Raw genomic sequence first — 57671 nt, 5'->3', positions numbered from 1 at the left:
CCTCGCGAACCGTCAAGCCATTTTCCAGGCGGTCCTTAACCACAGCGAGCTTTACGTCGTACGAATAGGTGTGATGATGCGAACCGGCATTGAGAACGGCGTCGGCACCGCCCACGGCATACGCGCGGGCCCACTGACGAGCCGTGGCCTGGGGAATGCCAATCTCCGCGGCGAGGGCGCGATGACCGACCCCCTCTTGGAGGATCTCGACGGCGCGCTGCCTAACCTCGGGCGCATGCGTGCGAGTCCTAGTTGCTTCCGACATACCTGCCACTTCTTAGCCTTAACCGTTAATCTGCCTTCTTACGTGCAAGTTAGATAGTAGCATTTTACTGTTTGCTCAAAGCAGTTAATTAAAGTAGACGCGACGTTATCTGGGCATTTGGCACCAAATTACGACATTTCTTTATCGATTATTTACGCTGGTAGCTGACTCGCAGCTAATCGTCATTCGCTTGTCAACAAAATTGGCATCTCTTTATGTCCTTTGGTATAGATGATATAGTTATTAACCCCTCCCCCAATAATTTGAGTGTTCTGCAAGGCTGTAGACGTCCTCACTCCTCATGATTACCGCGCATTGCCATCCACCGGAGCAAAACAAAAAGGGCGGGACCTGCTGCGCTTGCAGGCCCCGCACCGGTTGACACCCGACGGGGCACAGCCGGGCGAGACGGATCCGTGCTACCGCCCCGCCTGGCCGCGATGTTCAACTACAGCTCGTTGGCCGCGTGATACGCCGTGCGAATGGCGCTCGCAATGTCGGCGGTGCGCTCACCCGAGCAGTCGCCCACGCAGGTCACGGGCACCGTCACGCCATCCAGGTCAAACGCGTTGGCCTTGGAGCCCACGGCCATCACCACGTAATCGCAGGCGATCTTCACCGGCTCCTCGGCGCCGTCCTCGGTGGTGCGAACAGCCTCCACGCCCTCGTCGGTAATGGCGGTCAGGCGGGTCTTCACGTGCTGCTCCACGTTGTGCTCGGCAAAGTCGCTCATGATCAGCGGCAGAATGGTCTCGGACTCGCCTGCGGCAATCTTGTCGAGCATCTCCACGATCGCCACCTCGCAGCCGTGCTGCAGCAGGTACTCGGCAGTCTCGGTGCCCACCAGGCCACCGCCAATGACGGCGACGCGCCCGCTGAGCTCCACCTTGCCGGCCAGCACGTCCCAGCTCGAGACGACCTTCTCCGAGTCGGCGCCCGGAACGGGGATGACCACGTCGTGCGCGCCCACGGCCACAATCGCAGCGTCGGCGGCGTTGAGGTCCTCAGCGGTAGCGGCATGGCTGAGCTCAACCTTCACGCCCAGGCCAGGCAGAATCTTCTCGTAGTACTCGACCGAGCGCATGATCTCGTCCTTGCGCGGAGGCGCAGCCGCCAGCACAATCTGGCCGCCCAGATGATCGCTCGCCTCGTAGACGGTCACGTCGTAGCCGCGCTTGGCCGCCACGCGCGCGGCCTCCAGGCCGGCGATGCCGCCGCCCACCACGGCGACCTTCTTGTCGCCCTCGCCCGGCTTAATGGCGATGGTCGCCTCGTCGCCGTTCTCGGCATTGAGCACGCACGAGATGTACTTGCGGTTTTGAATCGCGTCGACGCAGCCCTTGTTGCAGTTGAGGCACTCGCGGATGGGCTCGCCCGTGGCGGCCTTCAGCGCAATGTCGGGGTCGCACATGAGCGAGCGGCCATAGGCGACGATGTCGGCCGAGCCGTCCTCCAGGATCTTCTCGCCGGCCTCGACCGAGACAACACGGCCGACGGTTGCCACCGGCACGGAGACCAGGGCCTTGACGCGCTCGGCCACGGGCAGCGTCCAGTTGTAGGGCATGGCGCCCATGGGCGGAATGGTGTCGCCCATGTTGCCGGTGTGGTTGGCCTGTGCAACCTGAATCATATCGATGCCCGCGCCCTCGAGTAGCTTGGCGAACTCGCAGGCCTCGTCAGGCTGCAGGCCGCCCTTGCCGCGCGGCGTGCCGTCGGGGTTCTCCATGATCACGGGGAGCTTGTACTCCACCATCAGCTGCGGCGCGGCTTCCTTAATGGCGGCGACGACCTCCAGCGCATAGCGAACGCGGTTCTCGAACGAGCCACCGTACTCGTCGGTGCGCTGGTTGAGGATAGCCGAGCACAGCGAACCCACCAGGCGGTCGCCGTGGACCTCGATGGCGTCGATGCCGGCCTGCTGCGCGCGAGTGGCCGAGGCAGCGATGGCCTCCTTGATCTGGGTGAGCTGCTCTACGCTCGCCTCGTTCACAAAGTGCTGCATGTCGTGGTGCAGCTTGGCGTATGCCTGATTGCGGATCTCGTTGGACTCGGCCATCTTGGCGGCAAAGGTCTCCTCGTCGCCGGCGGCCTTGGCCTCCTGCGCGGCCTTGGCGGCGGCCATGGAGCCCATGACCATGCGGCCGACACCGGGCACATCGTACTCGGGGTGGAACAGCTGCAGCGCAACCTTGGCGCCGTGCTTGTGGACGGCATCGGCCAGGGCCTTAAACGTGGGGATCTGGGCGTCGGTCGCCAGCTTGGGCGTGGGGCTCGCGGTCATGACGGGGGCGACGTCGCCGATGACGATGTAGCTCACGCCGCCACGGGCCAGGCGCTCGTAAAAAGCCAGGCTGCGCTCGCCAATGGAACCGTCGCGTTCCTCGTAGCCGGTGGTCAGCGGCGGGAACATAATGCGGTTTTTGAGCTCAAGGGGGCCAACCGTAATGGGCTGGAGCAGCTTGGATGCAGGTGCGGTCATGGACATTCCTCTCTTGTAGGCGCGGCGGCGATGATGCCGCGTAGTTGTCTAGAGGATATGGCATGGGGGCACAGCGGCACAACGGAAATCGGCGGATAGCAGCTGGCGGCAGGTGGATGGGGCGGGACGGCCCGTCGGTTTGCCTCGATCTGTAACAGTTACCCAGCAAAACCGGGTCTTACTGTTACAGATCGAGACATTCCTCTCGACCCAACCTCAACAATCTAAATCTGTAACATCTAGACCCACTTTTGACCCCTACCTGTTACAGATCGAGACAAACCATACCCGCCTGCTAGAAAATCTCAATCTATAACAACAACTCGGCAAAATCCGTCCCTCGTGTTACAGATTTAGACAAACACGACCCAACCCACCGGTATATCTCGATCTGTAACACCTAGCCGCCCAAATCGGGTCTAGATGTTACAGATCGAGATTTTGTTTGAGAGGCCGAGAATTGGACCGAAAACACGGTCCCGGAATAACAAAAAAGCTCGCCGGCTAGGCCGACGAGCTGCAAGTTCTTGGTCGCGGGGGCAGGATTTGAACCTACGACCTCCGGGTTATGAGCCCGGCGAGCTACCAGACTGCTCCACCCCGCAATGTCTGGGCGCCTCATGTGCGCAAGAAAGAATATTACGCGGGAGTTCGGCAAACGGCAAGAAAAATCTCGTAGAGCATAATTCCTTCATATTTAAACTCCTCAGCCCCTATCACCGTAAACGAATCGCAGCCGAGCGCCATCGACGGCACGTATACAATGGTGCGCGTCCTTTTACGCCGACACCGGGAGTAGACATGCTGCTCGCTATCGATATGGGAAATACGCAGACGGCCATGGGCCTGTTTGACGGAGACGAGCTGGTGCAGTCGTGGCGCATGCCCACCGACCGCTCCTATACCGCCGACGAGATCCATGTGCGCCTGATGGGTTTCTTTAAGATGTACGATCTCTCGCTCGACGCGGTCGACGCGATCGCCTTTGCGGGCGTGGTGCCGCAGCTCTCGCGCGAATGGCACGCCGTGGCCGACCGCATTGCCGCGGACGCCATCGTCATTGGGCCGCAGACGGCCGCGGTGACCAAGCTGCGCGCGGCGCGTCCCCAGGCCGTAGGTGCCGATCGCGTCGCCAACGCCGTTGCGGCCGAGACTTTCTACGGCGCGCCGGCAATCGTGGTGGACTTTGGCACCGCGACCAATATCGACGTCATCGATGAGGACGGTTATTACATTGGCGGAGCAATCGCGCCGGGCATCCGCATCTCCATGGACGCGCTCGCCGCCCGAGCCGCCAAGCTCGCCAGCGTTCCGCTCGAGGCGCCCGAGCACGCCATCGGCCGCGATACCGAGGAGTGCATCAAGGTCGGCGCCGTAACGGGCGCCGCCGCCATGGCTGAGGGCCTGGTCGCGCGCATGAAGCGCGAGCTGGGCCGCGAGGATGCCACCGTTATCGCCACGGGCGGTCTCGCCAGCATCGTCGCCGATTCGACCGATGCCTTCGACGTGGTCGACGGACAGCTCACCATCAAGGGTATCTGCGAAATCTACCGCCGCATGCAGGAGCTGGGATAGAGCAGGAGCTTAAGTCAAGCAAGCCCGATGCCACAGTCCCCGCAAATGCTCGCCAAGCCTATTCCTCAAAACTGAAAAATTTTCAATTTTGAGGAATAGGGCGCTGGCAACCCATTCCCCAGACAGGCGAAACCCTCCCCGGCACAGGCCGAAGAGGGCTTCGTTGTCATCGTTGTCTTTGAGCGCTGGCGCCCCGCGCTACAGCCCGCGAATTCGTACGGCCTCGGGCGGAAACTCCTGCTCGCCGGCATCGGTCTTGATAGTCGCACGACCCCAGATGTCCAGGCCCGCAAACACACCGACCGCAAGCGGCAAACCGTTGGGCGACACCGCCGCAACTTGGCGGCCCAGCAGCGGCACCATGTCGAAGTACTCGCCCAGCACGGGGGCCAGCGGGCCTGCGGCGCCCTGCGACGTGTTGGCAACAACCGCCCAGGCGTCCACGCGGGCCAGCACGGCGGCGGCCAGCGCCTCGACCAGTGCTTCGTCAGCCACATCCACACCGAGCTCGCTCAACGCCGAACGCTCAATATCCACCGTCACGACACCGAACATGCCCGCAGCACCGGCACCGCCGTTCACGGCAACACGCGCGAGCGGCGCCTCAAACGCAGGCGCACCGCACACGATATCGCTCGGCCACTGGATACCCACCTTACCGGCAAGGCCCAACCCCGGCGTCGAAGCCGTGCCCACAAGCGCATCCATCATGCCCATCGCCGCCACAAACGGCAGGCCGTGGAAGGCATGCATGTTCACGTCCGGACGCACAACCAGCGAAAACGCCAGCGAAGCATCGCCCGCGCTCCACGCGCACCAGCCCGCGGACACGCCCTCGCGGCCTGCGTCACGCGCCGCGTCGAGCTCGGTGCCGGCGGCAACAGCATTCATCTCGATCATCTACATACGCCCCAATTCACCCACGATATGGCCCACGCGATCCTCGGGTTCCTTGACCTCGACGCCGTTGTAGCGGAAGAACCGCGCCGGGTCGTGCATCAGGTCCTCGAGCGGCACCAGCACAAAATCGCGTTCGCCGATCAGCGGATGCGGCAGGCGCAGCTTTTTGCCGCCGTGGGTCTCGCCGTCCATCCACAGCAGGTCCAGGTCGATGGTGCGCGGACCGTTGGCCTTGGCCTTTTTGGAGCGGTCGCGCCCCAGCTCGGCCTCAATCTTCATGAGCTCGTCAAGCAGCACCAACGGCGCCAGCTCGGTCTTGATCTCGATGACGGCGTTGGCAAACGCGTCCTGGCGCGTCTCGTAGGCCGGCTCGCTCTCGTAGATCTTGGAGGAGTTGGACACGCAGGTGAGTGGAATCTCGGCGATCATGTCGCGCGCGGCGCGGATGTTGTCGCAACGATGCCCCAGGTTGGAGCCCACGGCCACAAACGCACGGCGCGGCTGCGGCTTGGCGACGGCCCAGTAACCGTTCAGGAACTGCGCAAAACCCGCGGCGTCGTGCACGCGCACGATGTTGGCACCGGCCTGGATGGCGCCCAGGCACACGCCAAACGTGGCGGCATCGCGCGCGGCGGCCTCGGTCACGCCCGAGACAGCGCCCACAAAACGCTTGCGCGACACGGCGCACATGAGCGGATAGCCCAGTGACGCCATCTTGGCAGTCTCGCGCTGGATGACGATGTCCTCGTTAGCCGACTTACCAAAGCCCGGGCCAGGATCGATGCAGATGCGGTCGCGCGACACGCCGGCATGGATGAGTGTGCGGGCCTGGTCGGACAGAAAGCCCATGACGCGGCGCATGATGGGCGCCGAATCGGGCAGGGTAAAGCGGCGGAGCTGAGAGGTGGGCACGTAGGCCTCCTCGCGGCGGGCGCTGCGGCGCATCATGGCGGCCAGGCGGTCATTGGACTCCGATGCGGCCTCGGTGGCCTCGGGCGCGGGCGCAACGGTTTCGGCGGCAGCAACCTGCTCGGCGGCCGGCGTCTCCTGCTCGCTTGCAGGCTCGGACGTGGGCTCCGGTTCGCCAAACGGCAACGAGGGCTGCACCACACCGCCCGGAAGCTTGGCCTCCGGCTTAGGCTCGCCCAGCAACTTGCCGCGACGGCGGCGAGCCGGCTTCTCGGCCTCACGCGCGGCCTCGGCAGCCGCCTCGCGCGCCTTCTCGGCAACAAACGCCGCTGCCGAGGTATCGAGCTGCACCGTTGCGTGCGTGCGGGTGGGCGCGGCGACCTCGCCGGCATGCATCACGATGACGCCGCAGGTGCTCGTCTTAACAAACTCGACCATCTTGGGATCGGTGAAGCCGGTCACGTCGTTGACGATCGAGGCGCCGCAGCGCACGGCCGCCTTGGCAACCGCCACATGACGCGTGTCGATCGAGACGATGGCGCCCTCCTTGGCCAGCGCGCGCACCACGGGCAGCACGCGGCGAGCCTCCTCGTCGGGGTTGACCGGGGTAAAACCAGGGCGCGTGGACTCGCCGCCCACGTCGATGATGTCGGCGCCGGCGTCGAGCATCGCCAGGCCGTACTCGATGGCGGCGTCCGGGTCGAAGTGCTCCCCGCCATCGCTAAACGAATCGGGCGTCACGTTGAGGACGCCCATGATGCGCGGACGGTCAAAGCTGAGCTCGTACTTTCCGCACCGCCATGTCTTGCTGTCGTTCGCCATGAACATCCTCCTAAAATGCCCACGCCGCCGAGCTTGGGGAGCTGACGGCGGGGTCGCTTTGCACTCAGTCTTTCTATTGTATCCGCGCGCGCGGGCTAGAACGCAAACGCGGCCGCGATGTCGCAAGAAATCAGCAGGTCGGCATTTGCATCCTGATCGGTGGGAGCAAGGTTGCATATGGCCAGCGTATCGCCGGTAAAGTAACGCGTAAGGCCTGCCGCCGGATACACCACGAGCGAGGTCCCGCCCACAATGAGGGCATCGGCCGCGGCGATGGCGGCAACGGCACCGGTCAGCACATGCTCATCGAGCGGCTCCTCGTAGAGCACTACATCGGGCTTGATGCGGCCGCCGCACGCGGGGCACGCGGGCACGCCCGCGGCATCCTCGTGCTCGCGCGAGCAAATCCACTCGGCGCTATAGACCGCGCCGCACGACTGGCAAATGTTGCGATGGACCGATCCGTGCAGCTCAAACACTCGCTGTGAGCCGGCCATCTGATGCAGGCCGTCGATATTTTGCGTCACCACGGCATCAATCTTACCGGCACGCTCCAGCTCGGCCAGCTTGGTGTGGCAGCGGTTGGGTTTAGCGTTAAGCGCGATCATCTTGGTGCGGTAAAAGTTGAAGAACTCCGCAGGATGCGCCTCGTAAAAGCTATGCGACAGCATGGACTCGGGCGGATAGGCAAACTGCTGGTGATACAGGCCGTCCACGCTGCGGAAATCGGGGATGCCACTTGCCGTGGAAACACCAGCGCCGCCAAAGAAGACCACACGCTTGTGGGTGTCAAACAGATCCGCCAGCGCGGCGGAGGCCTGTTTGGAGTCCGTTATCGCCTGCGTCATATGAGTCCTCCGTCCTTGTTGGTCGGGCAGCGTCGGGCGATGTCCCAGCATGCGGCCTTTGGGTCAGCACGCGCGGTGCCCACCACCGCCCCTGTTGCGCTAATCTTAAGCCTGCCAACCCCGTCGAAAGGACACCATGCCTCAGACTTACACTTTCGCCTCGTGGAACGTCAACGGCCTGCGCGCCGTGCTCAAAAAGGACCCGAGCTTTATCCAGATCGCGCAAGAACTCGACGTCGATATCCTGGCGTTGCAAGAGACCAAGTTGCAAGAAGGCCAGGTTGATATTGACCTGCCCGGCTATCGCCAAACCTGGAGCTACGCCGAGCGTAAAGGCTATTCGGGCACTGCGGTCTTTAGCCGCCAGGAACCGCTGCGCGTGCTGCACGCCGACGCGCTGTTACCCTACGCCGGCGAGGGCGAGGCGGCCGAGCTCGTCGCCCAAGCCGCAACCGAGGGCCGCGTCTGCGCGTTGGAGTTCGACAAGTTCTGGTTTGTGGATGTCTACACTCCCAACGCGCAAAACGAACTCGCCCGCATCGACGTGCGCATGGCCTGGGATGATGCCTATCGCGGCTTTTTGAGCGCGCTTGAGCGCGAGAGTGGCAAACCCGTCGTGACCTGCGGCGACTTTAACGTGGCGCACGAGGAGATCGACCTTAAGAACCCCAAGTCCAACCGCGGCAACGCCGGCTTTTCGGACGAAGAACGCGGCAAGTTTACCGAGCTGCTCAACGCCGGCTTTACCGATACCTGGCGCACGGCTAATCCAGACGTCGAGGGCGTCTACAGCTGGTGGAGCTATCGCTTTAATGCCCGCAAGAACAACGCCGGCTGGCGCATCGATTACTTCTTGGTAAGTGATTCAATCGCCAATACCGTGCGCGACACCGGTATCCGCGGCGATATCTTCGGCAGCGACCACTGCCCCGTCACCCTCACGCTAGAGCTCTAGCGCCAAGCAATTCCTGGGGGACAGAGGAAAACAGATCATGTGACCCCTCTCCCCCTATAAGTTGCGGTGGAATAGTTCCTGTTTGGGCAGCAAATAGCCAAAAACGAGAACTATTCCACCGCAAGTTCGTGAGGGAATGCGAAATGCCTTACAGCCCGTATTTCACGACGACACGGTTAATGCGGCGACACCAAGGCTTGTACAAGGCGGCCAAAAACACGCAGGTCGCAAGGCCGTGCGTAATATCGAACGGCACTGCCGTGGCAAGACGCGCCGCGGCACCCGCCCAAGTAAGCGGCTGTACAAAACCAATGATGTCATACGCGTTGATCACGACGCCATAGAGCAGGCCCGACGCAAAGCCGTACGCCAGCAGCGCTGGCATGCGCACGGTGCCGTCGGCGCGGTCGAACGCACCCGCATACGCCAGCACACCGCCAACGTATCCCACGAGCCCCCAGGCATACATCTGCCACGGCGTCCACATGCCCTGCCCAAAAAAGAAATTGCTGGTCAGCGCTGCCAGCGCGCCAACCATAAAACCATTGCGGCGACCAAGCGTCGCCCCCGCGATAATGGCGATGGCGCTCACCGGTTTAAAGTCGGGAATGGGCCCAAACAGGATGCGCCCCGCCGCCGCCAGCGCCGCCAGCACCAGCGTGGGCATAATCTGGCGCAAACCCGGACGCGATGCCTCATAGCCCGCAAAGAACAGCGCAAGCACCAACGCCACCACAACCAGCATGGCCAACGCTGCCTGCTCAACACCCGCCAGCAACGCGGCAGCCATCACCGCCGGCACCGCCAACAACAGCGGGATCTCCAGTTTTGCAAGCAAACGCGAGAAACGACAGTCCGTCATCCCATCACGCCCTATAGAACACGTTGTCGGCAAAGAAGTCGGCCGGGGACTCCATGCAGGCAATCTCGCCGTCAAACATCATGGCGACGTCGTCGGCTACCTGCTCGGCAAAGTCCAAATCGTGCGTAGCCATGATGACGGTGCCGCCAGCCTTCGCATGGTCACGCAGGGCGCGGGCGATGGTGCGGCGGCTGAACAGGTCTAGACCCTTGGTGGGCTCATCGAGCAATAGCAGTTCGGGGCCGATTAGCAGCAGTTTTGCCAATGCAAGCAGTTGACGCTGCCCGCCCGAAAGATCGTACGGATGGCGTCCATCCAGACCCGACAACCCCAAGCTCGCCGCACGCTCCCGCGCCAAGTTCTCGTCATATCCGCAGGTCGAGGCCCATTCCATCAGCTCATCGCGAACCGTCTCGGCAACCAACAATGCTTTGGGATTCTGAGGCAGCAGCGCCGCCGAGGCCGCTCCGCGCACCATGCGGCCGCGCTGCAGCTTGGCGGTCTTCGCCAGCACCGAGAGTATCGTCGACTTACCGCATCCGTTGCCGCCCACGATCGCATGCACCGCACCGGCCGAAAACGCCACGTCGAGCCCGCGCAGCACCCAACCGCCCGCGCGATCGTAGCGAAACCAGCCCTCCGACAGGGTGGTAGCCGACCCACCGTGCATTTTTTGGAGTATTCTGCTTCCATCCGTGCGCGGGAAGGCTTCCGAGCCGTTCTTGAGCGACGTTTGTGCCACAAATTCGGACGATTTGTCCAATTCCGAACTTTTTTTCGCGCTCGATACGTCCCCGAGCGGCTCCAGAGAGCCCAAATTGTCCTCACGCCTGCTGAATACTCCTTTATTTGCACATCGGATGGCACCCCACCCCAACATGTCATCGGAAAACAGCGATTCTCGGCGTCCCAAAGAAGCCATATCCGCCACCTCGCGCACGCGACCGTCCTCAATCCGGTACGCACACGTCGCGTATTCGAGCATTGGGCGCGGCTGATGCGTCGCCACAACAACCGTGCAGCCCAGCTCGCGATTCACACGAAACAGCGCGTGCAGGAAATTCTTCTCCGCAACCGGATCAAGCTGAGACGTGGGCTCGTCGAGCAGCAGCACGCGCGGGCGCAGCGCCAGCACAGCCGCCAGCGACAGCAGCTGTTTGCGGCCACCCGAAAGCGTATCGGTATCACGATGAAGCCAGTCCTCCAGACCAAAGAAATAGCTGGTCTCGGCAACACGGCGGCGCATCTCGTCGCGCGACACACCCAGATTCTCTAGGCCAAACGCCATCTCGTGCCACACGGTCTCGCACACAATCTGGTTCTCGGGATCCTGAAACACATAACCCACGCGCTCTGCCGATGCCCGCACGTCCATGTCGGCAACGTTCTCGCCCAGCACGCGCGCATCACCAGTGCGCTCGCCCGCTGGAGCGATCTCGGGCTTGAGCAGCGACAGCAGCGTCGACTTGCCCGAACCGGTACCGCCAACAAGCAGTGCAAACGCACCTTGGGAAACACGCCAATCAAGCCCCTCGAGCACCGGTGCCTTGACCCCGGGATAGGCAAAACTAAGGCCTCGCACCTCAATCGCCGGCGCGGCCGAGCCATATGCCACACCCGCCGCCGAGCTCCTATCAAACCGAGCCATCAGCCAAACCTCTTCTCATCAATCGCGCGCAACGCGCAAGGCAGCACCATCCAGGCAGCGTACACGACATAGCCCGGCCACGGTGCCGGCACCGAGAGCTGCGGATAAAACGAATACTGCGTCGTCGCGGTCCACGCCACCGCCACCGCGGCAGCACCAAACAGCGCGAGCCCGACCAGCGCGGCAACGTCACTGCGCCCCAGTCGATACCGCGCATACGTCGTACGACGCGTCGCGGCACCCCACCCGCGCGAGCGCATCGCGTCCGCGCGCTCCAGCGAATCTTCCATGCCCCAGCCCATCAACACACTCGATGCCCGCAAGCGCGAGCGCACGGGGTCGGCCGGCGCACGCCCCGGTACATCAATCGCGTCCTGCACCGCCAGCACCGTGCGGCCGCGGCGCAAAAACTGTGGGATAAGCCGCATGCACATCGAGATCATAAGCGCGATCACCGGCGCGGCGTTGCCTAACAGTGCGAGCACCTTGTCGTATTCGAGCATCGACGCCGCGGCCTCAAACCACAGCACGCTCGCCACAAACAGCCCGCCCATGCACAGGCCGTATACCATGCTTTCCAGATACACCGCGCGCATGCCAATACGGAACAGCTCCGTCGAGCCCGAGGCGCTAAACAGCGGATTGACCAGCGCGATAATCAAAATCACCGGCAGCTGCCAGCGGAGTGCGCCCAGCGTGCGGGCAGCCCCGCGCGTCGCAAATCCATACGCCAGCCCGCCCGCAAGTGACAGCGCAATCAGCACCGGCTGCATCGAGAACATGGTGAGCCCCAGCGTCAGCACCATGTAGAGGGCCGGCACAGCCGGATGCGACATCGAGAATGCCGCGACGGGCTCGCCGCCAAACTCCTCTTGTATGTTGTCCACGGGCACCCCCGTCCCCTCGCTCAAACGACAGCTCCGCAGCACCGCCAACGCCGCACGCAAGCAGCGCAAACGCCACGCCGGCGGCACCGACATCGGCCGCCATGAGCCAATCGCTACGCGCTCAACATATGCCTGCGGTATCATATTGCGCCGTGTATCGTTTCCAAACACACGTCTCTATAACGTAACAGGAGATCACATGGACGCAACCGCAATTATCCTCGCTGCCGGCGAGGGCACCCGCATGAAGTCGAACCACTGCAAGGTTTCGCACAAGATCCTGGGCAAGCCCATGGTCCAGTGGATCGTCGACGCTACCATCAAGGCCGGCTGCAGCCGCGTCGTTGTCGTCATCGGCAGCCACGCCGACGAGATGCGCGCCCTCATCGACGGCGCCTATGCCAACAGCGCTACCAAGGTCGAGTGCGTCGAGCAGACCGAGCGCCTGGGCACCGGCCACGCCGTGAAGGTCGCGCTCGAGGCCTGCAGCATCGCGCAAGGCCCCGTCGTGGTGCTCAACGGCGACCTGCCGCTCATCACCGCCGACACCGTCGCCAAGTTCGCGCAAACCGTCGCCACCGGCGAGCTCGCCTGCACCGTCATGACCATGACCCCGCCCGACCCCTTCGGCTACGGCCGCATCAAGCTGGGCGCCGACGGTCAGATCGAGCGTATCATCGAGCAGAAGGACTGCACGCCCGAGCAGGCCGCCACGCTGCTGGAGTGCAACGCCGGCTGCTACGCCTTTGACGGCGCGCAGCTCGCCGCCCACATTAACGAGATCGGCAACGACAACGCGCAGTCCGAGTACTACCTGCCCGACATGCTCGAAATCCTCAAGGGTCACGGCCAGGCGGTCTCCATCTTCCACTGCGATGACTACCGCGACGGCCTGGGCGTCAACAGCCGCATTCAGCTCGCGCAGCTCACCGCCATCGCGCGCGACCGCATCAACGAGCACTGGATGGCCGAGGGCGTCACGTTCATCGATCCCACGCAGGCCTGGATCGGCCCCGACGCCGTTATCGGCCGTGACACCGTCGTGTGGCCGCAGACGCACCTGATCGGCCACGTCACCGTGGGCGAGGAGTGCCAGCTTGGCCCCAACAGCCGCCTCACCGACACCACCGTCGGCAGCGGCTGCGTCATCGATGAGACTATCGCCATCGAGGCCGTCATCGAGAACGGCGTCGACTGCGGCCCACGCGCCTACCTGCGCCCGGGCACCCACATGCTCGACGGATCCAAGGCCGGCACGCACGTGGAGATCAAGAAGTCCACGATCGGCGAGGGCTCTAAGGTGCCGCACCTGTCCTACATCGGCGACACCACCATGGGCTCCGGTGTCAACGTGGGCGCGGGCTCCATCACCTGCAACTACGATGGCGTGCACAAGCACAAGACCGTCATCGGCAAGGACGCCTTCATCGGTTCCGACACCATGATGGTCGCGCCCGCCCAGATCGGCGACGGCGCGCTCGTGGCCGCCGGATCCGTCATCACCGAGCCGGTCCCGGCCGACGCACTTGGCCTGGGCCGCGCCCGTCAGGTAAACATTGAGGGCTGGGCCGCCGATTATCGCCGCCGTCTGCACGAGGACGACGAGGTATAACGTTTTACCAAGCATCTAAGGAGCTGTTCCCATGGGGGCGGCTCCTTTTTCTATCGTGACCTGCGCAACCGGATGAGTGGTCGGTTCGTGTCCGTTGACGGTAAAGACGTTATCAAGACTCGATAAACCCCGCCGCGCGGTTACAATGCAACAAGGCATCTATATGGCATTCGATATAAAGGAGAAGGGTAATGCCGATTAATGATCCCGAGAAGTCGGAGAATATGCGCAAGTCCATCCGCGTGTATTCCGGTTCCTCCAACCGTCCCCTCGCTCAGAAGATCGCTGAGTACCTTGGGGTCGAGCTTTCGGGCCTTACGCTAAAGCAGTTCGCCAATGGTGAGATTTACGCCCGCTACGACGAGACCGTCCGCGGCGCCGACGTCTTCCTGATTCAGTCCGTGGCCGGCGGCAACGTCAACGACATGCTCATGGAGCTGCTCATCGCCACCGACGCTGCCAAGCGCGCATCCGCCCGCTCCATCACCGCCGTCATCACCCACTACGGCTATGCCCGCCAGGACCGCAAGGCCGGCCCGCGCGAGCCCATCACCGCCCGCCTCGTCGCCAACCTGCTCGAGCGCGCTGGCGTCAACCGCATCATCACCCTCGACCTGCACCAGGGCCAGATTCAGGGCTTCTTCGATATCCCGGTTAACCACCTGTCCGCGCTGCCGCTGTTTGGCCAGTACTACAACGACATGCACTTCGACACCGACAACCTGGTTGTCGTCTCCCCCGATGTGGGCCGCGCCAAGGCCGCCAAGAAGCTGTCCGATATGCTCGGCTGCGACCTGGCCATCGCCCACAAGGGCCGTCCGCGCCACAACGCCGCCGAGGTCATGGGCATCATCGGTGACATCAAGGGCAAGACCTGCATCATCAACGACGACATGATCGACACCGCAGGCACCCTGTGCGCCAACGTCAAGGAGCTCAAGGCTATGGGCGCTGGCGACATCTACGTCTGCGCCACCCACGGCATCTTCTCCGGTCCGGCCATCGAGCGTCTGAACGACGCCCCGATCGTCGAGTGCCTCGTCACCGACGCCATTCCCGTCGAGGTCGGCGGCAAGATCAAGACCATCTCGGTCGCCGAGGAGTTCGCTCAGGCCATCTCCGCCGTTTACCACGAGGAGCCCGTCTCCACGCTCGTCGGCGGCGACTTCGCGCTGTAATCGCTCGACCCTCGCATCCCTCCGGAAGCCCCGGACGCGCCTGCGGGGTTATCACGCGAACGTCCTCGCCGCTTTGCGGCTGCGGGATGTTCGCTTTGATAACCCCTCCCGGCGTGTCCGGGGCTTCCTGCTGTCTCGGGGCAGCTGTTTTCTGAAATGACTTTGCTGCAACCTTTCCTCGCCTTCGGCGGGCGTGGTAGCCTTTGTCGTTGATTGAACTATTTACGTAACGGAGGACAAACATGGCAGCTGCACAGCCGCTTAAGATTCGCATGGTTGCCGGGCTTGGCAACCCTGGCGAGGAATATGCCGAGACCCGCCACAACGCTGGCTTCAAAGCGATCGACGAGCTGGCCCGTCAGGCCGGCGTCACGTACTGGAAAAACCAGGCCGGCGCCGAGGTCGCGCTCATCAACATCAACGATGCTGAGGAAGAGGGTGGCAAGCGCCAGATTGTGCTGGTCAAGCCGCAGTCGTACATGAATACCTCGGGCGGCCCCATCTCCAAGCTCTGTCGCGAGTACAAGATCAAGGCCGAGGAGCTGCTCGTAATCCACGACGAGCTCGATATTCCCGCCGGCGACGTGCGTGTTAAGGTGGGCGGCGGCCATGCCGGTCACAACGGCCTGCGTTCCATCATCGACAAGATGGGCAGCCGCGACTTCAGCCGCATCCGCACCGGCATCGGCAACCCTCCCGGCAAGATGGCCGTCGCCGACTACGTTCTTAAGCAGCTGCGCGCCCGCGAGGCCGAGGATTTCCAGGACACCTGCGCCCGCGCGGCCGACGCCGCCGGTCTGGCGATCGTGCACGGCGTGGTCTATGCCCGCGACCATGTCAACGGCGCCGCCTCCGCCAACGGCAAGCACTAAAACCTATCATTTAGGAACAGGTTTATTTTGGCAGGTTTTACCTGCGGAAACGCCCCAGTTGCGGCATCGCAATCAACCGCGCGCCGGCATACATGCATAGCACCCCAAAGGGGGCCGGCCTCATCACAACCCGAGGCCGGCCCCATTTGCCGTTTTACCTGATAAAACCGACCAAAATAAACCTCTCCCCCTTTGGTAGGCCAAAGTGGACAAACCCTGCTCCCAACCGCCGAAGATACACGTAAGTGACATGTCCATGAGGGTATAATTTGCACCGTATGTCTGCACAACGCCTGTGCGCGTACGGTTTTATTCGGGCTACCGTCCATTTCCGTGGAGGCACGGTTCGGCGGCCCTAACAAGAGAGGGGTTCTATGTATAAGATCCTGGAGAAGACGCAGTTCTCGGAGAAGGTGTTCAAGTTCCGCATCGAGGCGCCTGCAATCGCCAAGCATGCGCACGCTGGACAGTTCCTCATGGTTCGCGCCAACGAGACGGGCGAGCGCGTCCCGTTTACCCTGGCCGGCTGGAACGGTGACGAGGGCTGGGTCGAGTTCATCTTCATGGTGATCGGCAAGACCACCGAAATGCTTTCCACCTACGAGGCCGGCGAGTCGCTGCGCGACGTCGTGGGCCCGCTGGGCGTTCCCACCGAGATGGCCGAGGGCCCCTGCGCCGTCATTGGCGGCGGCGTCGGCCTGGCAATTGCCTTCCCGGTCGCCAAGCACCTGGTCGAGACCGGCCACGAGGTGCACGCCATCATGGGCGCCCGCACCAAGGACCTCCTGCTCATGGAGGACCAGTTCCGCGAGCTCCTCGACGAGGACCACATCCACATCACCACTGACGACGGCTCCTACGGCGAGCAGGGCGTTGTCACCGCTCCGCTGGAGCGCCTGCTGCAGGACAAGGCCGTGAGCCAGGTCTTCTGCGTCGGCCCCGTTCCGATGATGAAGTTCTCGACCCTCACCGCCCAGAAGTACGACACCCCCATCACCGCATCGCTCAACCCCATCATGGTTGACGGCACCGGTATGTGCGGCTGCTGCCGCGTCGAGGTGGGCGGCGTGACCAAGTTCGCTTGCGTCGACGGCCCCGACTTCGATGCCACCCTGGTCGACTGGGATGACCTTCGTGCCCGCCAGGCCGCTTACCGTTCCGAAGAGGGCGAGTCCCTCAAGGCCTATGAGGAAAAGAGCTGCGCATGCCACTAGTTAACGGTCGTTTCGTTGCCGATATGAAGTCGCCCCGCACCCCCGATAACGAGGAGCCGGCTGCCGAGCGCGCCTGCGACTTCCGCCCCGTCGACAAGGGCTTCACCGAGGAGATGGCGCTGGCCGAGGCCGAGCGCTGCCTCAACTGCAAGAAGCCGTTCTGTGTTGAGGGCTGCCCCGTCAACATCAACATCCCCCGCTTTATCGAGCAGATCCGCGAGAAGGACTTCGGCGGCGCTCTCGATACCATCCGCGAGGACTCCATGCTTCCCGCCATCTGCGGCCGCGTCTGCCCGCAGGAGAATCAGTGCGAGGGCAAGTGCATCCGTGGTAAGAAGTCCGAGCCCGTGGCCATCGGCCAGCTCGAGCGCTTCCTGGGTGACCGCCCCGAGCTCGCCTCCACGCCCAAGATGGCCCCCAAGAACGGCAAGAAGGTCGCCGTCGTCGGCTCCGGCCCGTCCGGCATCACCTGCGCCGGCGAGCTCGCCCGTAACGGCTTTGACGTTACCGTCTTTGAGGCCTTCTTCACCGGCGGCGGCGTGCTGGTCTACGGCATCCCCGAGTTCCGTCTGCCCAAGGCGGTCGTCAAGCGCGAGATTGACGGCCTGGAGGACATGGGCGTCAAGTTTGAGTACAACTCCGTCGTGGGCAACATGGCCACGGCCGAGGAGCTGTTCGAGCAGGGCTTCGACGCCATCTACGTGGCGACCGGCGCTGGCCTGCCCAAGTTCCTCAACGTCCCCGGCGAGAACCTGCCCAACGTCTTCTTCGCGAACGAGTACCTCACCCGCGTGAACCTGATGAAGGCCAACAAGTTCCCCGAGTACGACACCCCCACCAAGCACGGCAAGAACGTCGTCGTCTTTGGTGGCGGCAACGTGGCTATGGACGCCGTCCGTACCGCCAAGCGCCTGGGCGCCGAGCACGCCATCATCGCCTATCGTCGTACCGAGGACGAGATGCCCTGCCGTCGCGCCGAGCTGCACCATGCCAAGGCCGAGGGCGTCGAGGTTCTGCCGCTCGTCTCCCCGCTCGAGTTTGTCGCTGGCGAGGACGGCTCCGTGTGCGCCGTCAAGGTCCAGAAGATGGAGCTCGGCGAGCCTGACGAGTCCGGCCGTCGTCGCCCGATGCCCATCGAGGGCGCCATCGAGGAGATCCCCTGCGACGTCGCGATCTCGGCTATCGGCACCAACGCCAACCCCTTCGCAAAGAAGATCGGCGGCAAGATGGAGCTCAACAAGTGGGGCTACATCGTCGCCGACGAGGAGACCGGCCAGACCACCGATCCCCGCATCTGGGCCGGCGGCGACATCGTCACCGGTGCCGCTACGGTCATTCTGGCGATGGGCGCCGGCAAGAAGGCCGCTGCCTCCATCACCAAGAGCCTGCTGGGCGAGTAATCGCCTGCAGCGCTAGCCATCAAACGGCAAAGTCCCCGTCGAGCACACGCCCGGCGGGGACTTTTTTCTATGTCGGCCGCCCCACCACCACGATGGGGACAGGCACCTTTGTGGTGGTTTGGGGACTTGCCCGGTCGTTTTGTCTCAATCTGTAACACCTGGAGCCCGTCGAGCCTTGTAGTTGTTACAGATCGAGATATTGCGCCAGCCGCCCCCGCTTTATCTCAATCTGTAACAGTTAGAGCCCAAATTCCTCGCTACGTGTTACAGATCGAGACGTTAGGTTAGCGGCCGAGCAGTTCATCTCAATCTGTAACACCTGGAGCCATTTTGGGCAGCTTGGTGTTACAGATTGAGATTTTGCATAAGCCGAGGATGGACGCCGCTACCCACCCCTAACGCTTGCGGCGCTTGGTCGCAGCAATGCCTGCCGCGGCAACGGTTGCACCGGCGATGCCCAGAGCAGCGACCGTCATCGCGGCGGAGTCACCCGTGCCGGCAAGCTCCGTGCCACCGGACTTCTTGCCGTTCTTGCCCTTATCCTTGGACTTGTTCGTCGTCACCGTGGTCGTCGTCGAAGCCGAGCCGCCCGCAGGTACCCCGGTGCTGCCAGAGCCATCCGCACCGCCGCCCTGCTCGCCGTCGCCAGGCGTCGGGTCCGGCTCGGGCGTCGGCTCAGGCGCCGCCTCATCGGTCACCGTAATCGTAATGTTCAGACGCTCGGAATACTCGCTGTACGACATGCCAGGGCGCTGTGCCGCAATGCGCACATACATGTTGCTATCGAGCGCAATAGGCTCGGTGTACTTTACGCGGCCTTCGTCACGGCAGGGGCAGGTGTCGTTGGTGGTGTACCAAATCGTCGTGCCATCCTCGGCCGAAAGCTCTAGCTTCGCGCCCTTGGGCACCGTAATGTAGTTCTCCTTGGGCGACCATGCACCAAACGTCGTCGCACCAATCGTCGCCACCGGTCGCGCCGGTCGCACGGCCTCGGCAGACACGCGAACGTCGACCTGCTTGGACAGTGCCGTGCCGTCCACCGCCGCCGTCAACGTCGTCAAACCGGGCAGAGCACCATGCAGCACAAACGTCGCCGCGCCGTCCTCGCCCGTCACGGCCTGGGTGGCATCGACAGAGCAGATAGCCGAGGACTCCAGCCCAACACTAACCTTTGCGCCCGCAAACGGCTTGCCCGCCTTATCGGTCACGTGCGCCACCAGCTCAAAGTCACTGCCATCAAGCATGGTCACGGCCTGCTCCACGTTGAGCTTGAGCTTGTCGGCACGAACGCCCACGACAAGCTCGCCACTTGCCCAGCGCGCCATGGCCGTGCCGGCGTAGTTGCGAGCACCGTCGAGCTCAAACGCCACCGTCGAGCCCGCCTCACGCGCATCGGCATAGCGGATACGCAGCACGCGCGACAGCGGCTTGCCATTGGGATCGTCCTGCTTGTCGAGCCACGTATACGTCACGTCGCCCAAGCCCTGCGCGCACAATGCGACCAGGGCATCGTCGCTCGCATCCATATACTGCGCAAACTCAACCTCGATGCAATCGGTATAGGCATGGGCCGAAGCCACCTCGGGTGCCGCCGTCGACGCCAAGCCAATGTTCACCTCAGTCTGAATCGGCGGCACGCGCAGCCAAGCCGAACGCGCCTCCTCATACCCGTCCTTGGTCACGCGCACCTGATACCAGCCGGTCGGCGTATTCCAGTTGTATGCACCGTCCGCACCCGTTGCAAGCGGATTGTCCTGCTCATACTCCTCGGCATCCCAACGCACTGCATTGGTACCGGCCGCATCGTCGGCGCTCCACAGCTCAACCGTCGCGCCTTCAACCGTATTGGACAGCAGGCCCTCGTACACCACGCCCGCAGGGTCGGGTGCAGCCTTGGCAGCCACATCGCGATAACGCGCCTCGAAGATCGACTGCATCTTCTCGTCCGAGATCAAGCCGTCTTTGTTGGCCTTGTAGACCTCGGAATCGGTCAGCTCGCCCCAGTTGACCGTAATACGATTCTGGCATGCGCGCTCCACCTGCTCGCAGGCAACATCGTAGGCGCATTCGGCATTGGTCAGCTTAATCGCGCGCTCCGAACCTACGCTGGTCGAAGCCGCGTCATAGGCAGCGCCCACCACGGTACCCGCCGAACCGGCCGTCAGCACGCCGGCGATTGTCATAATGGAGCCCACTGCCACATCGGTGCTGTCGTGGCAGAGCTGGCGATACAGCAGATCCTCAAACGCACGCGCCTTCTCCATGGCGTCACGCAGCGCGTAAATGCACTTCCAATCGTCCTCGGTCTTCTCGGGCTTGGCAAGCAAGCGCGTATGCTGAAGCTCATAGCCCTCGCGCTCGCCCTTCACCTTCTGCATACGAACGTTCACGTTCTCCCAGTTCTTGCTGGCATCGTTCACGCCGTAAATGCCGGTAAAGATGCCGATGCCCTGGGTCGCCGCGGGAAACGCCTGGCCGGCCGCCTTCCACGCATCGGTCTTAAAGACCTGTCCGAACATCTCGCACTCGATCTTATAGCCCTTGAGTGAGCGAATCGTGCGGATGAGCTTCATATGGGCGCTCACGTCGCCGTTGAGCTTCCAGGCCATGAGCCATCCGCGCACCTTGGAGTTGTTGAGGCTATGGACCACATTCCAGTTGTCGTACAGGTTGTCCAGAATGTCGCACTGCATGGCGATCGAGTTAAACAGAAGCGCCTGGTTCTTGTTGTTATTGGAGTTCTCGATAAACTCCGACTCTATATAGGCCGTCTGCTCGCCATCGGGCGCGGCGACCTTAAAGCCCTTGACGGTATCGTCGTCAGCCGCCTTGTAGCTCAGCGAGCTGCCGAGCGCCTGGCCCAAATCGTTAAACCCGTTCGTCGACTGGCCGTTGTACTCGCTGGCCTTAATGCCCGCACACTTGTTGAGCGCCGCAGCGGTTGCGTCATTCCAGCTTCCGTATTGGTTGAGCTGGCCGATACCCATCGACTGGCCCACCAGATCCTCGGCCCGCTGGGCAATAAACTCCGCTCGCGATGCATGGTCGACGAGCTCCTTGATGGCGGCCGCATCCGCAGCGTTCGCGCCCTGGGCCGCCGCGAGTTCCTGATACCAATCCTCGCTGGTGCCGTAAGCATCCTCAAAGATCATCTTGTCCACATTGACGCCATAGCTGTCGCCCTGCTGGGTCAGCAGCGCCGCCGACCCGCCGACCGCGGCCTTGAGCTCAGCCGCAAACTGCGCGGCCTCGTCGTTGCCAGCATCATCGCCCTCGCCGTCGCTGGCGGCAGGGGCGCGACGAGCCTTACGGGCAGCTCCACCTTGGGCTTCGTCCTCCTTACTGGCTTCGTCCTCTTTACCGTCCTTGTCCTCCTCGGCAAACGCATCGGCGACTATCTGGTCAATCGCGTCGTTAAAGGCCTCGTCGACATCATTAAACGAGTTATCCATCATATACTCGTGCCACTGCTGCACGGCATTCGAGAACTCCTGCTGGCGCTCCTCGGCCGCGGCGGAATGCTTTTTGGCCGAAGCTTTGGCGTCAAAACTCAGCATGGTCATAAGCTGGGCATTGGAGATGCGGTAGGTCTGCGGCATAAAGATTTGCTCGAAGTTGCCGCAGTTCACATAGGTCGAGTCATTCGCCTTGTTAAACTCGTCGAGTAACTTAAGGTAACCCTCGTCCACATACTCCGCCACATAGCGCACACGGGTGCCCTCGCGCGACTTTTGAGTCAGAGGAATCGTCACCGTCTTGCCATCCACGCAGTCCACGTACAGGTCGAGCGTGTCGGCGGCCTCTTCGTTTCCCACCTCGAGCGTGATGTCAAAGGTCCAGTAGGCATTCTTCTTTTGTGGCAGATGATGGAAGGTCCACAGGCTCTTGCCGGTGTCCTTGCCGTCCTTGACCAAGTTTTGCGTACCGCCACGATACGTCACATCAAAGTTCCAGACCGAAGCGCTCGGAACATAGCGCACATAGTTGCGAGCCGTCACCTCTGCGGCAGCGGCGGCAACATCGGTCGAGCCCACGCGCGCCTCGAGCGTCACACGCTCGGCGGCAAGCGTATCCTGCGGCAGGTCGTATTCAATCTTGGCACGGCCGAGTTTATTGGTCTTGCCGGTGTACTTTGCAGCCGACGAGCCCGTCCCCACGGTGAGCTGCACGCTCTTGCCCGGCGCCGCATAAACGTAGGCCACATTGCCCAGCAGGCTGTGAACGTCGGTGTTGTCGACCTCGATGCGCGATCCGCTAACCTCGAGTGTGGTGCTTCCCAGCGGCAATGTCACCTCGCCCAGCGTAATGAGCGGCGAGATGGCATAGGTGCCCGCGGCCTTAGTCTTAAAGCGCACAAACACATCGGCGCCCGCACTCTTCTTCATATCGAGAACGAGGTTGTCGCCCTCCCAAGTTGTGCCAGCCCACATGGCATCGGAGCTGGCGCCGGCTTCGCGAGCGCCTGCGGACACATCCTCGACGGCATCCTTGGCCAGCGGAATCTCAATCTTGGCAGCCTGGCTGTCCTTGAGCTCGTAATGAATGCGCAGCTCGGTCTCCACGCCAACGACCGCGGACGAATCAGCGATAACCGAGCCCGCCGTCAGCCCGCGCTCGACACGATACGTCTCCACGTCAAACGTGGGGACGTCGAGCGTCACGTCGAGCTGTTTGCCGTCCTCAATCTTCACCTGCTTTTGCGCGATATGCTTACCCACGGTCAGCCCTAGGCGACTAAACGTGGAATAGCTCGTCGCTTGGATGTCGTAGCTCGTCTTGTTAAAGGCGACGATGGTGTACGAACCGGCCTTAAGGCGCGGCGTCTCGGCCTTCATGATAGGCGTGGTGCCATCGTCTTCGTAACCCATCAGATAGGTGACGCCGTCGGCGACCAGCTTGCCGTCGGACGTACGGAACACCAGCACGCGGTTAGCGCCCTGGTAGTCGCCCTTGGTCGCGACCGTCGCCGTGCCCCAGGGCTTCAAGTCGATATCGACCTTGCCGGCCGAGGGCTTCACCGTCGCCGTCGCCCCACCCAGCTTGAGGCTGTCTTTAGGCTCGAGCGTTATCTCCAGATCCTGGTCCGCGTCGGCAATGGCCTGCGACACCACGAGTGCTGTGCCCTGGATACGGAAGTCGTTTTCTTTGTCACCCTTGGCAGGCTTAAGCGTCTTGCCGCCGCTCTTCACCGTCAGATCGGTGTTATCGAGACTATCGAGCTCAATGCGTTCGGTCTTATCCTGGCCTGCGACCGGTTCGAGATAGGCCACATTGAGTTCAATCGCGCGCGAAGTCGGAATCTTGGTAAAGTCCTCCGCCTTAATCTCTCCGATATTCCATGTGCCCGTCATCTGGTCGCCCGGGCGCACCAGCACCATGTCATAGTAACCGCTGAGCGAAATGCGCAGGGTGGCTGCTGTCTTGGAGAGAGCGTCCGCTGTAAAGCTGCCGTCATCGCCAACCGCCAGCGGCGTGGACTGCCCCGCCTGCACGAGTGTAGCCGTCGCGCTCTGGGGAAGTTTGCCCGTCACCTGGGCCGCCTCGCCCATCCACTCAAACGTGTAGGCAGGCTTCGAGGAATCGACGGAGTCCTTGCGATCGGCCACGGCATCGGCAAGCTTTTTGACCATCGAGGGGTTGCCAGCCGAATCGGTCGCATAGGCATAGATGGTCTGGCCTTCACTAAAGGGAATCGCATACGTTACGCCATCGATTGTCACGCGCTCATTATAGTCGCCCGGATAGCCCGCCTCACCAAACTGAAAATCGGGGTTCATCACGCGCAGGACAACGGCATTATGGTTCGTCTCGTTTCCGTATCTCGTGTTCTCAAAAGCTCCCCACTCTATCATTTCCACGCTTTTGGGTAGCACAATCTCTTTGCCGGCAATCGCAGGATCAAGAGAGGCGAACGCGTGCGCTCCGATATATTTGACACCGTCGCCGATCGTCACCGACGACACATGCGAGCACCCGTCAAAGGCATAGCGCTCAATCCGCTCCACCGTGCCCGGCACGTTGATCTGCGTAAAGGTGAGTACCGTTGTGTCCGAGACATAGAACTGCGGTACGCCGCAATTGGCGAAGGCACGATAGTCGATAGTCTTAACCGAAGGCGGCAGCGTTGCCACCACATTGTCGTCAAGTTGTTCGCAGCCCTCAAAGGCCTGCTCGGGAATCGTGGTAAAGGCCGCGTTGTTGGGCCAGGTCACCGTGTGAAGTGTCTTGCTTCCGGTAAACGCATTCCAGCCCAGCTCCTCAACCGAATCGGGCAGTGCGATTTCCTTGATGCTGCTGCCGCCCAGGCCGCCAACGGTGCGGACGTGCGAATCGGGGGCAAACGTAATTGATGTGAGCGCAACCTTTCCCATGCCCTTAAGACTCACGACCATTTTGCCGTCGATTGTCGAGGGCACCTCCAACGTGGTAATGCCCGCGTCGCCATACTCGATAGAAATTTCGTTGGTGAGGCTATCGATCGAGAAGTAGTACTGCGCGGGGGTCTGCTCGCCGGCCACGTAGCCATCGTCGTATTCGCCTTTAACGCCCGTGGCGCCCTTCGAGGTCATCCAGAGCCCAAGATTCTCATTCCAGGTTGCTTCGGCACCGGAAGCCTCCTCTTGCTTCTGCTGCTCGGCGAGTTCCTTGCCCTCGACAAGATCGGTGGCGAGCGTACCCGCAGGCGTGCTCTCGGTCTGCCCAGCGCCCGTCAGGCCTGCTGCCGATGCAATCTCGGAGGCCGGGGGCGTAGGGGTGTCACCGGCATCGAGCGCTGTGGGGTCGGCAGCGCCGGCATCGGGCGCGGGGTCGGTGGAAGCAGAGTCTGACGTTTGGGCGTCAGCCGAATCGGCGGGAGCGGCGTCGGCTGCTTGGCCGTTATCCGTCTGCACAAAAGTGCCGTCGGTGTTGAGGACCTCAGCAAACGCGCCCACAGGCAACGAGCCCGTCACCATAGTGATGGTCACCGCGGCAACGGTCAGGCGGCGGCAAAGCGCTCGAACAGTAGTCCACCTCATGGTCGTTCCTTTCCTGCAAACCTAAAGTCATCCAGCGTAATCGTCGTTCAAAAACAAAGCGAACGGTAGGTTCATATATACGAACCTACCGTTCTACCTGCGCAAACCACCACAAAGGGGACAGGCACCTTTGTGGTGGTTTTGGACATGCTTGGTCGTGGCGGAGCACCAAAACCTAACGCTTGCGGCGCTTGGTCGCGGCGATGCCGGCCGCGGCAACGGTTGCGCCGGCGATGCCTAGGGCGGCGACTGTCATCGCGGTGGTATCTCCCGTGGCCACCAGGACAGCATCGCTCTTCTTTGCCGGCGCGGCTTTCTCAACCGTCTTGGCCGTGGTGGTTGTCGTGACCGGTTTAGCCGCGGGTTTGGTCTCGGGCTTCACCTCGGGCTTGGGCTCAGGCTTGACCTCAGGCTGCGGCGCGGGCTTTTCGGGGTCGACCGGAGCCGGCGTGGCCTCGGGCGTAAACGTCAGATCGGTGTTGAGCCACAGGGTCTCGATCCAGCCGCTCTCGGGATCAACTACACTCGCTTCGCCCATCTGGTAGCCGCACTCCTGGCCGTTGATCACCAGCTTAGTGTTGGGCGTAAAGTAGAAACCACGCGCCGGCTTAAAGTACAGACCGTAGCGATAGGTCACGCCGGGCTTAAAGGCATCGATATGGTTGGTAATGTTCTGGTCCCAGAACTCGACGGAATTTACTTCGCTGCCGTCGCTGCCCGTCCAGAACTCGCACTGGAGAATAGAGTCGGAACCCGCCGGAGTGCCCGCCGTAAAGACCGGCTTATCGCCCGCCTTAAAGGTGGTCGTGGCGCCGTTGATCTCTATAACGTCGATGGCACGCCATTCGTCGATTGGCTGCTCGCACAGCATATTGTCAGCGTGTGGCGCGAAGACGCCGTTGGCGGTCTTGATGTGGTGCGCCCAATGACCGTTGACGTTCATTTCGCAGTCATCAGCCACGGTATTGTCGCCCTTGAGCCTCAGCTCAACGGAATACATGTAGAACTTGCCCTCTTCGAAGTGGTCGATCTTCTTCATGCCCGGCGTGTACATTGCGGGATCGGAATACCAGAAGGCAACGGGCTTGAGCTCCGCAGGGTCGCTGCCATCCATCTCTTCCCAGCACTCATAGGCGATCTCATACTTATCGGCATCGGCGGCAGGAATCGTCGCGGTCGCACGCGGCGCCTCGCCGGGCGCATAGTCGGTTTTCACATCGTTGACGTTTAGATTCTCAAGAGCTTCGTTTTCCGACGAAGCAGGCATCGTAATTGTTTTAATAGCAGGGACATACAGGAATTCTCCGCTTAGACTCGACTTTACGGTTTCCCCTTTTACGGTAACAACGGTTTCATCGCTGAAGGAATATCCGTCTTTTGGCTTCAGCATAAGAGAATACACGTACTCTTTCCCGCTTTTAAACTTTGTAATAGTCGGCAGGGAACCATGTGAGCCGTTATCGGAATACCAGGCAGCAACGGGTTCGTTGTTTTCAAATTCCTGCCAGCATTCATAAGCGATTTCGTATTTATCTGCATCGTAGTTAGGGACACCTGCCGTCGCCTGCGGACCAGTATCCAGCTGCCAATTGAAGTTCGTATTCTGAACATTGGCAAAGGAGATGGATTCCGATTCTGATTCCGCTGCCGGGATAACAAGGCACGCCCTCTCGTAGACATGGGTGCGGGTGTAGTAGTCATCCCGAATCTCGTTAATAGTGGGTTTCCCGGTCGCCTCGGTATCTCCTTTAAAGGCGTCGTCCGGATCACCGATGATGATATTCCCGGGCTCTGTACCCGTATACGTAAGCTTGGATCCATCATAGGTGGTCGTCATCTTGGACTTATTCTCCTTGTACTCCGTAAAGTACTTCTGCTCCTCCTTCTGTCTCTGAATCTTGCTGATATCCAGGGTAAGCGTTGTTTTATTGCTCGCACTGTCATACGCCGCATGGACGATCAAGTCCCCCAGGCCGATAAAAGTCAAAGCGCTACCATCGAGAGCAGACTGGTCTCCATCTACAAGGGCAATCCCCTTCACATACTCAATCGTTTCTTCTTTCTTGATGTCGGTGCAATTGTTCCGTACCGTAATATTGACCCTAACGTCGCTGCCGCCAACAACATCGGTCACACCGCAGGGCATGATGGCGTCATTCGCCGGCGTGGCGGCGTTGTCGCTGGGAGTATTTTGTTCAGCGGGTGCCGCATCGTTGGATTCATCGGTGGCGCCAGTCGGGGCCGTCTGCTGAGGCTCAGCGGTGGCTTGCGCCGCCGGAGCAGCATCGGTTGCAGGCGCGGTCGAAGCGGCTGGTGCGGTCGTTGCGGCCGTATCCTCCGCAACCGTCGGCGTCACCGGAGCCGCGGCAACTTCATCCGTCCCAGCGGCGGAATCGGCGCATTCCGTCGCCAGCGCCACGCTCGGCAGCAGCAACTGACCGACCATAAGCGCACACGCGCCGGCGCAAGCTATTTTGGCACCCACACAACGCCAGGTACCGTGAACCAGCGAGCAGGTGGACTCACGTTGAGCTTGCTTGTCAAAGTGACTTCCGTTCATAACGGCCTCCTTGGTCGTAGGGGCATACCACCACAAAGGTGCCTGTCCCCTTTGTGGTGGTCCTGTACCACCAAGATGTGCCAAATGACTCCGTATGCCTAGGTTCGTAGATGCGAACCTAGGCCTCTACCTGCGGTTTAATTCAATATGATTTCGTTGTCGTCACACGCGTCCCAGGGACGCTACAATCGAGGACACGACTATTCCGTCCACCCAAAGGACTGTCCTTGAATCTGAGTAAGCCTAAAATCAACGCGCTTTTGGCACTTGCGCTCTTTACCCTTGTCTTTCTTGCCGCCGAGTTTCGATTCGACATTAATGTCGGGCTGCTCACCGGTGCCGAGCGTGTTGTGATTGCGCAGGGCTTTATTCTGGGTGCGAGTGTACTCGGCTTTATCGGATACGCTACGTTGCTTGATCACGCGCAGCGCAAAGGCCAGCCTCAGGCAGTTGTCAGTGCCGCCGTCCCCATCGCCATCTTGGGGCTGCTTCAGATTCAGTCCCCCACGAGCCCGCTTGCGCTCGAGATTCTGGGATGCCTCGCATTCCTCGGACTCGGCCTGCTGGGCGCCGCCACTCACCACGCCTTTTCGTTGGCATTCCAGGATGACCCCAAACTCGCCACTGGCGCAGGAGCAGCCTATGCCGCGGGCATCCTGATGCAGTTCGCCATCAACCTGCTCGATTGCGGCGGCATCGCAGAGCTCATCGTCCTTGGCACAGCGACTATCGCCATCTCCGCCCTCAGCGTCGTTCCCCAAAAGGCTGCCAAGAGCTCCAGCCCCGCCATCAATCCCTTTGTTGAGCCCTCTCACGCCCTCGCCAAACAGGCATGCTGGAGCATCGCGCTCGTCATGATTCTTGCCTGCTTGTTCTCGACCCTCGACAACGTGGTCACACTCTCCAACGCCCACGGCACCATTGCCGTGCAGACCTGGCCGCGCCTCTTTTTGGCGGCAAGCGGCCTTGCCGCCGGTCTTATCTTTGACCTTGCCGAGCGCCGCTACATGGGACTTGTCATGCTCGGCATCGCCGTGCTCTCGACCATTTCCATCCTGGCCGTGGAGGCCGGCGCCGATCCCAACCTGGGCCTTGTCGTCTTTTACCTGAGCTCGGGCTTTTTTGTCACGTTCTTTACCGCCACCTTTACGCAGCTGGCACCGCGCATGCATGCGCCCGCCTTATGGGCCGGCATGGGTCGCGCGGCCAACAACGTATGCGCGTTCACCACATCGGGTATCTCGCTGGCGCTCGTGACCTCGGACAATGTTGCTCTCATCATGATCGGTGCGCTCGTTTTGCTCGTCGCCGCCTGCGCGGCATTCGTGGCAGCCGGCTTGTTCCGCCTACCCCAAACCGAGCAGGAGCGCAAACATCAACAGCTTGCCGAGGAAGCGCTCGCCTCACCGAGCATCGAAGAACAGCGCCAGGCCTTCATCGCCAACCACGCTCTCACCCCGCGCGAAGTCGACGTGCTCATAGCCGTGACCCAGGATGAACGCCCGCTCAAGCAGGTTGCCGAGGAACTCGGCATCTCGATGCGCATGGTACAGCGCCACCTGAGCTCCATCTACCAAAAGACCGACACGAAAACGCGCGCCGGTCTCGCCAAAGCCTTCCCCTCGGCCTAAAACAAAAACCACCACAAAGGTGCCTATCCCCTTTGTGGTGGTTTTGGTCGGTTAGCCTTCGAGCTGAGCCACCTTGTAGCGGTAGGCTGCGGCGATGACGTCCTTGCAGCCCTCGCGTCCCAACTTGGCGCGGTTGACGACGATATCCTTACCGCTCGTCATCTTCCACTTTCCGGCGCTATAGCGCTTATAGAACGCCTCGCGCGCCTTCTGCTGCTGCTTGACCAGCTTGGCGCCCTTCTTTTTGTTAAGGCCGCGCTTCTTGCGCACGATCTCGACGCGGTCCTCAAAGGGAGCGGTCACCAACACGGCAATGTGGTTGGGGTTGTTGCGCAGCAGATAATCGGACAGGCGGCCTTCGATAATGCAGCTCTCGGTCTCGCCCAGGTCCAAAATCACCTGGCTCATCTTTTGGAACAACTTATCCGAGTACGAACGCGCATCGTAGCGGTCGGGCAGAAACGCCATGTTCTCCACGGCCAGGCGCTCGTCGTAGGCGGCCATCTTATCGAGCGACTCGCCCGCGCGCAGCGACGCACGCACCAGCAGCTCGTTATCGTACAGCGGAATCCCCAACTCGTCGGCAAGCATGCGGCCAATCTCGTGGCCCTCGGCGCCAAAGTCACGCGCGATGGTAATGACCACAGGACTCTTCTTATTCTCCAGATCGCTCATCGCGATTCCTTTCTAACAAATGAGAAAATACTGTATATCGCCTTTTTCCGCGATAACGTACCTGGGTTTTCCTGGTGCCCAAGATTGGCCTGAAAGAGGAGCGACGCGTACTTTGGTACGCGAGCGACGGTTTGAAGGCCAAGGTTGGGTGCCAGGGAAAGCCAGGCTATGCGGCCACCATTCGCCTCTGATACGCTCTCACCAGCAACGAGATACCAAAGTTGAGCACAAAGTACATCGCAAACACCAGGCCGTAGAGCATAAGCACCTGCGACAGGTCGATCGCGTGGGCCATCACGACGTTTGCCGTGTACATGAGCTCGGCCACGTTAATGCCCGAAAGATACGAGCTGTCCTTAATGACGGTCGTGCACTGGCTAAACAGCGCCGGAATGATTGTTTTAAACGTCTGCGGCAGAATGATGTAGCGCATAGTGGCAAAGAAGCCGAAGCCCTGGCTCTGCGCTGCCTCAAACTGGCCGCGCGGAATCGAGTTGAGGCCGCCGCGCACAATCTCGGCCATAACAGCGCTGGTAAATAGCGTAAAGGCGATGGTCGAAATCACAATGTCCAAACCCTGCACCGTAAAGTAGATAAACAGGATCCACAGCAGGTTTGGCGTGCAACGGAACAGCTCGATATAGGCGCTCACCAAAATACGGAACGGGCGGGGCGCATAGCTTTTGACGAGCGCCAGCACCGTGCCAAAGATGAGCGAGAAAAAGATCGACAGCGCCGAGATCTCGATGGTCTTAACAAAGCCGCCCCAAATGTAGAGCAGGTTGGTCGCGTTGAAGATTTCCATGCGCTAGGCCTCCTCTACGTTGTCGAGCCCCAGCTCGGCCAGGCTCACGCCGCGCGGACGCTCCTTGGAACGGCGCTCGAGCCACTGCACCAGCATGGCGAGCGGGAAGCAGATGATGAAGTACATAAGGCAGCAGACGATGTATCCCTGCAGGTAACCGTACAGACTCACAAAGTTGTCGGAACGGTACATAAGGTCGCCGCCGGCCACAAGCGCCAGCATCGACGTGTTCTTGACCAGGTTGAGCGCCTGGTTACACAGCGGCGGCAGAATGATCTTGAACGTCTGGGGCAGCACGATGTACCAGTAGGCCTGCGCACGGGTGAAGCCCTGGCTCTGGGCCGCCTCCATCTGACCGCGCGGAACCGCCTCGATACCAGTGCGGATGACCTCCGAAATGTAGGCCGCGTGATACAGGCCCACACCCAAGAAGCCCAGCACGAACGGCGCGATGCGCACCGGCTGGTCGGCACCGGTTATGGCCTGCAAAAACTGCGGACCGGCCATGTACATAAAGAGCACCTGTACGGGCAACGGGGTGTTCTGGTAAAACTCCACGTACACGCGGCTTATAGCACGCAGCACACGTGAACGGGTGGTAGAGGACACGCCCAGCAGCGTGCCCAGTACCAGCGACAGCAGCAGACCGGCAACGACCACCTGTAGCGTCACGCCAAAGCCCTCCCAGAAGGGCCCCATGTTTTGAAATGTCGTCGACCAACGGTCGGCGTCAAATAATCCTTCGAGCATTTGATTCCTTCCTTGGACGATACGCCTATACAAGACCCCAGGTCTTGACCTCTTGGTCGAGCCAGCCATCGGCCAGGCGATCGCAAATCACCTGATCGACCACGGCCGAAAGGTCGCAGCCCTTCTTGGTCGCCACGCCGTAGCCCTGCTCGCCAAACTTGACCTCGGGCTGCAACAGCTCGACGGTCTCGTTCATGTAACCGGCCAGCGTGGAGCGATCCATGGCAAAGACGTCGATATTGCCGGCGTCGAGCGAACTCTTGATGATGGGGTAGCCGCTAAAGGCCCTAAACTCGGGCTTGCAGCTAAAGCCGTTGTCCTTGATCATCTGCTCGATCAGGCTCTGCGTGGTAGCGCCCTGGCTCACGCCAATAACCTTGCCGTCCAAGTCCTCAATCGAGGTAAATCCCGAACGCTTCTTGACCATGAGTCCCACGTAGTCGGTGCGGTACGGCGTCGAGAAGTCCCAGCTCTTCTTGCGCTCGTCGGTGATGGTGTAGGTCGCCGCGACCACATCGAGCTGGCCGTTATCGATCAGCGGGCCGCGCGTCTTGGGCGTTACGTCGGTAAACTCGACAAGCTCCTGGGCACGGGCCTCCTTGTAGCTCACGCCAAAGACGGCAGCGGCGATCTGGTAGCACAAATCGACTTCCATGCCCTCAAAGCGGCCCGTGGCGGTGTCGTAATAACCGTATCCGGGAACGTCCTTCTTAACGCCGGCATTCAGATGGCCACGCGACCTGATGGCCGCAAGCTTGGACCCCTTGTCGGAGCCCTCGCCACTGGTGGAGTTGCCACAACCGGTAAGCGCGGTCCCCGTCAACGCGAGCATGCCGGCGCCCGCCAGCTGCAAAAAGTGACGGCGCGACACGGCCGCCCTCGTCATATCCGTCATGTCCATCACCGCGCCTAGTGCAGAATCTTGGACAGGAACTCGCGGCAGCGCGGGTTCTCGGGGTTATCGAAGAAGTGCTCGGGCGTGCCCTCCTCCAGGATGCGGCCGTCCTCCATAAAGATGACGCGGTCGGCCACCTGGCGCGCAAAGCCCATCTCATGCGTCACGCAGATCATGGTGATGTCCTCCTGCGCGAGCTCAATCATAACGTCCAGGACTTCCTGGACCATCTCGGGGTCGAGCGCCGAGGTCGGCTCGTCAAACAGGATGATGGGCTGCTTGGTGCACAGGGCACGGGCGATGGCGATGCGCTGCTGCTGACCGCCCGAGAGATTCTGCGGATACTCGCCGGCCTTATGCGCCATGCCAACGCGCTTGAGCGCGGCGATGGCGATCTCGGTCGCTTCCTCCTTGCTCTTCTTTTGCAGCTTGATGGGCGCGAGCGTCAGGTTGCCCAGCACCGTCATGTTGGGATACAGGTTGAACTGCTGAAACACCATGGAGCTATACTTGCGAGCCATCTCCAGGTGATTCTTTTTGGTGAGCGGCGTACCGTCGATGATGACCTCGCCCGACGTGGGTTCCTCTAGATAATCGACGCAACGGATGAGCGTCGACTTACCCGAACCGGAAGGCCCGATCATTACGAGCTTCTCGCCGCGCTTGACGGTGAGGTTGATATCTTTGAGCACATGCAGGTCGCCAAAGTACTTGTTGAGATGCTTGATCTCGATCATGTCTGCCATGAATATTCCTTCCCTGCGTTTACACGAGTTGAACTATTGTACGGAAAGAACCATGTTTCCGCAGCCCACACTACATTCCCGTAAAGAACCCGCAACCTTCCACCCACTCATTGGGGACAGGCTTAAATGAGTACCCACCCATTGGGCACTCATTTAAGCCTGTCCCCAATGAGTGCCCAGCCCAGCAAAAAGGGGCGCGACCATGACGGCCACGCCCCTCAACATCAACTATGTACCGCTCGGCCCCTACGCAAGCTTTGCGCCGACGATCTTTGCTGCTGCCGGCTTGTCGAAGTTGCCGCCGGTGGCCTTGCCGAGTGCGCCCATAACCTGGCCCATCTGCTTCTTGGACGTGGCGCCCAGCTCGGCGATGACCTGCTCGATCAGAGCCTCGAGCTCCTCACCCGAAACCTGCGCGGGCAGCAGGCTCTCCAGAATCTTGACCTGCTCGGTCAGGTTGTCGGTACGCTCCTGGTCGGTACCGGCCTTAATGGACATCTCCAGCGTCTCGCTCGTCTGCTTAATCAGACGCTTGATCATGCTGTTGACGTCTTCCTCGGTCACATCACGACGCTCGTTGACCTCGATGTTCTTCACCTCGGCCTTAACCTGGCGAATGATGGACAGGCGAACCTTGTCCTTGGCCTTCATGGCCGCAATCATTTCCTTCTGCAGCTCTTCGTTGGTCATCTGCATATCCTCCTCAATAGCATGGGCGGCACTCACGCGGGCACCGCCCCATGATTACTTAGTCGTCGACGCGTCGTCGGTCGAACTCTTGGTGACGCCCTTCAGGCTGACGTTGTACGGCACGTCCTTGGGCATGGGGTTAACGGTGATGTCGGCGTCCTTCTTGTACTGCTCCAGCCACTCGCTGTACGCGCTGCTTGCCGCCTGCGTCTTCACCACGTTGGAGACGTACTTCTTGATGTCCTTGGGCACCTGCTTAATGTCATCGACCTGATTATCGACATGAAAGTAGTCGGTGCACTTGATGATGTGATAACCATAGGTCGACTCAACGACGTCACTCACATCGCCCTTGTTGAGCCCCTCGAGCGCCGTCTGGTAGCTGTCGACGAAGGTAGTGAGCTTATCCCAACCCACATCGCCCTTCTTCTCCCTGGAGCTGGTGTCGTCGGAATACTGCTTCACGGCGTCCTCAAAGCTCAGCTCGCCGGAGTTGATTTTGTCCAGGCACTCCTGCGCCTTGGCCTTGGCGGCGGCCTTGTCCTCGTCAGATGCGTCGGAATCGACCTTGATCAGGATATTCGACGAACGACGGGCATCGTTGTAGTTGGACAGGTTCTCGTTGATGTAATCGACAATCTCGCTGTCCTTGGGCTTGCTGGTGGGTGCCACGGCATCCTTGAGCTTCTGCTGCGCCAGGCTCTCCTTGAGCGAATCCTTGTAGGTGTCCTCGGTGTAGCCGTAGGTCTTAAGCGTCTTCTTAAAAGTCTTGGCGCCGCCCGCGCTCTTGCACGCGTCCTTCCAAGCTTTCTCGACCTCCTCGTCCGACACCGTCACGCCGTTCTCCTTCTGCGCCTGCTGAAGCAGAATCTGCTGCGTGTAGGAATCGATGAGCTGCTTGCGGTACTTTTTGGGCGTGAGGTCGTTGTCGACCAGATACTGGGCCCAGTCCTTGTCCTTGGTGTAGCCATAGGACGTGCGCATGCTCATAATCTGCTTGGTCACGGTGTCCTCGGTGAGGTTGGTGCCGTTGATAGTGGCAGCCACACCGCCGGTGAGCTTATAGCCCGAGCCGGCGCTTTCGGTCTGCGACATCAGGCCGGAGCACGCCATGGCCGAGACGGAAAGCAGCATCGCCAGCACGCCGATGACCACCAGGACAATCTTGACGGTCTTGGACACATAGGTCTTGCGCTGCTTCTTGCGAGAGCTGGAGGCGGCGCGGGACCGTTGCTCGGGCGTCGGCGCGACCTCGGGGTTCTTTTTCTTATTTGCCATGTTTGGCCTTTCGCATCACGAATCGAACAAACGCCATTGTGTCACAACGCAGCCCCCGCGGCACACCTGGTGCATGGGGGACAGGTTAATCTGCACCATTTTGGTGCAAAGGGGACAGATCTGGCAGCCGGCAGTTAGGGACGTTCCTTTTCTGCCGGCAGTTAGGGACAGTCCCCAAGTGCCGGCCCTAAAAGTGGCGGCGGATGGCGTCGACCATGCCTTGGCACGTGGTCTGGCCGAGCACATCGGCTGCAGCGTCGGCGTCCATAAAGATATTCATGAGCGCTTGCAGAGCCTCGACCTGGCCGCCCGGCTCGGCAATACCCAGATTGATGATGATCTGCGCCGGCACGGGGGCGCCCATGCCCGCCATCGCGTTAAACGTCACAGGTGCGGCGGGCTTTACTACCGCGATATAGGGCTTGGCCACAAATCCCGGATCGGTATGCGGAATGGCGATGTTTGCCGCCGGCATGGCGAGACCCGTGGGATAGGCGTCCTCGCGCGTGTGGACGGCGTTGAGCCAACCCTCGGCAATGTAGCCGCGCGGGGCAAGCTCGCCCTCGAGCCGCGCAAACACCTCGCCCGGCGTCGCGCACTCCCAATCAAAAAACACCAGCTCAGGCGTAAACAGCGCTTCGTTATCCGCCATACGCTCACCTCTCTCACCTAGTCACCTGGGACGTTCTTAAACGACTAGTCGTTTAAGAACGTCCCCAATGACTACCTAAAACAAAGGATGGCCACTTGCGCCTTGGCGCCAATGACCACCCTGACTACTCGGCTAAATTGTACTGTGCGCCACTAGCCGCGAGGCGCATCAATTGCGACCTTGCCGCTCTCCAGCACGTGAACGCGACCGTCGGCGAGCATCTGCACGACCTCGGAATACAGCACATGCTCAATCGCGTGGATGTGCTCCTCGAGCGTGTCGACGTCCCAGCCCTCCTCAACAGCCAGCGCACGCTGGGCGATGATGGGGCCGTTGTCGTAGATCTCGTTGGCAAAGTGCACGGTCACGCCGGTCACCTTGACGCCGCGGGCAAACGCATCGTCGATCGCATGGGCGCCGGTAAAGCTCGGCAGCAGCGCCGGGTGTAGGTTGACCACGCGATTGGGGAACGCCGCCAGCAGCGGCGCGTGTACCATGCGCATGTAACCGGCCATCACCACGTACTCGCAGCCACGCTCGAGCAGCTCATGCGCGATGATCTCGTCGGCGGCGATGGGGTCGGCATAGACATCCTTGGACAGCGTGAGTGTCTGGATGCCCGCACGCTCGGCGCGCTGCAGGCCCTTGGCCGAAGGACGGCTCGACACCACAAGTTCAATCGAGGCGTTGAGCTTGCCGGCGGCGATCAGGTCGATCAGCGCCTGCAGGTTGGTACCCGAACCGCTGATAAGCACGCCAATCTTAAGCGGCTCGGCCGTATCGGTGCCGGTCGGACGGGTGTAGGGTACAAAGCCCAGGCCCTCGGCATCAGCCATCTGCTCGTTAGCGCTCATCGGAGTACACGACCTTACCGGAACCCTCGACGCACTCGCCCACGCGGAACGGCTTCTCGCCCAGCGCGACCAGAGCCTCGGTCACGGCAGCCTCGTCCTCGGGGGCGACGATCAGGCACAGGCCGACGCCCATGTTGAAGGTCTTGCATGCCTCGTTGGGCGCGAGCTCGGCCTGACGCGACACGTAGGTGATGACGGGCGGAACATCCCAGCCCATCTCGGCGCCGTTGCGGGTGACCACGGCATCGACGTCGTCGGCGAGCGCGCGGTTGAGGTTCTCGGTAATACCGCCGCCGGTGATATGGGCAATGGCATGAACGTTGGCACCACCGTGGAGCAGCTCCAGAATCGGCTTGACGTAGATGCGCGTGGGGGCCAGCAGAGCGTCGGCCAGCGAAGCACCGCCGAGCTCCTCGAGCGGACGGCTCAGCTCCTCGGCCTTAGCGGCCGCTTCGGGCGTGCCCGGCTTGATGCCGTCGACACCGATAACCTTGCGCACGAGCGAGTAACCGTTGGAATGCACGCCGGTGGAAGGCAGGCCCAGGATCACATCGCCGGGGCGAACGTTCGCGGGGTCGAGCATCTTGGGACGATCGACAACACCCACGGTAAAGCCGGCGAGGTCGTAATCGGCGGGGGCCATGACACCCGGGTGCTCGGCCATCTCGCCGCCCACGAGCGCGCAACCCGCGAGCTTGCAGCCGTCGGCCACGCCCTTGATGATCTTTGCCATGTGCTCGGCCTCAATGTGACCGATGGCAACGTAATCCAGGAAGAACAGCGGCTCGGCGCCCGAAGCCAAAATGTCATTGACGCACATGGCGACCAGGTCCTGGCCCACCGTCTCGTGACGGTCCATGATCTGGGCGAGCACGAGTTTGGTGCCCACGCCGTCGGTGCCGCTGATCAGGATCGGGTCTTCCATATCCTTAAGCGCGGCGGCCGAGAACAGGCCACCAAAGCCGCCGATGCCGCCGATAACCTCGGGGCGGTTGGTGTCCTTGACCATCTGCTTAATAGCGTCGACGGCGCGGCCGCCCTCGGCGGTATCGACGCCGGCGTCCTCGTACGTCACATGCTTGCTGTCGCTCATCTGAGCCTTCCTCTCCCACTACCGTTTGCCGCACAGGCACCAAACGGTGCTCATAGTTGCGTTCATTTCGGCGCACGCCATAACGGCACGCGCCGTCATATCAACAAAACAGCAGGTAAAACCTACCAAAATAAACCTGTCCCTACATGGCAGGCTTTAGGCCTCGCCGTGCTCCTCTTCCCAGCTGCGGTCGTCGTATTTCTCGACCACGGCGTCGTCGTCAAAGTGCAGCGGCTTGTCCAGGTTGCGGGGCTTAAAGCCCTCCATGAACTTGTCGCGGCCAAAGCTCTCGGGAATCGCCACGGGGTAGCGTCCGGTAAAGCACGCATCGCAGTAACCGCCCTTGGGCATGACCTTCAGCAGGCCCTCGACCGAAAGGAAGGCCAGCGAATCGGCGCCGATATACTCGCAAATCTCGTCGACCGTCTTGTTGGCGCTGATAAGCTGCGACTGCACGTCGGTATCAATGCCGTAGAAGCACGGCCAGATGACCTCGGGCGAGTTGATGCGGATGTGAATCTCCTTGGCGCCGGCGTTGCGCAGCATCTTGACGAGCTGCACCATGGTGGTGCCGCGGACGATGGAGTCGTCAATGACGACCAGGCGCTTGCCCTCGATGTTGTCGCGCAGTGGGTTGAGCTTCATACGCACGCCCATGGCACGCAGCTCCTGCGTAGGCTCGATAAACGTACGGCCCACATAGCGATTCTTGATGAGGCCCTCGCCAAAGGGAATACCGCTCTCGTGCGAATACCCCTCCGCGGGCGGCAGGCCGGAGTCGGGCACGCCGATGACCAGGTCGGCCTCGACGGGCTCCTCATGTGCCAGCTGACGACCCATGTCATAACGGCAGGCGTAGACGCTCTTGCCGTTCATGATGGAGTCGGGGCGAGCGAAGTAGACCTGCTCAAAGATGCAGTTAGCAGGCTCTTCGGCGGCAGGCACGCCCTGCTCGGACACAAGGCCCTCGGCGCTGATGCGCAAAATCTCACCGGGACGGACGTCGCGGACGTACTCGGCGCCCACAATGTCGAGCGCACAAGTCTCGGAGGCAACGACCCAGCCGCCGGCACGCGTGACATGGGTGGCAGCGTCGACCGTCGCGGCGTCGTCTTGCGACGGCAGTTGCGAAACGGAAGCGGCATCGGCCTGGTCCAGGCCCTCGTCCACGAGCTTGCCCAGCACCAGCGGGCGAATGCCATGCGGATCGCGGAATGCGTAGAGCGCCTGCTCGTTGATGAGCGTCATGGCGTAGCCGCCGCGCACGAGCTCCATGGTCTTGCGAATGCCCTCGCGCAGATGGCCTGTACGCTGAGTAAAGTAGCCGATGAGTTTGGTCGCGACCTCGGAATCCGAGTTGGAGAGGAACGGTACGCCCAGCTCGACCAGCTGGCGACGCAGCTCGTCGGTGTTGACGAGGGTGCCGTTGTGCGCGAGCGCGATAATGACGCTATTGATGGTAGAGAGGTGCGGCTGAGAGGCTTCCCAGCTCTTGGCGCCGGCGGTGCCGTAGCGCACATGACCCACGGCCAGCTGACCGGAGAGCGTCGACAAGTCGGCATTGGAGAACACGCGGTCGAGCAGGCCCAGATCCTTGCGGACCATAACCGTACCGCCGTCACCAACGGCGATTCCCGCCGATTCTTGGCCACGGTGCTGCAGTGCACGCAGGCCAAAGTACGTCAGTCGAGCCACGTCGCGATCGGGCGCCCAGACACCAAAAACGCCGCATTCCTCATGCAGCTGGTCGGAGTCCGGATCATACGTCGACATGGCGTTCACCTGTCCCGCGGCGCGCTCGGCCGCGCGGATGGTTTCTTGAGACATGGCATCCCCTCAGAGCCTCGTATTTTGGCGTTACCCGCCTTATTATACGCACGGCGCGACGCGCTCCCCAGCGCATGAGCAGCGCTTTTTAAAAGCCCACCGAGCTAATAATCCGTTTTGCGGCCAAACATTTTATCGGTCTGCCCAGTGCAAGCGCCCGCGCCCCCAGATGGCCGCCGCGTCCACCGTTGGGGATTACAAAGTTGCAATTGGGACGTTCGTCCTGTCTTTTGGCAGGTCGGCGGCGTATCCTAGTAACCTAGGACAAAGCGAGAAAGGTTCTGTATGGATCGAAACGAACTCGACCCCAGCGTCCCCAGCGCCACGGAGGTCAAGAAGATTCCCCTCATCATTAAAGTGTACGCCGTCCTGTGCATCCTGTCCGGCGTGGGCACACTCCCGTCGGTCGCCGCCTTTATGTGGCAGGTCATCACCGCGCTCATCAACGGCAACGCCGCCGAAAAACTCGGCGACAATATGCTGGTCTCGGTTGGACTCATCGTCGCCGGCATCATGCTCTCTGCGGCAAGTGCCGTCATCCTGATCATCTTTGGCCTGGACCTTATCAAAAACCAGCGCCGCAACGCCGCCCGCCTGTCCTACATCCTTATTGCATTCACCGTCGTCGAGCTTTTGGTCGACGTGATGCTCCAGGGTATCGGGCTCTTCTTGCTTCGTCCCGCTATTCAGCTCGGTATCCTCATCGCGCTTTCGGCCACCGTCGACCCCACGCTGCGCCAGGAGCGCGAACTCCAGCGCCGCCTGCAGGAGATGCTCGACCGCGACGCCGCCGACGAGGGTATGCTCGGCCGCGATGAAACCGGCGAGGGCTACATCAAGCTCAACTACTTCAACCTGTTCTGGGTATTCCTCGTCTGCTGCGTGCTCGGCCTGATCGCCGAGGACATCTGGCACATGACGGTCGACGATCCAGGCGTCTACCAGGACCGCGCCGGCATGCTGTTTGGTCCCTTCAGCCCCATCTATGGCTTTGGTGCCGTACTCATGACCATGGTGCTCAACCGCTTCTATAAAAAGAACCCCATCATCATTTTCCTGGTAAGCGCTGTGCTCGGCGCGAGCTTTGAGGTGTTCGTGGGCTGGTTTATGCAGACCTCATTTGGCGTGGTCTCGTGGAGCTACTCGCACATGAAGCTGTTCGGCATGCCCGACCCACTCGCCGTCCTTACGGGCGGACGCACCTGCACGGGCTTTACCTGCCTGTGGGGCCTGGGTGGCCTTATCTGGATCAAGCTGCTGCTGCCGAGGCTGCTCAAGCTCATCAACATGATTCCGTGGAAAAGCCGCTACTCGGCTACCGTCATCTTTACCGTCATTATGCTGGTCGACGGCGTCATGACGCTACAGTCGCTCGACTACTGGTACCAGCGCGTCAACGGCACGGAGCCGGATATTCCCGTCGCGCAGTTCTACGGCAAGTATTTCGATAACGATTACATGGAGAACCGCTTCCAGAGCATGACCATGAGCCCCAAGGATGCGACGCGCGTGTAGCGCCACGCAATGCCGAGATTATCCAACGCACAGAAAAGCCCGCTGGCAGACTGTGAACTGCGCCCCAAATCTTGGACGCCCTAAATAGCGACTAGGCCGCGAGGGCCTGATTCCGGAACTCCTCCGGGGTCAGGCCCTTCAATCTTACCTGCCTCCGGCTCGTGTTCCAGTGGACTATGTATTCCTCCAGGTCGCGTTTGAAATCCTCGAACGTCTTCCACTCGCGGCCCCTGTAGAACTCGTCCTTGACGTGGCCGAAGAGCTGCTCGGTGGCGGCGTTGTCGATGCAGTTCGCCTTCCTGGACATGCTCTGGACGATGCCGGCGGCCTCGAGCCTGGATGTGTACGAGGCGTGCTGGTACTGCCAGCCCCGGTCCGAGTGCATGGTCGGGGCGGCGCCCTCGGGGATCTTGGACAGCAGCTCGTCGAGCATCCTCACCTGCTGGGCCATGTCGGGCGTGGTCGATATGTCGCTCGCCACGATCTCCTTGGTGCAGAAGTCCAGCGTCGGGGCCCAGTAGGCCTTACCGCCGGCCACCTTGAACTCGGTGACGTCCGTCCCCAGCTTCTGCCACGGGGCCCCGGCGTCGAAACCCCTCGCGATCACGTTCTCGAACGTTCTGCCGACGACGCCCTTGTACGAGTTGTACCTGTGGTAGGCCGTCTCGCGTCTGATGCCGCAGCGAATCCCCATCTCGCGCATCATCTTGAGCACGGTCTTGTCGGCTATCACGGCCCCCTCTTCCGCCCTGAGGCACATCGCTATCTGCCGGTGCCCGCAGCCGTTGGCGGTGCGCGAGAAGATCTCGGCGGCCGCCTCCCGGAGCTCGGCGCGCGTGGGCCTCGGCGGGTGCGCGAGGGCGTAGTAGTAGGTCGACCGCTTGAGCTCGGCGCATGCGAGCAGGTGCCCGAGCGCGTGCCCCTCGGCGCGCAGGGCCGCGACCGCTTCGGCCTTCGCCCTGGTCAGAGCCCGTCCCTCTCGACCAGGGCGCGTAATTTTTTTAGGTAGGCCACCTCGGCCTCGAGCCTACGGCACCGCTCCTCGAGCTCCTGCTCGCGCGTGCGCGGCCTCGCCTTGGAACCGCTCGGCCGGCCCTTGGGCCTCGGGCGCAGGGCCTCCGCGCCGCCCTCGCGGTATAGCGCGCACCACTTCTTGAGCGGCGACATCGACATTATGCCGAACGCCGCCATCGCCTCGGCCTTCGTCATGCCGCCGTCGACCACGGCCGAGGCGGCGGCGACCTTCTGCTCGTATGTGTACCTGCCCTGCTTTCCGTCCATGCGCAGCAGCACCTCGCTCCCGAATGCGCGGTATATCTCCTGCCATCTTCTCACGGCTTCCGCGGGAAGCGAAAGGGCAATCGCGGCAGATTTATACCCGTGCCCGAGCTCGAAGAGCCCTATGGCCGCCTTCCTGGCCTCGACAGCATGCTTCACCCTCAAATCAACGCGCATAAAGAAAGCCTCCCATTTCTCATGTCCAAGAAATGGGAGGCAGTTCAACTTGATGAACTGCCAGCGGGCTTTTTGTTGTCGAGTGCTGCTGCCGGCCTTACGCCTCGCGCTCGACCTCGCTCACACACTCATTTTTGATGGTACCGACGAGCGCCTGCAGCGCATCGACCACATGCGGGCGAATGTCTCCGCCAATGAGTACGAGCATGATGTCGTCGCCCACGGCAAGCTCGCCGCTCGCCAGCCACACGCGCACATAGCCGATACCCGGCATCGCGCGCGTTGCCTCGATGGCGGCCTGCACCTTTTCGGCATCGAAGCCGAACACCATGCCGCCCACCTTATGTCCAGGCGCCACACCATTTGTCTCGATCCCACGCACCTCGGACTTAGGCGTCGCACGCACCACGCCGTTGTGTGTCAGGTACATCCCACAATCAGCCGCCGAAGCATCGGCCTTGGCTTCGCGCAGCCAAGCATCAACCGAAGGCATCGATTTGCCGTTCTCAAGCATCATTTCTCCTTTTGATTTCCAGGGTAGTCTTTTTGGGACGGGGCTCCCGGACACTTTATTCCTCGACCGGCGTGAGCACCATGACAGCGCGCGTATTGCTAAATGACAGCGAGCGACAGGTCACGAGCGTCACGACCTTCGTTGCCGAGGCGGCGCGGTCGCCTGCATCGCTCGCCACCGCCGAGGCGCCGTCGAGCATCTCGGACAGGTAATTCTTCAGTCCGTCATCGCCCTCAAAGTTGGGCGTGCGCGCCTTGGCATACGTGTCCTCGACCACCTTGGTCGCCAGCGGGCGCAACTTATACGTCGCATCACGCGTGATGTAGTACACGTATTCCATGCTGTCGAACGTCGCCTGATCGGTCGTATCCGAAATCACGTTGAACATCGAACCGTCGTTCATATGATGACCGTAAATCGTGGTCTGCTGATCCACCATGCCCGGCGCGTTGTCGTCGCTATCCAGGAAGATGGCTCCCGAGGCATTGGCCGTACCGTCGAACAGCGTGTTGAGGTACTTGGAGTTGTTGTTGGTCTGCACCACGGGGTAGTTGATGTTGGTGCCGGGCGCGTAAATCCAACCCACAACCTCGGGATTTGTCTGGGCAAGCGCGTTGAAGTCGATAATCGGCACGCCGCTGGCGTCCTTGTCGCTCACATATTGCTTTTCGATCTTTTGATACGACTCGCTCGCCTGCTTGTAGCCAATCTGCGCGTTGATAAAGATGGCGGCCGCGGCAACGATCAGGCCAATGCCGATGATGATGAGCAGAATGGGAATGACGGAGCGGCGCTTTTTGCGCGGCGGCTCGGTATAGCTCGATGGCGCGGTATGCGCCGAAGAGCGAGGTGACTTCTTGGCCGTACTGTATGACGAAGGGCGATATGCAGCCGGCGTATCCTGACGGCGATGCTTCGCCGGCGTCACGGGACGCGGCGCGCGCGGCTGCTGAGGAGAGGATGTCCGACCCTGCTGCGGCGCGCGGGCTGCTCCCAACTTGGCTGAATCGGGAATCCGAGAAGCCGAAAAACGCTTTCCCTGATAGTCGGACATGGCTCTCCTTATGCTGCAAATGGACTGGCAGAGCGCTTAGGCGTCAGCCATCTCCTGCTTCATCTTCTCGATAACCTTGCGGTACTCGGGATCGCAGGCGCCCAGGATCTGCGTGGCGTAGATGGCAGCGTTCTTGGCACCGTTGATAGCCACACAGGCAACGGGCACGCCCGAAGGCATCTGCACCATCGACAGCAGCGAGTCCATACCACCCAGATCGCTCGTCTTCATAGGCACGCCGATAACCGGCAGCGGCGTAAACGCAGCCACGACACCGCCCAGGTGAGCAGCCTTGCCGGCAGCAGCGATAATCACCTTGATGCCGCGGTCGGCAGCAGTCGAGGCCCACTCATGGACCTTCGCCGGCGTGCGGTGCGCGCTCGCAATCACGAGCTCATAGGGCACGCCCAGTGCCTCGAGCTCGGCGGTGCAACCTTCCATAACGCCCAGATCGGACTTGGAGCCCATGATGATCCCGACAACCGGCTTCTGATCTGCCATAAACAAAGACCTCCTGTTGAGAGCGGTGACGCGGCGAATCCGCGACCCTTAACTACTGAGAGTAGTATAGCTGCTCCCGTCCCTGCGGTCTCTGTGGCGCTTCGCGGGCGGGCCAGGCTTTATCTTCACTCCGGTTGCTTCGCAAAGTCGTTCAGATAGAGCCTGGCCCGCCCGCGAAGCGCCCTGCGACCTACCGGATATTGCCATGACGTACGTTGGCTGAAATAATAAAGCAATGCCCGCCGTCCTTGACGGAGCGGCGGGCACGTTTGCTTAGTTGTCGCTGGGACTACTTAGCCTTGCTGCGACGATGGAAGAAAGCGCCGATCGCGGCGATGATGGCGCCAAGACCACCGACGGCCGCGACGGTCGCCGCCGTCTGGTCGCCGGTATTGGGGATCGCCGAACCGCTCTTCTTGCTGCCCTGGGCCTTGTCGCCTGCGGGCTTGCCCGCCTGGTTGCCGCCGTTTGAGCCATTGCCGGAACCCTGGTTGCCCGAGCCGCCCTGGTTGCCGGAATCGGCATCCTTGAGGCTCTCAATGGCCAGCTTGAGCTGGTCATAGGCCGCCTGGAGCTGGATGTCGGAAGCATTCTCATCACCCAAGACGTCCTCGGCGTAGGTAATGGCATCCGTCAGGGCCTTGACGGACTCGTCCGTCTTGCCCCTGGTGTCAGTCTCCTTCGCCTGCTTGACCAAGGCCTTGAGCTGCTTCTTGGTCGGGTTCTCGACCGGGGTCACCGGAGTCTTCTCAAGCGCGTCGCGAGCACTCTCGAGTGCCTTGAGTGCCTGGTCGACCTCGTCCTGCGTGGCGTTCTCGTCGTTCAGGATGGCGCGGGCGCTCGCCAAGGCGTTCTGGAACGCGGTCCAGGAAGCCTCGGTGTAGTCGCTGGCCTTAAGGTCGCCGGCTGCAACCTCGGCATCAACCTTTTCAATCGCGGCAGTGAGGTCGTCCTTCGCCACCGGATTGGGAACGGCCGTACCGTAGAACTTGAGCTCCGCCATGCTGCAGTAGGCGTCAACGCTGCCACCGCCGGCGTGGAGCACCTTGACGGTCACGTAGCGACCGCGCGCGGCACCAAAGCTCATCTGCTTCCAGTCGCCACGGTCGGTGAGCACGCGGCCGTCGTTGTCGAAGGTAAACGTACCCATCGACGTGGCGGTGCCCATCTCATAACCGTCGGCGGTGTCGGAAACCAGCACCTCGGCCTCAAAGATATCGCCGTTCGTGCCGCCGTCCTGGCGCGGCAGGAACGTGACGTCGGTGAGATCGTAGTCGCGGCCCAGGTCGACGGTCAGGTACTGGGGCATACCGGCCTTATAGGCCCAGTCGCTGTGCCAGAGCGTCTGCTCATCGCCGTCAAGAGCGTTGACGGCGTTGCTGCCCTCATAGTCGGCCTCGCTCGAGAAGCCGGTCACCTTGACGTTCTCGCGGTTCTCGGGCGTGTTGATGAGGCTCTTCTCATCGACGGGGCGCATCTTGAGGCCGTCGATTGCCTTCTCGATCTTGGCCGTGGCGTCTGCGACATCCTTCTTGCTATAGCTGCCCTGGCCGCCATCGAGGAGCTTCTGAGCCGCCTCGACCGCAGCGGTGAGGGCTGCATAGGAATCCTTGGTGTAGACGGACTCGCTGTAGCCCGCGGCCTTGGAAAGCGCTGCCATGAGCGCAGAGGTGTCGACACCAGCCTTGACCTCGGCCTCATAGGATGCGGTCTTGGAGGGATCGAGCACCGACGCCACCGTGATCGTTGCCTTGCCGGCCTTGTTGGCGCGCAGGTAGTAGCTCACGCTATCGCCGGCCTGGACAGCGGAGACGCTCACCACAGAAGGATCGGAGCTCTCGACCGTCACATAGGGGTAGCCGGCGCTCTCGGGCGTGGCCTTGGCGTCGACGAGCGTCACATCGCCCTCGAAGAACTCGGTCTGGTTCTTGCCCAGTTCGACACCCTCGATGGCCTCGACACCCTGTGTGTAGTTGAAGTTGATCTCGCGCAGCGTGAGCATCTGGTCACCCGATGCCTCAAGCGGCGTGATCTCGACCTTGGTCGCCTTCTTGCCCTTGTTCTCGGCAGAGAGGCCAAAGGCGTAGCGAGCCTGATAGGAATCAAAGCTTCCGCCCGAGAACTCCTGGGTCGAGCCGTCCTCGAACGTCACGACGGACTTAATCTTCTGCACGGTGCCGTTGCCACCGTTGCGGTTAACGACCTCGACGCTATCGAGTTTCGACGGCGTCTTGAAGGCGAACGTCATCGTGGCGGGCAGCTTGACGTAGGTCGGCATCTTGCCGTCGATCCAGTTGGGCCCATAGTTCCACAGGAACTCGAAGTCGTTGCCGCCCTCATTGTTGTCGAACAGTCCGTCATAGCTCTTCTGCTGGATGAGCTTCTCGACGTTGGTGCCGTCGTCGGTGGGGAGCTCGTCGTTGGTCATCGTGATGTCAAAGGCGTCGCGGCCGTACTCGGACTTGGTGGGCTGCGGGACACCGGGCATCGTCACGGTGCCATCACTCACGAACTCGAGCGCGTCGCACGCCGGGCCGACGAGCCAAGACGTCGAGGGCAGCTCGACCTTGCCGGCCGTCTTAGCCTTGAGTTTAAAGCTCGCGACCACACCAGTACTGTTGAAGAGCTTGGCGTCGCCGCGGTTGGCGAAGGCCAGGTTGATGGTCTGGTGGCCATCCGTGAACTGCACTTTCTCGCGCGAGAGGTTCTCCATGCCCGCCGTCGACGCATCCTGCGCGATGCTCTCGGAGACATACTCGAACTGGTCGCTGTTGAAGTTGACGAGCGCACCGAGCGCGTTGATGTTCTCGGCGTCGGTGGCGTAGACGTCGACCGTGATCTCGTCGCCGGCCTCGACCTCCATCTTGCTCGGGATCACCGCGAGGGTGCCAGCAGCCTTGCCCTTTTGCTTGGTGCCGCCGTCGAGCGCCGCCATGGTGAAGGAGTAGTCGTACACGTCGTAGACGCCGTTGCCGTTGAGGTCGGCGAAGTGGGCGCGGATCTGGGAGTCGAACGTCGAGGTGTCGGGCTCGCGGTTCTCAAGACCCAGGTAATTCTTCATGTTGGAGTAGTCGCCGTCGGAGACCGTGGCCTTGTTGAGGTTGGAGCCCACAGCGAAGCCGTCCGTGCCGTCGGTCTTGTAGATGGCGATCTCGGAGGCGGAGAAGAAGTTGCCCACGGACGCGAGCGGCGTCATACGCACGTAGCGCGCGGCCACGGCGCCGTCGAACGCCACCGTCTTGCAAGCGGCGGAGCGCTCCCAGTCGACCTCCTGCGTCGTCCAATGCACGCCGTCGAGGCTCGTCTCGATGCGCATCTTGGTCACAGTGCCGTTACCGGCATCATCGCGCGGATAGTACTCGAGCTTGTCGAGCTTGTAAGCGCGACCGTAGTCAACGGTAAGCGCCTTGCCCAGATCGTTGCCACCGGAGTGGAAACCGCCGTCGCCCGACTGGAACTCATGGTCGAAGGCGAGTTCGGCCTTATGGCTACCGTAGAGCGAGCCCTCCCAAGTGATTTCCTCGGCCTCAGGCACGTTCCGCCACGGGTCGAGCGCAGAGTTCGCCTCAAGCACGTCGCTCCATGCGGAGTAGCCATCGGCGTTGCGCGAACGAATCTGGTAGGTATGCTTGCTGTTGTAGGCAAGATCGGTATGCGTGAATTCTGCCGCATCGCCCACGGCGAACACAGTGCCGTCTACCTTAAGGTCGTAGGAGGTAGCACCATCGACCTTCCCCCAGGTGAGCTTAATGCTCGTGGGGGTCGTGGCGTCCTCGGGGGCAGCAAGGTTCGCGGGTGCGGAGAGGTTCTCGTTGAAGCGGTCGGCCGCGAGCGTGGCATCGGCGTTCACGAAATCGCCCAGTTCGAGCGTCTGCGCTGCCGTGGCGACATCGGTCTTCGCGAACTTGACGTAGACCTTGGGATTCGTGGTGATCTTGGTGTTGTTGAAGCTCTCGCCCTGCTCGGCCTCGGTGCTGCCTGCGTCGCTACCGTAGTGGTTGAGGTTGGGGGTCTCGTTGTAGAAGTAGACCGCCTGGCCGGCCTCGGGGGTCGCGGCGTCAAAGGCCTCCTGCGAGTCGACCTCAACCACGTTGAGCGCGGATCCGCCGTTCTTGGCGGAGACGCTCGTGGGCTTGGCGGAGACGTTGGCCACAAAGGTCGTGGTGCGGTTGGAGTCGTAGCCGCTGTAGCCGCCCTGCGATGCCTCGGCGGTAAAGGTCGCCGTGCCGCCCACCACGCTCGACTTATAGACGGTGCTCACATGCTCACCGTAGGAAATATTGTCGATTGTGCCGTAGGAATCGTCCTCGGTCGTGTTGTTCTCGATGGAGGAGCCGTCATCCTCGTACTGCGTAAAGCTGCCCTCACCCTCGGTGGCGAAGAACTCGACGATACGCTGGCTGCGATTGGTGCCCTTGGTGTTGGTCTCGGTCACAGCCTCGGGGTTGTTGTTCTCGGCGTACATCGGCACGATGGCGTTGGCCTTAACAAAGAGTGGCAGCTTCCAAAGCGGAGCCTCGTAGTTGTTGAGGACCTGACCGCCGCGGTACTGCTTGCCCGAGAAGTAGTCAATCCAGATGGTGGGATTCTCGTCGGTACCGTAGTTGGGCAGGTAGATACCGTTGCGGACATCGTTGCCGTTCTCATCTGCCTGGGTATCCTGATACACCGGTGCCACCAGGAAGTTCTCACCGAACATGTACTGGTACTGCGTCGAGGTGCTTGCGGCGTACTCGGAGTTGTCGGAAAGCAGCATGGCGCGGATCATGGGAAGGCCGGTATCGCCGTTGCCCGTGTCGATGTTGGCCGCCGAGGCCGCGCTCGTGTAGATATAGGGCATGAGTTGTGCTTTGAGCTTGAGATAGAAGCGCGAGATGCCCGTGTATGGATCGCCGTGCGTCATGGGCGACTTGCGGTAGGTGCCCCAACCGTCCATGTCAAGCATAGAGGGCGTGAATGTCTTCCACTGGTAGTCGCGAGCGGAGATGATGGGATCGCCACCAAAGATGCCGTCCATATCGGAGCCGATGTTGGGGTTGCCCGAGAGGCTCTGGCCGATATACGTGGGGATATGGAAGCGAATGTACTCCCAGTTACCGCCGTACTGGTCGCCGGTCCAGATGCCGCCAAAGCGCTGCGTGCCGGCCCAGCCGTCAAGCGTGATGATGTTGGGGCGCTTGTTGGCGCCGGTGGTCACGGTGTCATAGGCCGTCTTGATGCCGTTGAGGCCAAAGGAGTAGCCGGAGCCGACCCAAGCGACGTCGGTCTTGAGCGTGGTGATGCCACCAGTCTTAACCTCAGAATCGAAATCGCGCAGCAGATGCCACGGGGTCTCGGAGTTGCTATCGGGCTCGAGGTTCGACTGGGTCCAGAGACCGGTGCTCACGCCCTTGGAGTTGGCATACTCGGTGAACTTCTTAAGATTGTCGACGTTGGCGCGCACGGCGTTGAGGCGCTCGGCAGAACTCGTTCCGTCGGAGTTGACGCCGCCGGTCTTGTAGTAACCGTTCTGGCCGTAGCCAGCACCGTAACCGTCGTTCGGCAGGAACCAGCCGAGCGGCATGTCGTTGTCCTCGTAGTCATCGATAACCTGCCGGGCGGAGAACTGGCGGTCGAAATCGGTCGCCTTCATGTTCTCGGTATCAACCGTAGGGCCCTCACCGTTGAGCGTCTCGGCCGCAAGCGTGCCGTCGAGCTTGTAGCCCGTCGACATGCCGGACTCGTATTTAACGTCGCCCTTCTCACTCGAGGACTTGCTGCCCTTGGTCTCCCACTTCTTTTGACCCGAGGTCGTTGACCAGCCATCACGGTTATAGGCATTAAGATGACCCAGGTAGAAACCGTACTCGGGCAGCAGCACCGGATTGCCGGTCACCTTGTAGTAGTCCTGCAGCATCTCGGTTGCCACGTTCGAGGCGCCCTCGTTGGTCGCCACGAAGTAATAGGCATCAAACTCATTCTCGCTGTGCAAAGTCGTGACCGTCGATGAGTCCGTGGAACCGAAGTCGTAGGAACCCTCTGCAAACGTGTTTCGGAGCACGCCGTAGCCGTCGCTCGTCCAATAGAACGGGTTGGGCGAGGCAACGCCGCCATCGGTCCAGTTGTTAGTGTTGGAGATGGCGATGGTCTGGTTGGTGTGCAGGAAGCGGCCGTTCTGGGTGCCACCGCCAAAGAAGTTCTCGGACTTCTCCTTGGCGAGCGTCTGGACGGTACCCTTCTTATCAAGGTCGAGGGGCGCAGACTCAGAAACCACGCCACGGTCGCCTGACTTGATACTCATCTTGCCAGTCGCCTTGTCCAGGATCACGGTCGCCTTTCCGCCGGTGATCTCGATAGTGTCGCCCTTGTCGGCAACCGTCGCACTCGGCTTGCTGTAGGTGTCCGAGGTATCGGGCTGAGCCTGGATCTTAGCCGTGTGGGACTTACTGCGCGGCGTGGCGTACTCGGAAAACTCACCCTTGGGGTCGACGTTATAACGGAAAATACCGTCCTCGAGGAACGTAATACGGCCCTTGATGCCGTCAGCGAAATCGATGTCGACGACGTTCGAGGCAGACTGAGACACGGTCGCTGAGTCGACACCCTTGAGTGGCGTGGCAATCGCCTGCTGGGGATTGGCAAACACAAGCGTCGCTGCAGTGGCAACGAGGACCGCGCTTCCCTTCACCCACCGTTTCGTAAAAATGGAATTCCTACACACCTGGACTCCTTCCCTCCGACATGCGGAAGTGTCGCGGACGCACGCCCTGCAGTATGGCGCACGCATCAAACGGGAGGGGTGTTCGGTACATTCCGTGCAGTGGGCCCACCCGTTACCAAGTGGTCAACTGGTAGTAACCAGATATCCACCTATTAGGTTGAATCAGCATACAGGAGCAGTTGCGCAACCAAGTTCGGAATTCTCCCAGTGGTATTAAAATGAGCGTCAATGGCAAAGTGGGCTTAATAAGCCACACCAATTGGTTCTTCTCCCAAATATCAATTAAGCAAAAATGTACTGTTTATCTGGTATTACACAGACCATACCTTTCCCTCGGGAACTGGACTTCGCGAAGTTTCCCGAAGAAAAGGCTCAGCCGCCACCCTGCGACCTACCGGGGATTGCTATGACATACGTTGGCTGATTTGGTTTGAATAGAAAGGTTGACAGAGGGTGGTGGGCAGTTAGTTCAGATTTGTATTTTTTTGGCAGTGGCTTTTGCTTAATCATCTCGGTTTTTGAGTCACTGGGACCCAGCGATAAGCCTTTTCCGCCCTTGAGTAAGCATATCTGCCTCATTAGGAAAGCGAAAACAGTTCAATTGAGCCTAAATTAACCGACTTCTGCTCTTTGAGAAATACAAATCTGAACTAACTGTCCAAAGACATATCTCTCCCTTGGTAAAAGGCCTTCATATGATTGCAATTCACCTGAAGGCCCCATACAAAATGTGGGCTCTGTCGTTCATTCGAACGACAGAGCCCACACTCATTTTCTATTCAGCCCTAGTCATCGCGCAAAGTCCCTTCGGCAGCACACGGTGCACCCGAGTCACCATAGGCCGGGGCGGGAGGGGCCGTGTTTCCTCCTGAGCGACTCTGCTTGCAGCCGGAGCGAAAGGGGGAAAATCTCGGCCCCTCCCGCCCCGGCCGGACAGCTCGACCTACACCGTGTACTGCGGCAGGTCCTGCAGGGCGATGACGTCCATGCCCATGTCGTTGGCGCTGCCGTGACCCTGCTGGTCCTCGCGCACGGCCTCGATGGCACTCACGTAGGTGTTGGCGGCAGACATCGCCGTCACGCAGGTCACACCGCGACGCACGGCCTCGGTACGTAGCAGGTAGCCATCGCCACGCGAGCCCGGGCCGTACGGCGTGTTGATGATTACCGCAATCTTGCCATCGGCGATGAGGTCGCCGATGTTGGGACGCTCGCCGTCGTGCGGGCCGCTGATCTTCTCCACGACTTCGCACGTCACGTTGCCGCCGCGCAGCACGCGCGCCGTACCCTCGGTGGAGCAGATATCAAAGCCCAGGTAGCGCAGGATACGGGCGACCGAAAGGATATGACGCTTGTCGCGGTCGCACACGCTGATGAACACCTTGCCGCAGCTCGGATCGGGCAGTTTGTAGTCGATCGCCAGCTGCGTCTTGGCATATGCCTCGGGATAGCTCTTGGCGATACCCATGACCTCGCCCGTCGACTTCATCTCGGGCCCCAGGATAACGTCGGCTCCCGGGAAACGGCCCCAGGGCATAACGGCTTCCTTCATGCAGAACCAGTCCAGCTGACGCTCGTCGCTCGGCAGGCCCAGGCTCGCGATGGAATCGCCTGCCATGATACGCGCCGCGCACTTGGCCAGCGGCACGCCGGTGGCCTTGGAGATAAACGGCACGGTACGGCTGGCGCGCGGGTTTGCCTCGATCACGTAGACGGTCTCGCCCTTGATGGCGTACTGCACGTTGACCAGGCCGCGTACGCCCAGCGCCATCGCGATGCGGCGCGTGGTCTCGCGAAGCTTTGCCTGCAGGCTCTCGCTAAAGCTGAACGGCGGGATGCACGTCGCGGAGTCGCCGGAGTGAATACCGGCCTCCTCGATATGCTCCAGAATACCGCCGATGTAGACCTCTTCGCCGTCGCACAGGGCGTCGACATCGGACTCGATCGCACCCTCCAGGAAGCGGTCCAGGTACACCGGGTAGTCGGGGCTAATGCGCGCAGCCTCTGCCATGTAATCGCGCAGATGCTCGGCATCGTAGGCGATCATCATGCCGCGGCCGCCCAGCACGTAGCTCGGACGCACCAGCAGCGGGTAGCCGATGTGCGCGGCCACGGCCTCGGCCTCCTCAAACGAGGTGGCCTGGCCCGCCGGCGGATACATAATGCCCAGCTTGTCGAGCAGAGCGGCGAAGCGCTCGCGGTCCTCGGCAAAGTCGATGGCATCGGGCTTGGTGCCCATGATGTTGACGCCACTCTCCTCGAGCATGCGCGCCAGCTTAAGCGGAGTCTGGCCGCCGAGCGTCACCACGACGCCGTCAGGACGCTCAACGTCAATGACGTCCATGACGTCCTCGTAGGTGAGCGGCTCAAAGTACAGGCGGTCGGATGTGTCGTAGTCAGTCGAGACGGTCTCGGGGTTGCAGTTGACCATGATGGTCTCGAAGCCGCGGGCCGCCAGCGCGTAGCTCGCGTGCACGCAGCAGTAATCGAACTCGATACCCTGGCCAATGCGGTTGGGGCCGGCGCCCAGAATCATCGCCTTGGGCTTGTCCGCCGGCGTGGTCTCGTCGGGAGCCACGCACTTCTTGGCATCCGGGCTCGTGCGGTAGATGTTCTCGTACGTCTTGTAGTGGTACTCCGTGGCGCTCGAGAACTCCGCAGCGCAGGTATCGACCGTCTTCATGCTGGGAACCACGCCCAGACCCTTGCGATAGGCGCGCACAAAGCGCTCATCCGAGCCGGTCAGCGCGGCAATCTCGGCGTCGCTCGTGCCGTACTGCTTGAGTAGGCGCATCGCGTCGGCGTCAATATCCTCCACACGCAGGCCGCGGATGCTCTCCTGAACCTGCACCATGTCGTTGATGCGGTTGAGGTACCACGGGTCGATGCCGCAGGTGGCATGAATGCGAGCGATGTCCCAGCCACGGCGCAGGGCCTCGACCACAAAGAAGATGCGGTGCTCGGTCGGCGTGGCCACGGCCTGAGCGAGCTCATCGTCACTCAGCTTATCGGCACCCTCCTTGCCACCGGCGCAGATACCCTGGTGACCGTCCTCCAGCGAACGCATGGCTTTGCCGAAGGCCTCCTCAAAGGTGCGGCCAATCGCCATAATCTCGCCCACGGCCTTCATGCGCGTGGTGAGCGTGGGGTCGGTACCCTTGAACTTCTCGAAGGCAAAGCGCGGCACCTTAACGACGCAGTAGTCGATCGTGGGCTCAAAGCAGGCGGGCGTGGCCTTGGTGATGTCGTTGACGATCTCGTCGAGCGTATAACCCACAGCCAGGCGCGCGGCGGCCTTAGCGATGGGGAAACCCGTGGCCTTGGAGGCCAGCGCGGACGAACGGCTCACGCGCGGGTTCATCTCGATGACGATCAAGCGACCGGTGTTGGGGTTCACGGCAAACTGCACGTTGGAGCCACCGGTCTCGACGCCGATCTTCTCCAGAATGGCGAGCGAGGCCACGCGCATGCGCTGATACTCAAGGTCGGAGAGCGTCTGCGCCGGCGCCACGGTGATGGAGTCGCCGGTGTGCACGCCCATGGGGTCGAGATTCTCGATGGAGCACACGATGATGCCGTTACCGGCGTGGTCACGCATGACCTCCATCTCATACTCTTTCCAGCCCTCGATGGACTCCTCAACCAGCACCTCGTGGGCGGGCGAGAGCTCCAGGCCCTGGCTCACGATGGAGACGAGCTCCTCGTGGGTGTGAGCGATGCCGCCGCCGGCGCCGCCGAGGGTAAAGCTCGGGCGCAGTACGCAGGGATAGCCCACGCGCTCGGCGATAGCCTCGGCGTCGGCCACACTGTAGGCATAGCCCGAGCGTGCGACCTCCAGGCCAATCTCGGCCATGGCCTCGTTAAAGAGCTTGCGGTCCTCGCCACGCTCGATAGCGGCCAGGTCGCAGCCGATCATCTCGACGCCGTACTTGTCCAGCGTGCCGTCTTTCGCCAGCTCGACGGCGGCGTTCAGACCGGTCTGGCCGCCCAGCGTGGGCAGCAGCGCGTCCGGGCGCTCTTTCTTGATTACGCGCTCGATAAACTCCGCGGTGATAGGCTCGACATAGGTGCGGTCGGCAAGACCCGGGTCGGTCATGATGGTCGCCGGGTTGGAGTTGACCAGGATGACCTCAAAGCCATCCTCCTTGAGCACCTTGCAAGCCTGGGCGCCGGAGTAGTCGAACTCACAGGCCTGGCCAATAACGATGGGGCCCGAACCAATGACGAGGATGCGCTTGATGTCAGTACGTTTCGGCATGTTAGTTCTCCTCGGTCTCGGTCGCGGCGGTCTCGGCAAAATTCCAGCCGGCAAGGCGGTCCTTCGCGGTGTCGATGTCCAGGTAGTTCTCCTCGCCGTCCATGAGTCGCGTAAAGGCGGTAAAGAGATAGTGGGCATCGGTGGGGCCGGGCGAGGCCTCGGGGTGGTACTGGACCGAGAAGCACGGGGCATCGAGCAGCTGGATGCCCTCGGCGGTGCCGTCGTTGAGGTTCACGTGCGTCAGGCGAATGCGACCGAAGCGCTCGTTCATCACGACCGGCGCGATGCCGCGACGCACCCAGGCGCGCAGGTCGCCGTCAGCCGCATGCTCGGTCTCGCCGCCGGAAAGCTCCGGGATCAGTTTGCCCAGACTGGGGAACAGCAGACCAAAGCCGTGGTTTTGCGCCGTGATCTCCACACGACGGCTCACCAGGTTCATAACCGGCTGGTTGCCGCCGCGGTGACCGAACTTAAGCTTTTCCATCTGGGCACCGCATGCCAGGCTGATCATCTGGTGACCAAGGCAAATACCAAAGACCGGCACCTTGCCGATCAGCTGCTGCACCTGCTCGTAGGTCTCCACCACAGCATCGGGGTCGCCGGGGCCGTTGGACAAAAAGACGCCGTCGGGATTCATGTCGAGCACCTCACTCGCGGGCATATCCCACGGCACGACAGTAAGGTCGCAGCCAGCACGGACAAGACCCTCCAAAATGCCGCGCTTGACGCCGCAGTCGTAGGCGACCACGTTGTGGCGGGCAGGAGCGGCAGGAGCAAGCGCAAAGTCATGCGTAGCGGGCAGGTCGCACGCGGCAAAAGCGTGGGGCTCAGGGCAGCTCACGGTCTTGACCAGGTTCTCGCCCACCAGCGTCGGCGCTGCGGCCAGACGCTCGGCAAGCTCGGCGACGTCAAAGATCTCGGTCGAGATAATGCCCATCTTGGAGCCGTTGTCGCGCAGGTGGCGCACAAGAGCGCGGGTGTCGACGCCCTCGATAGCGACGATGCCGTGGGCACGCAGGTACTCCGGCACGCTGACGGCCGAGCGCCAGTTGGAAGGCGTGACGCACATGTCGCGGACGATCATGCCGCGCATGGCGGGAGCGCTCGCAGGGCGAGCGGTATCGCCGGGGAAGGCCGACTGGACGTCGGTCCCGTCGATGCCGTAGTTACCGATCTGCGGATAGGTCATGGTTACGATTTGGCCGGCATAGCTCGGGTCGGTCATGACCTCAAAATAGCCCTCAAGCGAGGTGTTGAAGCACACCTCGCCGGTCGCGGTACCCTCGGCACCGCATGCACGGCCATAAAAAATGGTCCCATCCTCAAGGTACAGGATGCAGGGACCGCAGGTGCCCTTGCTGGTTTTGGCCAGCATGCGCTGACAAAGCTCGCTGGGCGCGAAGGTGCGGGCAGCGGTGCCCGCAGTATGGTTGTTCGCCATAATTCTCCTTCCCGGTCTCTCCGGACCGGCTTAAAGGTTGGTAGTTAGGCCTTGCGGTATTTTAACCGCAAGTATGCGCCAAGGCGTTAATTTCATCGAAATGTTTACGAAATGATAATTATGACTTTCTATGCATAATGATTTTTCTGGGACGGGGATTGAAAAATCAGTCTGCCATGTATGCAGTTGGCGAGTAGTCAATTTGGGACGGGGCTATTTTAGCTACCCCGGCTGTTGGCACGACGGTTAGGTTGATTGACGGTCGGGGCAGCTAAAATAGCCCCATTACAGTTTGAGCCGTCCGAAAGGGCGGCTCTTTTCCGTTGCACGGTTAT

Annotated in this window: 38 protein-coding genes and 1 tRNA gene (1 of these 39 running past the window's edge); 9 read left to right on the top strand and 30 right to left on the bottom strand. The window is 61.4% G+C overall.

Annotated features, from left to right (window positions below):
* The 3 genes from JMJ97_RS02590 to JMJ97_RS02580 all read right to left on the bottom strand — a co-directional run.
* Positions 1–265 carry the 5' portion of a transposase gene (locus tag JMJ97_RS02590; RefSeq protein WP_260699070.1) on the bottom strand. 131 nt of this gene lie to the left of the window's left edge, so only the first 265 of its 396 coding nucleotides appear in the window; the start codon lies at positions 263–265; the stop codon falls past the left edge of the window.
* A 448-nt stretch (positions 266–713) separates the two neighbouring features.
* A complete protein-coding gene (gene bilR, locus JMJ97_RS02585; RefSeq protein ID WP_260699069.1) occupies positions 714–2744 on the bottom strand; it encodes a bilirubin reductase, long form in 2031 nt (676 codons plus the stop codon).
* A 528-nt stretch (positions 2745–3272) separates the two neighbouring features.
* A tRNA-Met gene (locus JMJ97_RS02580) sits at positions 3273–3349 on the bottom strand.
* 196 nt (positions 3350–3545) lie between these two features.
* Here JMJ97_RS02580 and JMJ97_RS02575 point away from each other — a divergent pair.
* Positions 3546–4319: a type III pantothenate kinase gene (locus tag JMJ97_RS02575; protein ID WP_260699068.1), complete on the top strand. Its 774-nt coding sequence runs from the start codon at positions 3546–3548 to the stop codon at positions 4317–4319.
* 198 nt (positions 4320–4517) lie between these two features.
* Here JMJ97_RS02575 and JMJ97_RS02570 read toward each other — a convergent pair whose 3' ends face one another.
* From JMJ97_RS02570 to JMJ97_RS02560, 3 genes are all read right to left on the bottom strand, one after another.
* The gene (locus tag JMJ97_RS02570) at positions 4518–5219 is read right to left on the bottom strand and encodes a hypothetical protein (protein ID WP_260699067.1); all 702 of its coding nucleotides are present in this window, start codon (positions 5217–5219) and stop codon (positions 4518–4520) included.
* The gene (gene folP, locus JMJ97_RS02565; RefSeq protein WP_260699066.1) at positions 5220–6950 is read right to left on the bottom strand and encodes a dihydropteroate synthase; all 1731 of its coding nucleotides are present in this window, start codon (positions 6948–6950) and stop codon (positions 5220–5222) included.
* Positions 6951–7045: 95 nt separating this feature from the next.
* A complete protein-coding gene (locus JMJ97_RS02560; protein WP_260699065.1) occupies positions 7046–7798 on the bottom strand; it encodes an NAD-dependent protein deacylase in 753 nt (250 codons plus the stop codon).
* Between the two features lie 136 nt (positions 7799–7934).
* On the opposite strand from JMJ97_RS02560, the gene JMJ97_RS02555 reads away from it, so the two are divergent.
* On the top strand, positions 7935–8753 hold the full coding sequence (locus JMJ97_RS02555; protein ID WP_195503062.1) for an exodeoxyribonuclease III: 819 nt from the start codon (positions 7935–7937) through the stop codon (positions 8751–8753).
* 148 nt (positions 8754–8901) lie between these two features.
* On the opposite strand, the gene JMJ97_RS02550 is transcribed toward JMJ97_RS02555, so the two are convergent.
* From JMJ97_RS02550 to JMJ97_RS02540, 3 genes are read right to left on the bottom strand one after another with little or no spacing between them, the layout of a single operon-like run.
* Positions 8902–9615, bottom strand: coding sequence for an ECF transporter S component (locus JMJ97_RS02550; RefSeq protein WP_260699064.1), 714 nt, complete (start codon positions 9613–9615; stop codon positions 8902–8904).
* A gap of 4 nt (positions 9616–9619) precedes the next feature.
* Positions 9620–11263: an ABC transporter ATP-binding protein gene (locus tag JMJ97_RS02545; RefSeq protein WP_260699063.1), complete on the bottom strand. Its 1644-nt coding sequence runs from the start codon at positions 11261–11263 to the stop codon at positions 9620–9622.
* Positions 11263–12150 (bottom strand): energy-coupling factor transporter transmembrane component T, encoded by an 888-nt coding sequence (locus JMJ97_RS02540; protein ID WP_260699062.1) that lies wholly within the window; start codon positions 12148–12150, stop codon positions 11263–11265. The genes JMJ97_RS02545 and JMJ97_RS02540 overlap by 1 nt, the downstream gene beginning before the upstream one ends.
* 199 nt (positions 12151–12349) lie before the next feature.
* On the opposite strand from JMJ97_RS02540, the gene glmU reads away from it, so the two are divergent.
* From glmU to gltA, 5 genes are all read left to right on the top strand, one after another.
* Positions 12350–13762, top strand: a complete 1413-nt coding sequence (gene glmU, locus JMJ97_RS02535) for a bifunctional UDP-N-acetylglucosamine diphosphorylase/glucosamine-1-phosphate N-acetyltransferase GlmU (protein WP_260699061.1) — start codon at positions 12350–12352, stop codon at positions 13760–13762.
* Positions 13763–13953: 191 nt separating this feature from the next.
* On the top strand, positions 13954–14940 hold the full coding sequence (locus tag JMJ97_RS02530; RefSeq protein WP_022094252.1) for a ribose-phosphate diphosphokinase: 987 nt from the start codon (positions 13954–13956) through the stop codon (positions 14938–14940).
* Between the two features lie 242 nt (positions 14941–15182).
* Positions 15183–15812, top strand: a complete 630-nt coding sequence (pth, locus tag JMJ97_RS02525; RefSeq protein ID WP_260699060.1) for an aminoacyl-tRNA hydrolase — start codon at positions 15183–15185, stop codon at positions 15810–15812.
* A 374-nt stretch (positions 15813–16186) separates the two neighbouring features.
* A complete protein-coding gene (locus JMJ97_RS02520; protein WP_006235793.1) occupies positions 16187–17026 on the top strand; it encodes a sulfide/dihydroorotate dehydrogenase-like FAD/NAD-binding protein in 840 nt (279 codons plus the stop codon).
* Complete coding sequence (gltA, locus tag JMJ97_RS02515) at positions 17017–18426, top strand: NADPH-dependent glutamate synthase (RefSeq protein WP_260699059.1); 1410 nt, start codon at positions 17017–17019, stop codon at positions 18424–18426. The genes JMJ97_RS02520 and gltA overlap by 10 nt, the downstream gene beginning before the upstream one ends.
* A gap of 395 nt (positions 18427–18821) precedes the next feature.
* On the opposite strand, the gene JMJ97_RS02510 is transcribed toward gltA, so the two are convergent.
* Together JMJ97_RS02510 and JMJ97_RS02505 are read right to left on the bottom strand one after the other, a co-directional pair.
* Positions 18822–25442 (bottom strand): leucine-rich repeat protein, encoded by a 6621-nt coding sequence (locus JMJ97_RS02510; RefSeq protein ID WP_260699058.1) that lies wholly within the window; start codon positions 25440–25442, stop codon positions 18822–18824.
* 175 nt (positions 25443–25617) lie between these two features.
* Entirely contained in the window at positions 25618–28002 is a 2385-nt protein-coding gene (locus JMJ97_RS02505; RefSeq protein WP_260699057.1) for a hypothetical protein, read from the bottom strand.
* A 227-nt stretch (positions 28003–28229) separates the two neighbouring features.
* Here JMJ97_RS02505 and JMJ97_RS02500 point away from each other — a divergent pair, with 227 nt between their 5' ends.
* Positions 28230–29633, top strand: coding sequence for a helix-turn-helix transcriptional regulator (locus tag JMJ97_RS02500; RefSeq protein WP_260699056.1), 1404 nt, complete (start codon positions 28230–28232; stop codon positions 29631–29633).
* Positions 29634–29684: 51 nt separating this feature from the next.
* Here JMJ97_RS02500 and JMJ97_RS02495 read toward each other — a convergent pair whose 3' ends face one another.
* From JMJ97_RS02495 to JMJ97_RS02445, 11 genes are all read right to left on the bottom strand, one after another.
* Positions 29685–30308, bottom strand: coding sequence for a cytidylate kinase-like family protein (locus JMJ97_RS02495; RefSeq protein WP_117564047.1), 624 nt, complete (start codon positions 30306–30308; stop codon positions 29685–29687).
* A gap of 166 nt (positions 30309–30474) precedes the next feature.
* On the bottom strand, positions 30475–31113 hold the full coding sequence (locus JMJ97_RS02490) for an amino acid ABC transporter permease (protein WP_006235796.1): 639 nt from the start codon (positions 31111–31113) through the stop codon (positions 30475–30477).
* A gap of 3 nt (positions 31114–31116) precedes the next feature.
* A complete protein-coding gene (locus tag JMJ97_RS02485; RefSeq protein WP_260699055.1) occupies positions 31117–31863 on the bottom strand; it encodes an amino acid ABC transporter permease in 747 nt (248 codons plus the stop codon).
* Between the two features lie 25 nt (positions 31864–31888).
* On the bottom strand, positions 31889–32764 hold the full coding sequence (locus JMJ97_RS02480) for a transporter substrate-binding domain-containing protein (RefSeq protein ID WP_260699054.1): 876 nt from the start codon (positions 32762–32764) through the stop codon (positions 31889–31891).
* 8 nt (positions 32765–32772) lie between these two features.
* Positions 32773–33504 carry an amino acid ABC transporter ATP-binding protein gene (locus tag JMJ97_RS02475; protein WP_055251548.1) on the bottom strand — a complete coding sequence of 244 codons (732 nt, stop codon included), beginning with the start codon at positions 33502–33504 and terminating at the stop codon, positions 32773–32775.
* A 246-nt stretch (positions 33505–33750) separates the two neighbouring features.
* On the bottom strand, positions 33751–34194 hold the full coding sequence (locus tag JMJ97_RS02470) for a GatB/YqeY domain-containing protein (RefSeq protein WP_006235801.1): 444 nt from the start codon (positions 34192–34194) through the stop codon (positions 33751–33753).
* Between the two features lie 54 nt (positions 34195–34248).
* A complete protein-coding gene (locus JMJ97_RS02465; protein WP_260699053.1) occupies positions 34249–35472 on the bottom strand; it encodes a peptidylprolyl isomerase in 1224 nt (407 codons plus the stop codon).
* Positions 35473–35659: 187 nt separating this feature from the next.
* Positions 35660–36124: a PTS sugar transporter subunit IIA gene (locus tag JMJ97_RS02460; RefSeq protein ID WP_260699052.1), complete on the bottom strand. Its 465-nt coding sequence runs from the start codon at positions 36122–36124 to the stop codon at positions 35660–35662.
* A gap of 152 nt (positions 36125–36276) precedes the next feature.
* On the bottom strand, positions 36277–36978 hold the full coding sequence (gene purN, locus JMJ97_RS02455; RefSeq protein WP_260699051.1) for a phosphoribosylglycinamide formyltransferase: 702 nt from the start codon (positions 36976–36978) through the stop codon (positions 36277–36279).
* On the bottom strand, positions 36968–38071 hold the full coding sequence (gene purM, locus JMJ97_RS02450) for a phosphoribosylformylglycinamidine cyclo-ligase (RefSeq protein WP_215673623.1): 1104 nt from the start codon (positions 38069–38071) through the stop codon (positions 36968–36970). Before purM ends, purN begins: the two co-directional genes overlap by 11 nt.
* Positions 38072–38227: 156 nt before the next feature.
* Positions 38228–39898, bottom strand: coding sequence for an amidophosphoribosyltransferase (locus tag JMJ97_RS02445; RefSeq protein ID WP_260699050.1), 1671 nt, complete (start codon positions 39896–39898; stop codon positions 38228–38230).
* A 285-nt stretch (positions 39899–40183) separates the two neighbouring features.
* Here JMJ97_RS02445 and JMJ97_RS02440 point away from each other — a divergent pair, with 285 nt between their 5' ends.
* Entirely contained in the window at positions 40184–41413 is a 1230-nt protein-coding gene (locus tag JMJ97_RS02440; RefSeq protein ID WP_260699049.1) for a putative ABC transporter permease, read from the top strand.
* A gap of 91 nt (positions 41414–41504) precedes the next feature.
* Here the strand turns inward: JMJ97_RS02440 and JMJ97_RS02435 are convergent, their stop codons facing one another.
* The 8 genes from JMJ97_RS02435 to carA form a co-directional block, all read right to left on the bottom strand.
* Complete coding sequence (locus tag JMJ97_RS02435; RefSeq protein WP_260699085.1) at positions 41505–42347, bottom strand: IS3 family transposase; 843 nt, start codon at positions 42345–42347, stop codon at positions 41505–41507.
* 29 nt (positions 42348–42376) lie between these two features.
* Complete coding sequence (locus tag JMJ97_RS02430; protein ID WP_260699048.1) at positions 42377–42868, bottom strand: helix-turn-helix domain-containing protein; 492 nt, start codon at positions 42866–42868, stop codon at positions 42377–42379.
* Positions 42869–42965: 97 nt separating this feature from the next.
* On the bottom strand, positions 42966–43382 hold the full coding sequence (locus JMJ97_RS02425; RefSeq protein WP_260699047.1) for a molybdenum cofactor biosynthesis protein MoaE: 417 nt from the start codon (positions 43380–43382) through the stop codon (positions 42966–42968).
* Between the two features lie 55 nt (positions 43383–43437).
* The gene (locus JMJ97_RS02420) at positions 43438–44436 is read right to left on the bottom strand and encodes a class B sortase (protein ID WP_260699046.1); all 999 of its coding nucleotides are present in this window, start codon (positions 44434–44436) and stop codon (positions 43438–43440) included.
* A 36-nt stretch (positions 44437–44472) separates the two neighbouring features.
* Positions 44473–44937: a 5-(carboxyamino)imidazole ribonucleotide mutase gene (gene purE, locus JMJ97_RS02415; protein ID WP_006235810.1), complete on the bottom strand. Its 465-nt coding sequence runs from the start codon at positions 44935–44937 to the stop codon at positions 44473–44475.
* A 289-nt stretch (positions 44938–45226) separates the two neighbouring features.
* Positions 45227–51604 (bottom strand): discoidin domain-containing protein, encoded by a 6378-nt coding sequence (locus tag JMJ97_RS02410; RefSeq protein ID WP_260699045.1) that lies wholly within the window; start codon positions 51602–51604, stop codon positions 45227–45229.
* A 976-nt stretch (positions 51605–52580) separates the two neighbouring features.
* A complete protein-coding gene (gene carB / locus JMJ97_RS02405) occupies positions 52581–55895 on the bottom strand; it encodes a carbamoyl-phosphate synthase large subunit (RefSeq protein WP_260699044.1) in 3315 nt (1104 codons plus the stop codon).
* A 1-nt stretch (position 55896) separates the two neighbouring features.
* Entirely contained in the window at positions 55897–57336 is a 1440-nt protein-coding gene (gene carA / locus JMJ97_RS02400) for a glutamine-hydrolyzing carbamoyl-phosphate synthase small subunit (RefSeq protein WP_260699043.1), read from the bottom strand.
* Between the last annotated feature and the right edge of the window lie 335 nt (positions 57337–57671).

Origin of the sequence: Collinsella aerofaciens, from assembly GCF_025289055.1 — a bacterium.
GTDB lineage: Bacteria > Actinomycetota > Coriobacteriia > Coriobacteriales > Coriobacteriaceae > Collinsella.
This window is presented reverse-complemented; position numbering and strand designations above follow the sequence as displayed.

Excerpts from the sequence above, each read along its gene's own strand:
- JMJ97_RS02530 (WP_022094252.1), top strand. The coding sequence starts at position 13,954 with ATGCCGATTAATGATCCCGAGAAGTCGGAGAATATGCGCAAGTCCATC.
- JMJ97_RS02560 (WP_260699065.1), bottom strand. The coding sequence starts at position 7,798 with ATGACGCAGGCGATAACGGACTCCAAACAGGCCTCCGCCGCGCTGGCG.
- JMJ97_RS02420 (WP_260699046.1), bottom strand. The coding sequence starts at position 44,436 with ATGTCCGACTATCAGGGAAAGCGTTTTTCGGCTTCTCGGATTCCCGAT.
- JMJ97_RS02445 (WP_260699050.1), bottom strand. The coding sequence starts at position 39,898 with ATGTCTCAAGAAACCATCCGCGCGGCCGAGCGCGCCGCGGGACAGGTG.
- JMJ97_RS02520 (WP_006235793.1), top strand. The coding sequence starts at position 16,187 with ATGTATAAGATCCTGGAGAAGACGCAGTTCTCGGAGAAGGTGTTCAAG.
- JMJ97_RS02480 (WP_260699054.1), bottom strand. The coding sequence starts at position 32,764 with ATGGACATGACGGATATGACGAGGGCGGCCGTGTCGCGCCGTCACTTT.
- JMJ97_RS02495 (WP_117564047.1), bottom strand. The coding sequence starts at position 30,308 with ATGAGCGATCTGGAGAATAAGAAGAGTCCTGTGGTCATTACCATCGCG.
- JMJ97_RS02555 (WP_195503062.1), top strand. The coding sequence starts at position 7,935 with ATGCCTCAGACTTACACTTTCGCCTCGTGGAACGTCAACGGCCTGCGC.
- carB (WP_260699044.1), bottom strand. The coding sequence starts at position 55,895 with ATGCCGAAACGTACTGACATCAAGCGCATCCTCGTCATTGGTTCGGGC.
- purE (WP_006235810.1), bottom strand. The coding sequence starts at position 44,937 with ATGGCAGATCAGAAGCCGGTTGTCGGGATCATCATGGGCTCCAAGTCC.
- JMJ97_RS02430 (WP_260699048.1), bottom strand. The coding sequence starts at position 42,868 with ATGCGCGTTGATTTGAGGGTGAAGCATGCTGTCGAGGCCAGGAAGGCG.
- purN (WP_260699051.1), bottom strand. The coding sequence starts at position 36,978 with ATGAGCGCTAACGAGCAGATGGCTGATGCCGAGGGCCTGGGCTTTGTA.
- purM (WP_215673623.1), bottom strand. The coding sequence starts at position 38,071 with ATGAGCGACAGCAAGCATGTGACGTACGAGGACGCCGGCGTCGATACC.
- gltA (WP_260699059.1), top strand. The coding sequence starts at position 17,017 with ATGCCACTAGTTAACGGTCGTTTCGTTGCCGATATGAAGTCGCCCCGC.
- JMJ97_RS02490 (WP_006235796.1), bottom strand. The coding sequence starts at position 31,113 with ATGGAAATCTTCAACGCGACCAACCTGCTCTACATTTGGGGCGGCTTT.
- JMJ97_RS02570 (WP_260699067.1), bottom strand. The coding sequence starts at position 5,219 with ATGATCGAGATGAATGCTGTTGCCGCCGGCACCGAGCTCGACGCGGCG.
- pth (WP_260699060.1), top strand. The coding sequence starts at position 15,183 with ATGGCAGCTGCACAGCCGCTTAAGATTCGCATGGTTGCCGGGCTTGGC.
- JMJ97_RS02475 (WP_055251548.1), bottom strand. The coding sequence starts at position 33,504 with ATGGCAGACATGATCGAGATCAAGCATCTCAACAAGTACTTTGGCGAC.
- JMJ97_RS02550 (WP_260699064.1), bottom strand. The coding sequence starts at position 9,615 with ATGACGGACTGTCGTTTCTCGCGTTTGCTTGCAAAACTGGAGATCCCG.
- JMJ97_RS02510 (WP_260699058.1), bottom strand. The coding sequence starts at position 25,442 with ATGAGGTGGACTACTGTTCGAGCGCTTTGCCGCCGCCTGACCGTTGCC.
- JMJ97_RS02470 (WP_006235801.1), bottom strand. The coding sequence starts at position 34,194 with ATGACCAACGAAGAGCTGCAGAAGGAAATGATTGCGGCCATGAAGGCC.
- JMJ97_RS02575 (WP_260699068.1), top strand. The coding sequence starts at position 3,546 with ATGCTGCTCGCTATCGATATGGGAAATACGCAGACGGCCATGGGCCTG.
- JMJ97_RS02485 (WP_260699055.1), bottom strand. The coding sequence starts at position 31,863 with ATGCTCGAAGGATTATTTGACGCCGACCGTTGGTCGACGACATTTCAA.
- carA (WP_260699043.1), bottom strand. The coding sequence starts at position 57,336 with ATGGCGAACAACCATACTGCGGGCACCGCTGCCCGCACCTTCGCGCCC.
- JMJ97_RS02465 (WP_260699053.1), bottom strand. The coding sequence starts at position 35,472 with ATGGCAAATAAGAAAAAGAACCCCGAGGTCGCGCCGACGCCCGAGCAA.
- JMJ97_RS02460 (WP_260699052.1), bottom strand. The coding sequence starts at position 36,124 with ATGGCGGATAACGAAGCGCTGTTTACGCCTGAGCTGGTGTTTTTTGAT.
- folP (WP_260699066.1), bottom strand. The coding sequence starts at position 6,950 with ATGGCGAACGACAGCAAGACATGGCGGTGCGGAAAGTACGAGCTCAGC.
- JMJ97_RS02505 (WP_260699057.1), bottom strand. The coding sequence starts at position 28,002 with ATGAACGGAAGTCACTTTGACAAGCAAGCTCAACGTGAGTCCACCTGC.
- glmU (WP_260699061.1), top strand. The coding sequence starts at position 12,350 with ATGGACGCAACCGCAATTATCCTCGCTGCCGGCGAGGGCACCCGCATG.
- bilR (WP_260699069.1), bottom strand. The coding sequence starts at position 2,744 with ATGACCGCACCTGCATCCAAGCTGCTCCAGCCCATTACGGTTGGCCCC.
- JMJ97_RS02440 (WP_260699049.1), top strand. The coding sequence starts at position 40,184 with ATGGATCGAAACGAACTCGACCCCAGCGTCCCCAGCGCCACGGAGGTC.
- JMJ97_RS02545 (WP_260699063.1), bottom strand. The coding sequence starts at position 11,263 with ATGGCTCGGTTTGATAGGAGCTCGGCGGCGGGTGTGGCATATGGCTCG.
- JMJ97_RS02425 (WP_260699047.1), bottom strand. The coding sequence starts at position 43,382 with ATGCTTGAGAACGGCAAATCGATGCCTTCGGTTGATGCTTGGCTGCGC.